Origin of the sequence: Flavobacterium daejeonense DSM 17708 (assembly GCF_000425425.1) — a bacterium.
Lineage (GTDB): Bacteria > Bacteroidota > Bacteroidia > Flavobacteriales > Flavobacteriaceae > Flavobacterium > Flavobacterium daejeonense.
On record NZ_AUDK01000028.1, the window covers coordinates 1 to 56036 of the forward strand.

At 34.3% G+C, this 56036-nt stretch carries 49 protein-coding genes and 3 pseudogenes; 21 read left to right on the forward strand and 31 right to left on the reverse strand.

The features are described from left to right. The 3 genes and pseudogenes from H599_RS19925 to H599_RS0115735 form a co-directional block, all read right to left on the reverse strand. Positions 1-223, reverse strand: a pseudogene (locus H599_RS19925) (IS5/IS1182 family transposase); the annotation flags it as partial. A 198-nt stretch (positions 224-421) separates the two neighbouring features. Further along, complete coding sequence (locus tag H599_RS0115730) at positions 422-1111, reverse strand: SIMPL domain-containing protein (RefSeq protein ID WP_026715001.1); 690 nt, start codon at positions 1109-1111, stop codon at positions 422-424. A 46-nt stretch (positions 1112-1157) separates the two neighbouring features. Continuing rightward, entirely contained in the window at positions 1158-1796 is a 639-nt protein-coding gene (locus tag H599_RS0115735; RefSeq protein WP_026715002.1) for a rhomboid family intramembrane serine protease, read from the reverse strand. 113 nt (positions 1797-1909) lie between these two features. On the opposite strand from H599_RS0115735, the gene H599_RS0115740 reads away from it, so the two are divergent. Beyond that, on the forward strand, positions 1910-2782 hold the full coding sequence (locus H599_RS0115740) for a lysophospholipid acyltransferase family protein (RefSeq protein WP_026715003.1): 873 nt from the start codon (positions 1910-1912) through the stop codon (positions 2780-2782). A 65-nt stretch (positions 2783-2847) separates the two neighbouring features. On the opposite strand, the gene H599_RS0115745 is transcribed toward H599_RS0115740, so the two are convergent. From H599_RS0115745 to H599_RS0115755, 3 genes are all read right to left on the reverse strand, one after another. Continuing rightward, positions 2848-3420, reverse strand: a complete 573-nt coding sequence (locus tag H599_RS0115745; protein ID WP_026715004.1) for a porin family protein — start codon at positions 3418-3420, stop codon at positions 2848-2850. Positions 3421-3432: 12 nt separating this feature from the next. Next, positions 3433-4179 carry a membrane metalloprotease gene (locus tag H599_RS0115750; protein ID WP_026715005.1) on the reverse strand — a complete coding sequence of 249 codons (747 nt, stop codon included), beginning with the start codon at positions 4177-4179 and terminating at the stop codon, positions 3433-3435. 80 nt (positions 4180-4259) lie between these two features. After that, on the reverse strand, positions 4260-5303 hold the full coding sequence (locus H599_RS0115755; protein ID WP_026715006.1) for a hypothetical protein: 1044 nt from the start codon (positions 5301-5303) through the stop codon (positions 4260-4262). Positions 5304-5538: 235 nt separating this feature from the next. Between H599_RS0115755 and H599_RS0115760 the strand changes: the two genes are divergently transcribed. The 3 genes from H599_RS0115760 to H599_RS0115770 are packed head-to-tail and all read left to right on the forward strand — an operon-like array spanning position 5539 to position 9541. Further along, a complete protein-coding gene (locus H599_RS0115760; RefSeq protein ID WP_026715007.1) occupies positions 5539-6054 on the forward strand; it encodes an RNA polymerase sigma factor in 516 nt (171 codons plus the stop codon). A 57-nt stretch (positions 6055-6111) separates the two neighbouring features. Continuing rightward, entirely contained in the window at positions 6112-7026 is a 915-nt protein-coding gene (locus tag H599_RS0115765) for a FecR family protein (RefSeq protein WP_026715008.1), read from the forward strand. Then, positions 7013-9541: a TonB-dependent receptor gene (locus tag H599_RS0115770; protein ID WP_026715009.1), complete on the forward strand. Its 2529-nt coding sequence runs from the start codon at positions 7013-7015 to the stop codon at positions 9539-9541. The genes H599_RS0115765 and H599_RS0115770 overlap by 14 nt, the downstream gene beginning before the upstream one ends. A 110-nt stretch (positions 9542-9651) precedes the next feature. Here the strand turns inward: H599_RS0115770 and H599_RS21385 are convergent. Continuing rightward, positions 9652-9768, reverse strand: a pseudogene (locus H599_RS21385) (hypothetical protein); the annotation flags it as partial. Between the two features lie 59 nt (positions 9769-9827). On the opposite strand from H599_RS21385, the gene H599_RS0115775 reads away from it, so the two are divergent. The 3 genes from H599_RS0115775 (at position 9828) to H599_RS0115785 (ending at position 10853) form a co-directional block, all read left to right on the forward strand. Next, on the forward strand, positions 9828-10073 hold the full coding sequence (locus H599_RS0115775) for a type II toxin-antitoxin system ParD family antitoxin (RefSeq protein ID WP_026715010.1): 246 nt from the start codon (positions 9828-9830) through the stop codon (positions 10071-10073). After that, entirely contained in the window at positions 10073-10372 is a 300-nt protein-coding gene (locus tag H599_RS0115780; RefSeq protein WP_026715011.1) for a type II toxin-antitoxin system RelE/ParE family toxin, read from the forward strand. Before H599_RS0115775 ends, H599_RS0115780 begins: the two co-directional genes overlap by 1 nt. Positions 10373-10454: 82 nt before the next feature. Further along, on the forward strand, positions 10455-10853 hold the full coding sequence (locus H599_RS0115785; protein ID WP_026715012.1) for a DoxX family protein: 399 nt from the start codon (positions 10455-10457) through the stop codon (positions 10851-10853). Positions 10854-11150: 297 nt separating this feature from the next. Here H599_RS0115785 and glmM read toward each other — a convergent pair whose 3' ends face one another. Beyond that, positions 11151-12545, reverse strand: coding sequence for a phosphoglucosamine mutase (gene glmM / locus H599_RS0115795; protein WP_026715013.1), 1395 nt, complete (start codon positions 12543-12545; stop codon positions 11151-11153). Positions 12546-12646: 101 nt separating this feature from the next. Between glmM and H599_RS0115800 the strand changes: the two genes are divergently transcribed. From H599_RS0115800 to H599_RS0115840, 9 genes are all read left to right on the forward strand, one after another. Next, positions 12647-13231 (forward strand): acyl carrier protein phosphodiesterase, encoded by a 585-nt coding sequence (locus H599_RS0115800; protein WP_026715014.1) that lies wholly within the window; start codon positions 12647-12649, stop codon positions 13229-13231. A gap of 1 nt (position 13232) precedes the next feature. Continuing rightward, positions 13233-13907 (forward strand): DNA alkylation repair protein, encoded by a 675-nt coding sequence (locus H599_RS0115805; RefSeq protein WP_026715015.1) that lies wholly within the window; start codon positions 13233-13235, stop codon positions 13905-13907. Between the two features lie 42 nt (positions 13908-13949). After that, positions 13950-15734 carry a chloride channel protein gene (locus H599_RS0115810; RefSeq protein WP_026715016.1) on the forward strand — a complete coding sequence of 595 codons (1785 nt, stop codon included), beginning with the start codon at positions 13950-13952 and terminating at the stop codon, positions 15732-15734. 191 nt (positions 15735-15925) lie between these two features. Then, the gene (gene uvrA, locus H599_RS0115815; protein ID WP_026715017.1) at positions 15926-18757 is read left to right on the forward strand and encodes an excinuclease ABC subunit UvrA; all 2832 of its coding nucleotides are present in this window, start codon (positions 15926-15928) and stop codon (positions 18755-18757) included. A 189-nt stretch (positions 18758-18946) separates the two neighbouring features. Continuing rightward, a complete protein-coding gene (locus tag H599_RS0115820; protein WP_026715018.1) occupies positions 18947-21262 on the forward strand; it encodes a TonB-dependent receptor in 2316 nt (771 codons plus the stop codon). After that, positions 21262-22452 carry a PepSY-associated TM helix domain-containing protein gene (locus H599_RS19930; RefSeq protein WP_035141783.1) on the forward strand — a complete coding sequence of 397 codons (1191 nt, stop codon included), beginning with the start codon at positions 21262-21264 and terminating at the stop codon, positions 22450-22452. The genes H599_RS0115820 and H599_RS19930 overlap by 1 nt, the downstream gene beginning before the upstream one ends. Before the next feature lie 221 nt (positions 22453-22673). Continuing rightward, complete coding sequence (locus H599_RS0115830; RefSeq protein WP_026715019.1) at positions 22674-23399, forward strand: LOG family protein; 726 nt, start codon at positions 22674-22676, stop codon at positions 23397-23399. A gap of 155 nt (positions 23400-23554) precedes the next feature. After that, positions 23555-26323 (forward strand): gluzincin family metallopeptidase, encoded by a 2769-nt coding sequence (locus tag H599_RS0115835; RefSeq protein ID WP_026715020.1) that lies wholly within the window; start codon positions 23555-23557, stop codon positions 26321-26323. Positions 26324-26508: 185 nt separating this feature from the next. Beyond that, positions 26509-28917: an alpha-ketoacid dehydrogenase subunit alpha/beta gene (locus tag H599_RS0115840; RefSeq protein WP_026715021.1), complete on the forward strand. Its 2409-nt coding sequence runs from the start codon at positions 26509-26511 to the stop codon at positions 28915-28917. A gap of 55 nt (positions 28918-28972) precedes the next feature. Here the strand turns inward: H599_RS0115840 and H599_RS0115845 are convergent, their stop codons facing one another. The 17 genes from H599_RS0115845 to rpsF all read right to left on the reverse strand — a co-directional run bounded on the left by H599_RS0115845 (position 28973) and on the right by rpsF (position 44771). Next, on the reverse strand, positions 28973-29683 hold the full coding sequence (locus tag H599_RS0115845; RefSeq protein WP_026715022.1) for a response regulator transcription factor: 711 nt from the start codon (positions 29681-29683) through the stop codon (positions 28973-28975). A gap of 3 nt (positions 29684-29686) precedes the next feature. Further along, positions 29687-31270: a sensor histidine kinase gene (locus H599_RS0115850; RefSeq protein ID WP_026715023.1), complete on the reverse strand. Its 1584-nt coding sequence runs from the start codon at positions 31268-31270 to the stop codon at positions 29687-29689. A gap of 71 nt (positions 31271-31341) precedes the next feature. Continuing rightward, positions 31342-31926 carry a dephospho-CoA kinase gene (gene coaE / locus H599_RS0115855; RefSeq protein ID WP_026715024.1) on the reverse strand — a complete coding sequence of 195 codons (585 nt, stop codon included), beginning with the start codon at positions 31924-31926 and terminating at the stop codon, positions 31342-31344. A 2-nt stretch (positions 31927-31928) separates the two neighbouring features. Then, entirely contained in the window at positions 31929-32927 is a 999-nt protein-coding gene (locus H599_RS0115860) for a glycosyltransferase (RefSeq protein WP_026715025.1), read from the reverse strand. A gap of 154 nt (positions 32928-33081) precedes the next feature. Next, positions 33082-34275 (reverse strand): enoyl-ACP reductase FabV, encoded by a 1194-nt coding sequence (gene fabV / locus H599_RS0115865; protein WP_026715026.1) that lies wholly within the window; start codon positions 34273-34275, stop codon positions 33082-33084. Positions 34276-34372: 97 nt separating this feature from the next. Next, on the reverse strand, positions 34373-36025 hold the full coding sequence (recN, locus tag H599_RS0115870) for a DNA repair protein RecN (RefSeq protein ID WP_026715027.1): 1653 nt from the start codon (positions 36023-36025) through the stop codon (positions 34373-34375). A 43-nt stretch (positions 36026-36068) separates the two neighbouring features. Then, positions 36069-36953 (reverse strand): type IX secretion system protein PorD, encoded by an 885-nt coding sequence (gene porD, locus H599_RS0115875; protein ID WP_026715028.1) that lies wholly within the window; start codon positions 36951-36953, stop codon positions 36069-36071. After that, on the reverse strand, positions 36946-38157 hold the full coding sequence (gene coaBC, locus H599_RS0115880) for a bifunctional phosphopantothenoylcysteine decarboxylase/phosphopantothenate--cysteine ligase CoaBC (RefSeq protein WP_026715029.1): 1212 nt from the start codon (positions 38155-38157) through the stop codon (positions 36946-36948). Before coaBC ends, porD begins: the two co-directional genes overlap by 8 nt. Positions 38158-38163: 6 nt before the next feature. After that, complete coding sequence (locus H599_RS0115885; protein ID WP_026715030.1) at positions 38164-38481, reverse strand: DNA-directed RNA polymerase subunit omega; 318 nt, start codon at positions 38479-38481, stop codon at positions 38164-38166. A gap of 9 nt (positions 38482-38490) precedes the next feature. Further along, on the reverse strand, positions 38491-39285 hold the full coding sequence (locus tag H599_RS0115890; protein WP_026715031.1) for an outer membrane protein assembly factor BamD: 795 nt from the start codon (positions 39283-39285) through the stop codon (positions 38491-38493). 135 nt (positions 39286-39420) lie between these two features. Continuing rightward, positions 39421-40302 (reverse strand): 4-hydroxy-tetrahydrodipicolinate synthase, encoded by an 882-nt coding sequence (gene dapA, locus H599_RS0115895; protein ID WP_026715032.1) that lies wholly within the window; start codon positions 40300-40302, stop codon positions 39421-39423. A 9-nt stretch (positions 40303-40311) separates the two neighbouring features. Further along, positions 40312-40830, reverse strand: a complete 519-nt coding sequence (locus H599_RS0115900) for a DUF6913 domain-containing protein (protein ID WP_026715033.1) — start codon at positions 40828-40830, stop codon at positions 40312-40314. Between the two features lie 138 nt (positions 40831-40968). Further along, positions 40969-42975: an NAD-dependent DNA ligase LigA gene (gene ligA / locus H599_RS0115905; RefSeq protein WP_026715034.1), complete on the reverse strand. Its 2007-nt coding sequence runs from the start codon at positions 42973-42975 to the stop codon at positions 40969-40971. A 75-nt stretch (positions 42976-43050) separates the two neighbouring features. Next, complete coding sequence (locus tag H599_RS0115910; RefSeq protein ID WP_026715035.1) at positions 43051-43524, reverse strand: DUF6495 family protein; 474 nt, start codon at positions 43522-43524, stop codon at positions 43051-43053. Positions 43525-43612: 88 nt separating this feature from the next. Next, positions 43613-44056 carry a 50S ribosomal protein L9 gene (gene rplI / locus H599_RS0115915; RefSeq protein WP_026715036.1) on the reverse strand — a complete coding sequence of 148 codons (444 nt, stop codon included), beginning with the start codon at positions 44054-44056 and terminating at the stop codon, positions 43613-43615. Positions 44057-44127: 71 nt separating this feature from the next. Next, a complete protein-coding gene (gene rpsR / locus H599_RS0115920) occupies positions 44128-44424 on the reverse strand; it encodes a 30S ribosomal protein S18 (RefSeq protein WP_026715037.1) in 297 nt (98 codons plus the stop codon). Positions 44425-44429: 5 nt separating this feature from the next. Next, positions 44430-44771, reverse strand: a complete 342-nt coding sequence (rpsF, locus tag H599_RS0115925; protein ID WP_026715038.1) for a 30S ribosomal protein S6 — start codon at positions 44769-44771, stop codon at positions 44430-44432. 169 nt (positions 44772-44940) lie between these two features. Here rpsF and H599_RS0115930 point away from each other — a divergent pair, with 169 nt between their 5' ends. Continuing rightward, positions 44941-45636 carry a LytR/AlgR family response regulator transcription factor gene (locus tag H599_RS0115930; protein ID WP_026715039.1) on the forward strand — a complete coding sequence of 232 codons (696 nt, stop codon included), beginning with the start codon at positions 44941-44943 and terminating at the stop codon, positions 45634-45636. A 5-nt stretch (positions 45637-45641) separates the two neighbouring features. On the opposite strand, the gene priA is transcribed toward H599_RS0115930, so the two are convergent. From priA to nadC, 3 genes are read right to left on the reverse strand one after another with little or no spacing between them, the layout of a single operon-like run. Continuing rightward, entirely contained in the window at positions 45642-48095 is a 2454-nt protein-coding gene (priA, locus tag H599_RS0115935; protein ID WP_026715040.1) for a replication restart helicase PriA, read from the reverse strand. A 37-nt stretch (positions 48096-48132) separates the two neighbouring features. Further along, entirely contained in the window at positions 48133-49068 is a 936-nt protein-coding gene (locus H599_RS0115940; RefSeq protein WP_026715041.1) for a YihY/virulence factor BrkB family protein, read from the reverse strand. Between the two features lie 22 nt (positions 49069-49090). Then, complete coding sequence (gene nadC / locus H599_RS0115945) at positions 49091-49951, reverse strand: carboxylating nicotinate-nucleotide diphosphorylase (protein ID WP_026715042.1); 861 nt, start codon at positions 49949-49951, stop codon at positions 49091-49093. Positions 49952-50101: 150 nt separating this feature from the next. Here nadC and H599_RS0115950 point away from each other — a divergent pair, with 150 nt between their 5' ends. Then, complete coding sequence (locus H599_RS0115950) at positions 50102-50563, forward strand: cupin domain-containing protein (RefSeq protein WP_026715043.1); 462 nt, start codon at positions 50102-50104, stop codon at positions 50561-50563. An 85-nt stretch (positions 50564-50648) separates the two neighbouring features. Further along, positions 50649-52499, forward strand: coding sequence for a mechanosensitive ion channel family protein (locus tag H599_RS0115955; RefSeq protein WP_026715044.1), 1851 nt, complete (start codon positions 50649-50651; stop codon positions 52497-52499). A gap of 11 nt (positions 52500-52510) precedes the next feature. Here the strand turns inward: H599_RS0115955 and H599_RS0115960 are convergent, their stop codons facing one another. Further along, a complete protein-coding gene (locus tag H599_RS0115960; RefSeq protein WP_026715045.1) occupies positions 52511-53305 on the reverse strand; it encodes an AraC family transcriptional regulator in 795 nt (264 codons plus the stop codon). A 100-nt stretch (positions 53306-53405) separates the two neighbouring features. Between H599_RS0115960 and H599_RS0115965 the strand changes: the two genes are divergently transcribed. Together H599_RS0115965 and rlmH are read left to right on the forward strand one after the other, a co-directional pair. Beyond that, a complete protein-coding gene (locus H599_RS0115965; RefSeq protein ID WP_026715046.1) occupies positions 53406-54614 on the forward strand; it encodes an MFS transporter in 1209 nt (402 codons plus the stop codon). Positions 54615-54732: 118 nt separating this feature from the next. Further along, positions 54733-55206, forward strand: coding sequence for a 23S rRNA (pseudouridine(1915)-N(3))-methyltransferase RlmH (rlmH, locus tag H599_RS0115970; RefSeq protein WP_026715047.1), 474 nt, complete (start codon positions 54733-54735; stop codon positions 55204-55206). Between the two features lie 45 nt (positions 55207-55251). Here the strand turns inward: rlmH and H599_RS20415 are convergent, their stop codons facing one another. Both H599_RS20415 and H599_RS20940 read right to left on the reverse strand, forming a co-directional pair. Beyond that, on the reverse strand, positions 55252-55665 hold the full coding sequence (locus tag H599_RS20415; protein ID WP_051590775.1) for a DUF4304 domain-containing protein: 414 nt from the start codon (positions 55663-55665) through the stop codon (positions 55252-55254). 72 nt (positions 55666-55737) lie between these two features. Then, positions 55738-56036: pseudogene (locus tag H599_RS20940) on the reverse strand (hypothetical protein); the annotation flags it as partial.

Sequence of the window (56036 nt, forward strand, 5' to 3'; positions counted from 1 at the left end):
CACTTTCTTTAAACATCTCTTTCAAGAGCAACATTCCTGCTATTTTACGAATCGGTATTGAGGGTCTTCCTTGAGTCGAATATAAATTTTCGAACTCAACCTCCATTTTATCCCAAGAAATCTCTTGGGATAATTTTACCAATGGATGTCCAAGGTTGATAAGGTCTGTGAGTCTAGTTTTGAATAAATTTTGTTGTAAATCGGGTTTTATTTTGCCTAACATATTGCCACTTTTTTATACTCGAATATACCTTTTTCGGCAATTATTACCATCTCTTTCTAGCTAAATTTTATAGTAATAAAATAACAATCAGGTAGTTATTTGTTTTATAAGGGATAACTAATTAGATTAATCTCAAAATATAAAAAAGCCCGTAAAACATGATTTTACGGGCTTTTTCATTTCCTTATATTTTTCTTTTTATTCCAAAATAAAATTCACACTTACATTAGCCGTAATTGTAATTTCTCCCATAGCCAGAGTTTCTCTTGGAGCAGCATCACTTTCCATTGCCATTGTTTTAAATCGGGCGTAAACCGGTTGCGGCGTATAACTTTGAGTATTATCAGAAATTGTCAAAGCACGTCCTACTTTTTGACCTAAAACCGAAACATAGTCTTCTGCCTTATGTTTGGCTTCTTTCATCGCTAATTTTCTCGCTTCCGATTCATATTGCGCTAATTTAGACGATTGGAAAACCACATTATCAATTCGGTTAATTCCCTGATTGACCAAACCTTCCATTAATTCATCATATTTATTCAAATCTCTAACGATAATTTCGATAGTCTGAGTAGCATTATACGAAGTTTTCCTTTTCTCGTAATCATACTGCGGATTCAAACTTACACGCTGAGTTCGGTAATCTGTTGGAGCCAAATTCATTTTTTTGATGAGTTTTAAAACAGCGTCAATTTTTTCGTCGTTTTCTTTTTTAACATCTTTGGCAACGTTTCCTTTGGTTTCTACTGAAACCGAAACCGTTGCCTGATCCGGGATTACTTTTACTTTTCCTTCTCCTGAAACGGTAATTTGAGGAACTGGTTTTGTTTCCTGACCATAAGATAAAGTCATTAACATCAAGGCTAAAAATACTATTGTTCTTTTCATGTTTATATTTTTTAAAATTTATAGAAAGCAACCAAAAGTTGTGCCATTAAAACTTCTTCATCTTTATTAAAATAAAAAGAAGCACTATCGGAATCGTTAACAAACTGACCATCAACGGATGTAACACTAACAAATCCGGATAAACTAATAAGGTAATTAAATAGCCGCCAATAGCTCCGCCAAAATGTGCCGTATGTCCTATGCCGTCATTTTTAGCTTTCATTCCGTAAATAGAATACAACAAATACAAAATTCCAAAAACATAAGCCGGCATCGGAATCACAAAAAAGATTCCTAACATCATATCAGGACGCAATAAAATAGCAGAATACAAAACTCCCGTAACCGCCCCCGAAGCTCCGATAGCACGGTAATTGTATTCATTTTTATGAATAACCAAAGTAAGCAAACTTCCAAAAATTAAACTGGCAAAATAAATGATTACAAACATCAAATTCCCTAAATAAGAACTCACAACCGGAGCAAAAAAGAATAGTGTAATCATATTAAAAGCCAAATGTCCCAAATCGGCATGAAGAAAACCGGAAGTGATCATTCGAATTTGTTCTCCGGAACGAATTCGCCCAATATGGAATTCGTATTTTCTAAAAAAAGAAGAATCATTAAAACCTTTATAACTAAAAAGTATATTGGCAACAATTATTGCAATCAAAAAAGTATTCATAAGTCGTTATTATTTACAAGGGTAAATATAAGAATTCCTTTAGAGGCTTCAGGTATATGAGCACAGTTTATTGTGATTATCATTTTTGACTTATATTTGCTAAAAAAACCTGCATGCAATTTTTAGCCTATATTATCGCTTATCCCCTGCTTTGGCTGATATCGATTTTACCTTTTCGTATATTTTACTGGATTTCTGACCTGGTCTATTTTGTGGTTTACTACATCATTGGCTATCGCAAAAAAACCGTAAAATACAATTTAAAAATTGCTTTGCCAGAACTGAGTGACGAAGAACGTTTAGAAATTGAGAAAAAATTCTATCATCATTTTTGTGACTTATTTATGGAAATGGTAAAAACCATGTCTATTTCGGCCGAAGAAATGCAGGAAAGATTTAAAATTACCAATTTGGAATTACTCGAAGAATACGAAGCAAAAAACCGAAGTATTATGGTTTTAGCATCCCATTATGCCAGTTGGGAATGGTTAATTGCCATCAATCTTAAATCTTCTTATCAAGGGGTTGGTGTTTATAAAAAAATTGCCAACCGTTATTTTGACAAACTGGTCAAAGACATACGTTCTGAATTCAAAACCGAATTAGTATCTACTGACAAAACGATTCCGTTAATGGCGAACAACCAACGAAAAGGAATTTTGTCTCTGTACGGACTGGTTAGTGACCAATCGCCAAAAACCAAACAAATAGCGCATTGGGAAAATTTTATGGGAATGGAAACTCCGGTTCATATTGGCCCGGAATTATTGTCTAAAAAATACAATCTGAATGTGGTTTTTGCCAAAGTAACCAAAGTAAAAAGAGGTTATTACGAAGCTACCTTAGTTCCAATAACCGATGATCCAAAATCGCTTCCGAATTATGAAATCATCCATCGCTACATCAAAGAAGTCGAAAAACAAATTTATGAAGCTCCTGAATATTATTTCTGGACGCACAAAAGATGGAAACACCATAAAAACTAAACTAAAAAAGCTTAGCCAAAAATTAAGGCTAAGCTTTTTTATAATTCAAATGACAGATTTGGGGCTTACAAATCAATTCCTAAAGAAAACATCCAAAGTCTGTTTTGGGCTTTCTGTTCGTCATATAAATCTCCTAATCCCAGATGGTATCTTACGCCAAGGCTAATTCCTGAATCGGTTTTAATACCCGCTCCAAAATTCATTCCCCAGTCAAAACTATCCGGATTGTATTCCTGAGTACTGCTAAATACTCCGTCATAGACTTCTTTATGTGTTACGGCAACTCCTATTTGCGGTCCCGCTTCCAGAAAAAAGTTTCGGGAAGGATAAGCCTTAAACATCACAGGCAAGTTGATATAATTTAATTTTTGGGTAAATTTTCCGGAACTATTGGTTACTTCATAACCCTGTTGTGAAAACAACAATTCCGGCTGAATCGAAAAGGCTTCACTCAGGAAAGATTCTCCATAAATTCCCACATGAAAACCATGACGCTGATCGGTTTCTCCGTCACCATCAAAACTTACGGAAGCCAAATTATAACCTCCTTTAATTCCTACATGTGACTCATTACTATTTTGTGCTTTCATTCCTGCCGTTATTCCAAATAACAACAGTGTAATCAATACTTTTTTCATAATTTATATTTTTTATTTCCCGCCGTTAGCCTGAAGATCGGCAATGCATTGTGCATCCAACTGCGGAATGTTTCCTCCAAAAAGATTACTCCCTGATTCGGATTCCCAATACATCAAACAACTAGATACATTACAATGTCTTTTATGATTTGCATCTTCATGATCTGATTGCATAACGGTTCCGGCATTCGTTAATCCTAAAATATGACCAAATTCATGACTCATAACCGTAGTTTCTAATACTGTTGTACTAGGTCTATTAAGACCTCCACTTAATTTTTTTACTGTATTTTCATAGATTACAAAAGAAGTATTCCTGTAAGCCGTCCCTAAAATAACCGAAGTATCGGTGTCTTTGGAAGATTTAGCATCTGCAAAAAAAGCCCATACTGCAATTTGACTGCCGTCATTATAAAAAATTCTGTTTGCATTCTCTATTGCAATAATTTGTGCGTCTGTATAACTTGCATTACCCGGAGACGGAATGGCTCTTTTTTCAATGGTAATCCCTCCTGATTTATTAATTCGGCTCGTTAAGAAATTTTTAAAATTAGTTATTGCTGTTGCCGAAGGTTCATAGCCTTCTACATAAACCACTTCAATAATCATACTGTCAAACTTGTCTTCAGACAATAAATCGTGAGCTGAGGTTCCTAATCCTTTTTGGTTAGCGGATTTACTATTCGCGTCTGAATTAGAATCAGAACAAGAGGTTAAGAATAAACAAGTTAAAGCAATAACAGCTAAAATTTTCTTCATTTATTTATGTTTTAAAAACGACTTTCTTTTGCAAAATAGAAATTAAAAACAAATTATCTGCAAAAACGAACCTTAAACCTTTAAATTTGCTTCAAAACCAAAGTAATGGCACTATTCGTTTTACTTTGCAAAGTAATCGTAGAACTTGTAAAACTACTTACTTTCCATTCACTGTTAAACAAACTAAAATTAGTACTTCCTGTAAACCCAAATTCTAAATACACTTCCGTTTCAGATGTAACGGAATAGGTTCCCGATGCAATAGTGGTTAATGCATTCATGGATTTTACTTTCCAGTCATTAGCAAAATCAATCGTTGCATTCGCATAATTATTAGCCGAATCAACTCCTGCATTAATAAACGAATTTACTTTAAAAGTACCGTTTACTAAAATCGCTTCTAATTTGGCTTTATTTTCAGCGGCAACTTCCATCGAAGATTCGATAGCTAAAGCAGCATTAACACTGGATTTTAATTCTGAATCACTGTTTATTTCCATCGTAGAATCATCAGCAAGTGTTACTACAATTGGGTATTTTACTGAATAGTAACCCGTTGCACTTAAATTAGCCATATAGTTAAACAATTGTTGCTCCGTTAAAATCACCACACTTCCTGTTTGTTCTAAACTCGCATCATAAGTTAATATTGTGATTGGAAAACTAATATTTAAAGAAGAAATGGCATCTTTACTATCATCTTCTGCTTCACTACAACTATTCACTATTGCATCATATTGTGACTGACTGGTAACAGTAACCTCAGTATAATCACTCATTTTAATTGTTACAGGAAACTGAATTTCTACGGTATCGGTATCATTATTGAATTCGCCAAGAATACTAATTGCAGATTCGTAGCTCAATTGACTAATAAAATTAACAGTCACTCCGTTTACTATAGCTTTAAAAGGAAATTTTATCGAAGAACAGGACGAACCATCAATAAAATCATCCGATGAACCATCATACATGGAAACTCTTTTCAGATTAGTAGTCGTGGTCGAATTAGCCGTATTCGTATTTGGATTGTCTCCCTGTACGTCATCTACTTCACTTTGGCATGATGTTAAACTAAAAATACTCATCAATGCAATTCCGGTAATCATTTTTAATGTTTTCATAACTTCAAATTTAATATTTTCTAATTGTTAATAATGACGATTTATTCGCATTTCTGATAGTAAGACAACTCAGGTGTTTTTTTCCCCACCCTAAAAATCAAAAAAAAGCACAATAAATTTTAAACAATTAAAAACCAGCAAATTGCATTCTTTAAAATTTTTAGTTTTATTTCAAGTTATACAGTTTTAAAAAAATAAGCTACTTTTACATTAACCAAATTCCAAACCTACCAGAATGCCAGAGAAAAAAAATAGCCTTTGTGAAGAATCCTGTTTTAGTGATTTTTACATCAAAAATATTCAATCGGCTACCAATTTTGCCTACTATAAATCAGGAGACAGCGATGCGGCTTTGGATTTAGTTCAGGAAGCCTTTGCTAAAATTTGGGAAAATTGTTCTCAAATTGATTTTACCAAAGTCAAAACCTATTTATTTACCTCAATCAATAATCTTTTTCTAAATTCGGTAAAACATCAAAAAGTAGTTTTGGCTTTCGCCAAAGACACTCCGCCTCCGGACAAAACCAATCAGAGTCCGGAATATCTTTTAGAAGAAGAAGAATTTAAAATCAAACTGCAAAACGCCATCGCTTCCCTAAGCGAAGCACAAAGAGAAGTTTTTTTGATGAATCGCATTGACGGAAAAAAATACCGGGAAATTGCCGAAATTTTAGAAATCAGTCAAAAAGCAGTCGAAAAAAGAATGTCGGCAGCTTTAAAAATATTAAAAGAACAAATAGAAAATATTTAATTCACTGAAAGTAGGGTAAATAACGACACAGTTGTCTTACCACTATAGCGAGAACTGATGAAAAAGGAAAAAGAAATATTAAAATGGCTTAACGGAGAACTTTCGGACAGGGAAATCGAAGATTTAAAACAATCGGAAGATTTCCATACGCTGGAAAAAATCGCGCATTATTCCGCGCATTTCGATACTCCGAAAATTGATGCTCAGGAAGCTTTAGCAGCGTTCAAAAACAGAAATCAGACTAAAAAGAAACCTAAAGTGCGTCCGTTATATTTTAAAACCATTTATAAAGTTGCGGCGATTTTTGTGGTTTTACTGGCTTCGGCTTATTTCTTATTTTCAAACAGTACTCAGTCTTTTGAAACCGGAATTGCACAAACCCAAACATTTAAATTACCCGACAATTCCGAAGTTTTGCTAAATGCTTCGTCTAAAATTACGTTTAACGAAAAAAACTGGAACAAACAGCGCGATTTAACCTTGGAAGGAGAAGCGTATTTTCAGGTGCAAAAAGGAAAAACCTTTAGCGTAAAAACCGCTGATGGAATTGTAAAAGTTTTAGGAACTCATTTTGACGTAAAACAAAGAGACAACTATTATGAAGTAAGCTGTTTTGAAGGTTTAGTAAGTGTGACTTATAAAAATACGACCGTCAAATTACCTCCGGGAAAAAGTTTCAGAGTCATTAATAATCGTATTGAAAAAACAGACGATTTTGATGCCGAAACGCCTTCCTGGTTGCAAAAAGAATCGAGTTTTAACCGAATTCCGCTGCATCAGGTTATTGCCGAATTGCAACGTCAATACGACATAAAAATTGAAACTGAGAAAATTGATACCACGCAATTATTCACCGGAAGTTTTACGCATACCAATCAAAAAACAGCCTTGGAATCGGTGACTATTCCGTTGCGATTAAGTTATAAAATAAAAGGAAAAACGATTATTTTTTACAAATATGAAGTTCAGTAAATGGATTTTTATTTTAGTTTTCAGCATCGGTAATTGGAGTTGGGCGCAACAAACCACTACTCCGTTACCCCTGACTACTATTATCAAAAATATTGAACAACAGTATAAAGTAAAATTTTCCTATGCCGTAGCCGATATTGCCACTATCAGTATCGAAAAACCTGCAGTTACGCTCAGCCTTGAGGAAACTATTGCTTATTTGAATGCCAAAGTTCCGCTTAATTTTAAAGCGCTGGACGATCGATACATTACCATTTCGGCCTTAGACAAAACCATTACAATTAACGGAACGGTTCTCGATGAAAATTCCAATACCGTACTTCCGGGCGCTTCTGTCCGAACCAGTAACTCTAAATGGGCTATCAGCAATAAAAACGGAAATTTCAACTTAGAAAACATCCCTGTCGAAGCCTTGGTAACTATTTCGTACATAGGTTACGGAACCAAAGAATTCAAAGCCAAAGACTTTTTTGCCGCCGGAAAAAAAGGTTTATCAATTTCTTTAAAACCAACAAAAGAAGAATTAAATCCGGTTTTGATCCCGGTATTTCTAACCCCCGGATTACAAAAAAACACCGATGGAAGTACCGTTTTAAACACCAAAAAATTTGGCATACTTCCCGGACTGAGCGATCCTGATGTATTGCAATCCATTCAAACTTTACCGGGAGTGGAAAGCAGTAACGAAAGTATTGCCAACATCAACATTCGCGGCGGTACGAACGATCAGAATTTAATGCTTTGGGACAATATCAAAATGTATCATTCGGGACATTTTTTTGGTTTAATTTCGGCTTACAATCCTAATTTGACCAATAAAGTTGTGGTGACTAAAAACGGTACCAGCGCCGAATTTAGCGATGGTGTTTCCGGAACGGTAAACATGAGCACCAACGACGAAATTAAAAATTCGGTTTCGGGCGGAGCCGGAATTAATCTCATTAGCGGAGATATTTTTGTCGAAATTCCATTGGCAAAAAACTTGGAAATTGATCTTTCGGCGCGGCATTCCATCACCGATTTTATTAATACGCCTACCTATTCCAATTATTACAAAAAAAGTTTTCAGGACACCGAAATCAATGCCGATAACACTGATAAAAACACACAATCGGATTTTTATTTCTATGATTATACTGCCAAAATTTTATACGATTTAAACGAAAAACATCAGTTTAGAGCCAATTTTATCGGGATTACCAATGAATTAAATTATGCTGAAAATTATAATTCAGATGATACGAAATCCAAATCCAGTGCGCTTTCGCAAAAAAACATGGGACTTGGCGGAAACTGGAAAGCCCAATGGACCGACAAATTTTCCAGCCAACTGAGCAGCTATTATTCGAGATACAATATTGATTCCCGCGATTATCGCATTGCCAACGACCAGCTTTTAACCGAGGCCAATGAGGTTATTGAAACCGGAACCAAATTGAATTTGAATTATACTTTTAATGAAAATCTGCAACTTTTAAACGGTTATCAAATTAACGAAACCGGCATGCTCAATCAAACCCGTGTCAACAATCCGTTTTACTCCAGTACGAAAAAAAGTGTTTTGCTCAATCACGCGTTGTTTAGCGAATCGACCTTTCATAAAAACAATACTTTTTTAAGACTGGGGGTGCGTTTAAATTATTTTCAAAAATTTCAAAAACTACTTTTGGAACCCCGAATCAATTTCAGACAGGAACTTAGCAAACAATTGGCTTTGAAAGTAGAAGGCGAATTTAAAAATCAAACCACCACTCAAATCATCGATTTTGAAGATGATTTTCTGGGTGTGGAAAAAAGACGCTGGCAATTGGTCAACAACAATACGATTCCTATTGCAAGAAGCAAACAGGCTTCGGCAGGATTTGAATTTCAGCAAAACAACTGGAATATCGAACTTACCGCTTTTTACAAACTGGTTGACGGAATTACCGCTTCCAACCAAGGATTTTACAACAATTTTCAATACCAAAATGCGCACGGAAGTTATACCGACAAAGGAATCGAATTCCTAATTAACAAAACCACCCAAAAATACAGTAGCTGGCTGAGTTATACTTTTAGTGAGAACAATTATGATTTTGAAAGTTTCACACCTTCAATATTCCCGAATAATGTCGATATGCGACATACGGTAACTTTTGGATTCAATTACAATATTCTGGAAAATTTTAAAATCTCCATTGGAGGAAATTACCACAGCGGCATTCCTTATACCAAACCGGTTGAAGGAAACGAAACCGTGCAAAACGGCAACCATACTTTTGTGAATTACGATGCGCCAAACAGCCTGAACCTGGATGATTTCCTTCGTTTCGACGCTTCTCTCAGTTACAATTTCAAGTTCAGTTCGGCTGTAAAAGCGACAGTAAGAGCCGCGGTGATTAATATTTCCAATCAAAAAAACACGATTAATCGCTATTACAAAGTCGATCCTAATGATTCTTCAAAAGCCATACAAGTAAACAACCAATCGTTAGGTTTGACTCCTAATATGAGTTTTAGGGTCAATTTTTAATTTTTAGTACATGACAAAATATATTTTGTCATGTACTAAAATATTACATATAAAAAAATCCCTTTCAAAATCAAATTTGAAAGGGATTTTTTAGTTGTAACCAGCAGAACTTAAATTCCTGCGATTGCTTTGATTTCATCAATAATACTCAAGGCCAAAGCATCAGTCTGAGATTGCAAAGGTGCTTCGGTATAAATGCGGATATTAGGTTCGGTATTGGATTCTCTTTAAAGAAGAAATTTGAATTTAATACCAATAATTGGTATCTTTGATAAAAATAAAAGTTATGGCACGAAATACATCAATATTATTGGGAGACTATTTTGAAAAATTCATTGAAGAACAAATTTCCACTGGAAAATATAGTTCTGTAAGTGAAGTTATCAGAACTGCTTTAAGAGTATTTGAACAAGAAGAAATGAAAAAAAAATCGCTAATCAATGAACTCAAAATTGGTGAAAAAAGTAGTAAAATCAGAAATTTTGACCGCGATAAAAATCTTGAAATACTAAAAGCTAATTTTCAAAAATAATGTCAGCGTATATAATTAGTGAAAAGGCATTAGAAGACATTAATAACATTTGGATTTATACGGCAGAAAATTGGTCTGTTGAACAAGCAGATAGATACTATAATTTAATTATTGACGAAATTGAATACATCACCCGTAATTTTGACATGGCACTTGACATTGGAAAAATTAGAAAATCATATCGCTATTCAAAAGTAAAATCTCACATAATTTTCTTCAAAAAAGACAAAACCAATAAAATTGAAGTTGTTAGAGTTTTACATGAAAGAATGGATATTGAAAATAGATTAGCGGAATAACTAAAAAAACTAAATTTCACACTAATATCTTATTTTAAATAAAATAGCAGTATTTTAGTTCAAACTATTAAAAAATAAAATTATGAACAAAAACACTGATTTAGGTTTACTAATCCTTCGAATCGCTGTGGGAGGATTAATGTTATTGCACGGAATTGCTAAAATTGGAAAAACGTCATTCATTGCAGGAATGCTGGAAGAAAAAGGATTGCCTTCCATACTATCTTATGGCGTTTATTTTACTGAAATTATCGCTCCTTTATTGATTATAGCTGGTTTTAGAACCAGAATATCTTCGGTAGTTTATATTTCAGGTGCATTATTTGCCCTGTTTTTAGTACACAGTAACCAAATATTATCTTTAAATGAAGCTGGCGGTTGGCAATTAGAGTTATTAGGTTTATACATTTCAGGAGCTTTAACCTTATTCTTTACAGGTGGAGGAAAACTAGCCGTATCATCCTCTAATCAATGGGATTAAATATAAAAGCCCTATCTAAATGAATTTCTGAAAGAATTAATTTTTCAAAATCAAATACTATTAACCTAAAACCTTTTACAACATGATGTTATTTCCTTTCTTTTTTGTGATAATCTACATAGCAATTTTATTTGGAATCTTTTATTTGATCTATACCTGGGTTAACAAATTCATTCGTTTAAGAGAAGAACACAATAACTTGCTTAGAGAAATTATCAAAAAAATGGATTCAAAATAAATTAAAAAATCCCTTTCAAAATTAAATTTGAAAGGGATTCTTCTTTATAAAAACAGCAATTAAATTCCTGCGATTGCTTTGATTTCATCAATAATACGCAATGCCAAAGCATCAGCCTGTGATTGCAAAGGCGCTTCGGTATAAATACGAATAATCGGTTCGGTATTGGATTTTCTCAAATGTACCCATTCGTTAGCAAAATCAATTTTCACTCCGTCAACTGTAGAAATATCTTCATTTTTGTATTTCTCAGTCATAGCCACTAAAATCGCATCTACATCAATTTGAGGCGTTAATTCAATTTTGTTTTTGCTCATATAATACTCCGGATAAGAAGCACGCAAAGCCGAAACACTCATTTTTTTATTGGCTAAATGTGTCAAAAACAAAGCCACTCCTACCAAACTGTCACGCCCGTAATGCGACTCCGGATAAATGATTCCACCGTTTCCTTCGCCACCAATAACGGCATTGTTTTTCTTCATCAATTCCACCACATTCACCTCACCTACTGCGCTGGCTTCGTAACTTCCGCCGTGAGCTAAGGTCACATCGCGCAATGCACGGGATGAAGACATATTAGAAACGGTATTTCCAGGCATTTTACTCAACACATAATCAGCAACGGCAACCAAAGTATATTCTTCACCAAACATTTCTCCGTCGTCACTTATAAAAGCCAAACGATCCACATCCGGATCGACCACGATACCAAAATCCGCTTTTTCTTCTACTACCAATTCGCAGATATCCGTCAAATGTTCTTTCAACGGTTCCGGATTGTGAGGGAAATGACCGTTTGGTTCGCAATATAATTTTACGACTTCCACACCCATTACTTCTAATAATTTTGGAATAATAACACCGCCTGAAGAATTCACCCCATCAACCACAACTTTAAATTTAGCCGCTTTTACAGCTTCAATATCAACTAAAGACAAGTTCAACACTTCATCGATATGAATATCCATATAAGCATTATTTTCAATTACTTCGCCTAAATTATCCACATCCGAAAATTCAAAAGCTTCTGCCTCGGCAATAGTCAGAATTTTTTCACCTTCCACTCCGTTTAAAAACTCTCCTTTATCATTCAGCAATTTCAATGCGTTCCATTGTTTTGGATTATGTGAAGCTGTCAAAATAATTCCGCCATCAGCACTTTCCAGTGGCACTGCTACTTCAACCGTTGGCGTTGTCGAAAGTCCTAAATCAATAACATCAATTCCTAAACCAACTAGGGTATTTACTACCAAATTATGAATCATTGGCCCCGAAATTCGGGCATCACGACCTACTACTACTTTTAAATTTTTAGCATCCTGCCCTTTAGTATTTTTCAGCCAGGTTCCGTAAGCCGAAGCAAATTTTACCGCATCAACCGGAGTAAGATTATCTCCTACTTTTCCGCCAATGGTTCCTCTAATTCCTGATATTGATTTTATTAATGTCATTCTTGTTTCTATTTAATTTATTTGGTTATTTAAAGAATATTGGGAACAAATATAACAATTGACAGCTAACAAAAGTCAATTAGATTTCATATTTTAGACGAATGAATTTCTTAGCACACATCTATCTTTCCGGAAACAACGAATATATAAAAATCGGCAATTTCATGGCTGATGGTATTCGCGGGAAACAATTTGAAAAATATCCGGAAGCCATTCAAAAAGGAATTTTGTTACATCGGGCTATCGATACTTTTACCGATGAGCATCCGCTTTTCAGGCAAAGTACCAAACGGCTTCACGAACGTTATCATCATTATGCCGGTGTGATTGTCGATATTTATTACGATCATTTTTTAGCCAAAAACTGGGAAAAGTACTCTGAAGAAAATTTAGACGATTTTGTATCCGAATTTTACCAGTCGTTGCATCAAAATCATGCCGTTTTAAGCGAAAAAACTAAAAACATCCTTCCTTATATGGAAAAACAAAACTGGCTTTCGAGCTATCAAACCATCGAAGGCATTCACCAAATTTTGACGCAAATGGATCGACGAACCCAAAACAATTCCAATATGCGTTTTGCTTCAGAAGAATTGCTAGCTTTTTACGACGAATTTGAAAATGAATTTACACTCTTCTTTGAAGATATTCGAAATTATTGTTCCCAAAAACTAAACAAATTTTAAAATGGCATTTATAGCTCAATTAGAAACAGCGTTTCAGGAAAACGCAACTCCAGAGAATGCTGTTCCGATGGCTAAATACATGAAAAATCATTTTGTTTTTTACGGCATCAAAACCACCGAAAGAAGACAAAAGTTTCAGGAAATTTGGAAAGCAAACAAAGCAGCAGTTTCAAAAAACGCCAGAACCATCGCTTTAGAATTGTATGCCAAAGAGCCCAGAGAATTACACTATTGCGCGATTGAAATGCTAACAAAAGAACTCAAAGGAAAATACAAAAAAGAAGACATTCAACTCATTGAAAATTTAATTATTACCCATTCCTGGTGGGACAGCGTAGATACGATTTCGAAATACATTTTAGGACAATATCTCATAGAATTTCCAGAAATGATTCCGGAAGTAATCTTTCAATTTTCAAATTCCGAAAACATGTGGCTCAACAGGAGTGCTATTCTGTTTCAACTGGGTTACAAAGAAAAAACCGATTTTGAATTACTGCAATCCATTGGGATCCAACATCTAAATTCGAAGGAATTTTTTATTCAAAAAGCAATCGGCTGGGCTTTACGGGAATATGCTAAAACCAATCCCGAAGCCGTATTTGATTTTGTTTCAAAAAGTAATTTGAAGCCATTAAGTAAAAAAGAAGCTATAAAAAATATAGGTCGTCCTTAAAATATGTAGTAAATTTGTTCACTCAAAAAAAACAAAGCATCAATGTTCAAAAAATATCTTTCTAAATTAGAAATTATCATTGATTGGGCACAATCTATCTTAACCGAAAAACAATTTATCTTTCTTTCCAGCGTATTAGTTGGAATTTCTTCGGCCTTTGCTGTAATTGTATTAAAGACTTTCGCGCACTGGGTTTATGTTTTTGCTACTTATGTCAACAGTATTTTAAAACTCAGTTTTATCAACAGTATATTACCCATTGCCGGGTTATTGCTAACGGTTTTGGTTGTCAAAAGACTTTTAGGCGGCTCTATCGAAAAAGGAACACCTCAAATTTTATATTCCGTTGCCAAAAAAGCGAGTATCATTCCCCGAAAACAAATGTATGCACATATCATGACCAGTTCCCTAACCGTAGGTTTAGGAGGTTCCGCCGGATTAGAAAGCCCGATTGTGGTTACCGGAGCTGCTTTTGGTTCTAATTTTGGTCAAAATTACAAACTGAGTTACAAAGACCGAACCTTGTTAATTGGTTGCGGTGTGGCTGCCGGAATTGCTGCGGCTTTTAACGCGCCCATTGCCGGAGTTCTTTTTGCCATCGAATTCCTTTTGGTCGATGTGAGTATTTCGGCCTTCACTCCTATCATGATTGCTGCGGCAACAGGAGCTTTAGTTTCTGAAATCATTTTGGACGAAACCGTTTTATTAAATTTTAAACAACAACAGGATTTTGACTATCATAAAATTCCTTTTTATGTAATGCTGGGAATTTTAACCGGACTTACTTCTGTTTATTTTACACGAAATTTCCAAAAAACCGAACATTTTTTCTCGCATTTGAGAATGAATCCTTTCAAAAAAGCTTTTTTTGGAGCCCTTCTTTTAGCAGTTTTAGTTTTTGTTTTCCCAACACTTTTCGGGGAAGGTTACGAAAGTATTAAAATCCTGGCTGAGAGTCATCCGGAAGAAATTTTAGAAAACACCCTTTTCGAAAGTTTTAAAGATAACAGCTGGGTATTACTCGCTTTTGTTGCCGCTACGATGCTTATGAAAGTTTTCGCCACAGCTATTACGCTGGGTTCAGGAGGAAACGGAGGAAATTTTGCACCTTCGCTTTTTGTGGGTTCTTATGTAGGCTTTGTATTTTCAAAAGCACTTAATCTTACCGGACTGACTCATTTACCGGTGAGTAATTTTACTATGGTGGGAATGGCCGGAATCCTCAGTGGCTTATTCCATGCACCGCTTACCGCCATCTTCCTTATTGCCGAAATTACGGGCGGTTACAGCCTGATGCTTCCGCTAATGATTGTTGCTTCAATTAGTTTTGCCATTTCCAAACGTTTTGAAAAACACTCGATGGACGTTAAAGAATTAGTTAAAAAAGGACATGCTTTTACCAGCAATAAAGACCATAATGTACTTTCGACTTTAAATACCAATTCGATTATTCAAACCGATTTCCTGACCGTTTCACCGGAAGAAAATCTGGAAAAATTAGTGGATTTAATTTCGCATTCTAATCAAACGTATTTTGCCGTTGTGGACAAAGAAAGTCATTTACTTGGAATTGTGAACTTTAATAATATTCGCGAAATTATTTTCAACAAATACCGCGTAAAATATACACTTATCAAAGATATTATGATTCCTCCGGTTGATGTGATTTATCCTTTTAACACTATGGAAACCGTGATGAACAAATTTGAAAAAACCAAAGCAACATTTTTACCGGTTATTAAAGACGAAAAGTATTTTGGTTTTATTTCAAAAGCGGCTGCACTGGAAGCTTACCGGGCAAAATTAAAATCGATGACGATAGAGTAAAATTTCACAGAGATTCGCAAAGTTAACACAGAGACACACAAAATATTTCTCAAAATCTGAGCTAACTTTGCGAATCTCAAAAAAATCACTCTTTTACTATAAATTCTCTTCGATACTCTACGTTAACTTTGCGAATCTCTGCGAAACAAATAGTAACTTTGCTTCCGACTATTCGGAATTTGCAAAAAAATATGTTAGACACAGACAATACTATAGAAGTTTTAGGTGCCAGAGTTCACAACCTTAAAAATATTGACATCTCCATTCCGCGCGAAAAAATGGTGGTTATTACCGGACTTTCGGGCTCCGGGAAATCATCCTTAGCATTTGATACGATTTATGCCGAAGGACAACGCCGTTATGTAGAAACTTTTTCGGCTTATGCCCGTCAGTTTTTAGGCGGACTGGAACGTCCGGATGTGGATAAAATTGACGGATTATCACCGGTGATTGCCATTGAGCAAAAAACTACTTCTAAAAGTCCGCGTTCTACCGTGGGAACCATCACCGAAATTTACGATTTCCTGCGTTTGCTTTACGCCCGTGCCGCCGATGCTTACAGTTACAACACCGGCGAAAAAATGGTTTCTTATTCTGACGAACAAATCAAAGATTTGATTGTCTCTGATTTCAAAAACAAACGCATCAATATTCTCGCTCCTGTTATCCGCGCCAGAAAAGGTCATTATGGCGAATTATTTCAGCAAATTACCAAACAGGGATTCTTAAAAGTACGTGTGAATGGTGAAATTCTGGACATCACTCCGGGAATGAAACTCGACCGTTATAAAACCCACGATATCGAAATTGTTGTGGATCGAATGTTGATTGAAGACAATGAGGAAAACCAAAAACGATTGTCAGAGAGTATCAACACTGCCATGCATCACGGCGAAAATGTATTGATGATTCTTGATCAGGACAGTCAGGAAGTACGTTATTTCAGCCGAAATTTAATGTGCCCTTCCACCGGAATTTCGTATCAAAATCCGGAACCCAATTTGTTTTCGTTCAACTCCCCAAAAGGTGCCTGCGAACATTGTAACGGACTGGGAACGGTAAACGAAATAAATGTTGGCAAAATAATTCCAAATCCAAAACTTTCCATCAAAGCGGGTGGTTTTGCGCCATTGGGCGAATACAAATCTTCCTGGATTTTCAAACAATTGGAAATCATCGGACAGAAATACAATTTTAAAATTACCGATCCTATTGAAAATATTCCGGCTGAAGCTATGGAAATGATTCTCAATGGCGGAAAAGAAAAATTCACAATCAATTCTAAAGATTTAGGGGTTGCCCGTGATTACAAAATTGATTTTGAAGGAATCTCTCATTTTATCAAAAACCAACATGATGAGAGCGGTTCTTCAACCATTAAACGCTGGGCAAAAGATTTTATGGACGAATTGAAATGCCCGGTTTGTGAAGGTTCCCGTCTAAAAAAAGAAGCCTTATTCTTTAAAATAGACGAAAAAAATATTGCCGAATTATGTAATATGGATATTTCCGATTTGACCAAATGGTTTCATAATTTAAATTCGCATTTATCAGACAAACAACTCCTTATCGCTTCTGAAGTAATTAAAGAAATTAAGGATCGTTTAGACTTCCTGATGAATGTAGGCTTAGATTATTTGGCTTTAAGCCGAAGTTCGAAATCACTTTCCGGTGGCGAAGCACAACGCATCCGTCTGGCTACTCAAATTGGTTCGCAACTGGTTGGAGTTCTCTATATTTTGGACGAACCCAGTATTGGTTTACACCAAAGAGACAACGAAAAACTGATTCATTCTCTGGAACAATTGCGTGACATTGGGAATTCGGTGATTGTGGTGGAACACGATAAAGACATGATTGAGCGTGCCGATTATGTGATTGATATTGGACCAAAAGCCGGAAAATTTGGCGGTGAAATTATCAGCATTGGCACACCAAAAGAAACCCTGAAATCCAATACCATTACGGCACAATATCTCAACGGAAAAATGAAGTTTGATATTCCTGAAAAACGTCGGGAAGGCAATGGAAAAACAATGAAATTATCCGGAGCAACAGGAAATAATTTAAAAAATATTTCTGTCGAATTTCCTTTAGGAAAAATGATTTGTGTGACTGGTGTTTCTGGAAGTGGTAAATCAACATTAATTAACGAAACGCTCTATCCTATCTTGAATGCCCATTATTTTAATGGCGTCAAAAAACCACAACCGTACAAAAAAATTGAAGGTTTAGAACATATCGACAAGGTGATTGATATTGACCAAAGTCCGATTGGACGAACACCACGTTCCAATCCGGCAACTTACACCGAAGTTTTTACCGAAATCAGGGCTTTGTTTACCAAAACTCCGGAGAGTATGATTCGTGGTTACAAAGCCGGACGTTTTAGTTTTAATGTTGCTGGTGGCCGTTGCGAAAGCTGTCAGGGTTCCGGCGTTCGAACGATTGAAATGAATTTTTTACCGGATGTTTATGTAGAGTGCGAAACTTGTCAGGGAAAACGCTTTAACAGAGAAACTTTAGAAATTCGTTATAAAGGGAAATCAATTTCGGATGTTTTAGAAATGACTGTGGATGAAGCTGTTCCTTTTTTCGAAAATATCCCGAAAATTTACCGAAAAATTAAAACCATTCAGGACGTTGGATTGGGTTACATCACATTGGGACAACAAAGTACCACGCTTTCAGGTGGTGAAGCTCAACGCATCAAACTGGCAGGTGAATTATCTAAAAAAGATACCGGAAATACTTTTTATATCCTTGATGAACCTACAACCGGATTACACTTTGAAGACATTCGTGTGTTGATGGAAGTTATTAACAAACTGGTTGACAAAGGCAATACTATTTTGATTATCGAACACAATCTGGATGTGATCAAACTAGCCGATTACATCATCGATATTGGTCCCGAAGGCGGAAAAGGCGGCGGAACGGTTGTTGCCCAGGGAACTCCGGAAGAAGTTGCCAAAGTCAAAAAAAGTTATACAGCCAAGTTTTTGAAGAAAGAATTGAAATAATAGTTACTTATTTATTTTAAAAGCCTTTTTCTTTGAAAAAGGCTTTTTTACATTTATAACACGTATTAAACTACAAGAACTACTTTTTTTTAATATTTTTAATTTTTTTGTTGCATCGAAAAAAGGATAAAACTACTTTTGCTTAAAATAAATCTAAATAAGAATAAGTTTAAATTTTACCCTTTCAAAATGACTTTTAAATCTCTAGTCTCTCTGACGTTCTTTTTTATTACTTCAATAATTTCTGCCCAAACCTTAAAAATAAGGGTAGAAAACAATTCAGGAAAAGCTATAGAAAACGCTACGATTTCTTCCGGAAATATGGTTCTTTCCAAAACAAATTCAGATGGTCAAGCACAAATTCCTGCTTCGAAAATTACTAAAGGAAACATTTTGATTACCGCTTATAATTATGCGGAAACTTTGTACAGTTTTGCAAACATTGATACTCAGGCAACAACTGTTATCCAACTGGAAAAAGAAGAAAATAAATTACAGGAAATCGTAATTACCGCCGGTAGAAAAAAAGAAAACATCTCCACTATTCCATCTTCAGTAACGATTTTAAATCAAAGAGATATTCAAAATCAAACGAATATCAGCACGAATTTATCTTCAGTTTTAGGAAATTTAGTTCCCGGATTAGGTACAACAACAAACAAGGCTACAAATGCCGGGCAAACCTTAAGAGGAAGACAGGTTCTGGTTTTAATTGACGGAATTCCGCAATCGACACCTTTGATGAACGGACAAAGAGATATCAGAACTATTGATCCTAATGCCATTGAAAGAATTGAGGTAATTAAAGGAGCTACTTCGATTTACGGAAATGGTTCCGGAGGAGGAATCATCAACTATATTACCAAAAAAAGTCCTAAAAACGATTCTTTTCACGGAAACACTACTATTGGAACAACTTTTAATCCAATACACAGCTCAGAAACTTTTGGCTATCGCCTTTCACAGTTCTTTAATGGTAAAAGAGACAAATTCAGCTTTGTAGCCGGAGGTTCTTATGATTACACGGCTTTACAAAGAGATGCTAAAGGAAAACCGCTTGGTCAAACTGACGGATTGTCAAATTCAGATCAAATTAACTTATTTGCCAAATTAAATTACGCTATCACCGACCATTCCAGTATCAATTTACTGTCCAACTTTTATAACAGCACTCAACATGCCAAATATATCAGTCAAACCGGAGTTTACGGCGCAACACCTACCATTGGAGTGCATGGAGAAGACCCGGGACAAAATGCAGGAACACCATACAATTATAATTTGATGCTTAGTTTTTCAAAAGATAATTTGTTTCAAAACACCCAATTAGATGTTGCTGCTTATTTGAATTCGTTCCGTTCCATGAATCGCTATGTTGCCAGTGCTTCGGCATGGTACGGATCGGGACAAACGATGATTAACTCAGACAAAAAAGGAATACGTATTAATTTCAATACTCCTTTTTCTATTGGAAATATCCCAACCGAAATTACCTATGGTTTAGACCTTTTGAACGATGTTACTTATCAGGATTTGGTAGATGGTCGCGTTTATATTCCTAAAATGGACATGACCAATATTGCTCCTTATGCCCAATTAAAACTGGACATTTTAGAAAATTTAATTTTCAAAGGAGGAATCCGTTATGAAAATGCAACGGTTCGCGTAAAAGATTACAACACCATTGCAACCGGGGCTAACGGTGCCGGAAGTATTTTTGTAAAAGGAGGCGATATTCCATACAATGCAACCATGTTTAATGCCGGATTACGTTTTAATAAATACGAAATCTTTAATCCGTTTATTAGTTTTTCACAAGGTTTTGCAATCAATGAATTAGGTAGAATTTTAAGAAGAGCCGATGAAAACACCATCGATAATCTGGAAACTGATCCAATTATCACTAATAATTACGAGATTGGTTTTTCAAGCAGAATTTCAAACTTCAATCTTTCGGCAGCTTACTACATCAGTACTTCAAAACTGGGAGCTAATTTAGTAGATGTAGGTGGTTATTTGGTAGCACAACGTGAACCGGAAACCGTAAAAGGATACGAAGTTAGCTTAGATTACAAACTATCTGAACAATTAAAATTGGGAGGAAGTTATTCATTTGTTGAAGGAAAAGCAAAATTTGATGACGGAAGCAAAGTCTATCTAAACGGTTCCCGTATTGCTCCTGCAAAAGCAACGGCTTTCATCAACTACAAACCTACCGAGAAATCCAGCGTACAGGTTTCTTGGGTAAATACCGGTTGTAGAAATCGTTTTGAACCTGCCAGCAACGGAAAATATAAAAATAGCGAAGGACCAATTTCAACGGTTAATTTGCTAAATTTATCCGCTAATTATGCTTTCAGTTCTAAGTGGTCCATTAGCCTTGGAGTAGAAAATTTATTAAACAATTATTATTACCCAACAGTAAGTCAATATCGTGCTTTGGATGCGGAATATGTGTTAGGAAGCGGAATGACCAGCAGTTTAAATTTACATTATAATTTTTAATGGTATTTAAAAAACAGATTTTATGGCTTCATAAATGGCTCGGATTATTTTCCGGAATTGTCATTTTAATTGTAAGTCTTACCGGCTGTATTTATGTTTTTCAGGATGAACTCAAATTAGTAGTTTATCCTGAAAAATATTTTATAAACCACCCTGCTCCGGAAACCAAATCCACTATTGCTTTAAGCAAACTTATTGCTATTGCAGAAAAAAACTTAAATCCCGGTGAAAAAATTTCAAGAGTAGATATCTTTCCGCAAAAAGACCGAACCTGGGTTTTCAGAGCGACCAAAACCAATAAAAAAGCCTTCTTTTACGCTGATTATTTTACTTATAACAAAAGAGTATTCATCAATCCTTATTCGGGAACTGTACAACAAATTGAAAACACTAAAACCGAGTTTTTCCAAATAGTGTTGCAACTGCACATGAATTTACTTTTAGGTAAAAAATACGGTCACGTAATCATTGGTTTTTCGACACTTTTTTTCAGCCTGATTTGTATTAGCGGTTTCTTTTTGTGGTGGCCAAAAAAATGGAAGCCTAAAAATATCAAACAACATTTTAGCATAAAATTTTCGGCAAAACCCAAACGTCTAAACTACGATTTGCACAACGTTTTAGGATTTTATGTGTTACCCTGGGCGCTGCTTTTTTGTTTTACCGGCTTAGTCTTTGCTTTTCCTGTTTTTAAAAAAGGAGTCAACAATAGCCTTAATACGCTAGACACAAAGAAGAAAAATCCAATTGTGCAACTGGATTCTATTCCGCAAAAAACGACTAACACACTCGATAACGGATTGTATTATGTCTTGTCCAAACATGCTCAGGCTGATCAATATTCCATTCGTTTACAGGAAGAAAAATCAGAACCACATGATATTCAGGTTCGACTGGATAAAAACAAAACGGGGAATTTTTATCGCTATTATTTCGACCAGAAAAGCGGACAAATTGACAACATGAAAACCTCCGCGAATTTACAACTAGGGGGCCAAATCACTTCTATGAATTACGATTTACACACCGGAACTTTTGGTGGTTTAACTACTAAATTTCTGGCGTTTTTTGCTGCGCTAATTTGTGCTTCATTACCGGTTACAGGTTTTATCATTTGGCTAAATAAATCCAAGAAAGAAAGAAAAAACAATAAACTTAAAAAAGAAGCTGCTTCTACCCTGTTTTTTTAAATTCTTTTTCTCTGATTAAAATCACAACTAATTGTTTTACAAATATTTAATATTAATCCGTTTTTTATCCTAAATATTATTCGGAAATCAGTCTGGTTTTTATACCCAAAAAACCTTACTTTAGTAGTAAGTCACCCCGGCAATTGCTTCTTTTATGCACTCAAAAGTATTTGCTGCTGACAAAAAACAACGACAATCGAATTATATAAAATATAAAAACCATGAGATTAGAAGATTTTGATAATGACGAAGAAAAAATAATCCAGGATAAACTGAAACAAAAAACATGGAATGAAATTCGTACCAATGACAGTTGGGCGATTTTCAAAATCATGTCGGAATTTGTTAATGGATATGAAAATATGGGACGTATTGGTCCCTGCGTTTCTATTTTTGGATCGGCGCGAACGCAACCCGATAATAAGTATTACCAACTGGCCGAAAAAATTGCTTTTAAAATCAGCAAAGCCGGCTACGGAATTATCACAGGTGGCGGCCCGGGAATTATGGAAGCAGGTAATAAAGGCGCACATTTAGGCGGCGGAACTTCTGTGGGATTGAACATTGAATTGCCTTTTGAACAACATTTTAATCCCTATATCGATCAGGATAAAAACCTGAATTTTGATTACTTTTTTGTTCGAAAAGTAATGTTTGTCAAATATTCACAAGGTTTTGTGGTAATGCCGGGAGGTTTTGGAACTTTGGACGAAATGTTTGAAGCGATTACTTTAATCCAAACTAAAAAAATTGCCCGTTTCCCAATTATCCTTGTTGGAAGCAGTTACTGGTCCGGATTAATCGATTGGATAAAGACGGTCGTAGAACAGGAAAAAAATATAAGTCCGGGAGATTTAAATCTGATAAAAATTGTTGACAACGAAGACGAAGTCGTAGAAGTTCTCGATAATTTCTATAAAAAATACACTTTGAAACCCAATTTTTAAAAGCTGTTTTTTTACAGCTTTTTTTTATTTTACTGTAGTTGGTAAAATAAAAAAAATGTAAATTGAAATACTTTTTAAAACCCAGACTACCATTGAATTCGATCGCTAAAATCTGCTTGTTTTTGATTGTTTTTTTTGCTGCTACAAGTACTCTTATGGCACAGCATCATAATCGCCTTTATGTTGATGTAGATCCGGACACACACACTTTGAACGTCAAACAGGAACTTGAATATTTTAACAACAGTAATGATAGTATTTCGGAAATTGTTTTGAACGATTGGAATAATGCCTATTCTAATGTTCACACACCTTTAGCCCTTCGGTTTTCTGACGAATTTTATCGCGGATTTCACTTAGCCAAAGAAGAAGAACGCGGCAAAACTTCCAAAATAACCATTTTAAATAAAGATCATTTGTTCTTTTCCTGGAACAGAGCCCGAAAACATCCTGATCTTATTGTGGTAAATCTGCCAAACAAATTGGCTCCAAACCAAAAAATTGATTTGGAACTAAATTACAATGTAAAAATTCCAAATAATAAATTCACCAAATACGGCTATGACGATTTTGGCAACATCAATTTAAAATCCTGGTTTTTAACTCCTGCACGTTATGAAAACCACGCTTTTGTAAGATACAGTAATGAAAATCTGGACGACATTGCCAATGCCATTTGCCATTTTGATGTCGAACTTAAACTTTCCAGCGATTTTGCAATTACGACAGATTTAGACACCACCGAAGAAATTAATAAAGACGACTACACTATTTATAAATTTAATGGTCAAAACAGAGTAGATTTTAGTCTTTTTATAGAACCGGAATCCAATTTCACGAGTTTTAAAAATGATAGTTTTGAAGTTCTAACCAATTTAGACGGTGAAAAAATTACACCAATGGCTCAGGCTCAGGCTATCGATTGTGTGGTTCGTTTTGTAAAAAGACAAATTGGCGATTATCCTTTTAAGAAAATTGTGATTTCACAAACCGACTACGAAAGAAATCCATTTTACGGACTGAATCAATTACCTTCCTTCATTAGACCTTTTACAGATGAATTTACCTACGAAATTAAATTTTTAAAAACCTATTTAAACGTATTTCTCAACAACAGTCTTTATATAGACAATCGCAAAGACAGCTGGGTTCATAACGGAATTCAGGTCTATGTCATGATGAAGTATATCGAAGAAAATTATCCCGGGACTAAAATGTTAGGAAATGCCGCTAATTTCAAATTATTAAAAAGCTTCAATCTTACTAATATTGATTTCAACGAACAATACAGTTATTTTTATATGTTAATGGCCCGAAAAAATCTGGATCAGGCTTTAGGCGAACCTAAAAACAACTTGATAAAATTTAACGAACAAATAGCCAGCAAATACCGCGCTGGCCTAAGTTTGCGTTTTTTAAACAGCTATCTTGAAAATGAGGCTGTAACTAAAAGTATTCGCGAATTCTATATAGCTAAAAAGAAACAACAAACCGATGCCGCTGATTTTGAAAACATCCTGAAAAATCAATCTCCAAAAGATATCAACTGGTTTTTTAAAACGGTTATTTATTCCAGAGATTTAATTGATTATAAGTTTAACAAAGTAAGCAAAACCAATGACAGCATTTATTTTTCTTTAAAAAACAGAACAGGAATCAAGGTACCAGTTCCCGTTTACGGTATTTTTAAAAAAGATATTGTTTTTAAGAAATGGATAGAGCCGAATTCGATTGACAGTACTTTTAGTTTTGCCCGAAACAATGCCAACAAAATTGTACTGAATTATAAAAATGAAGTCCCTGAATACAATTTGAGAAACAATTGGAAATCATTAAAGCCTTTTTTCCCAAACAATCGCCCGATTAAATTTGTTTTGATGAAAGATTTGGAAGATCCTTACTATAACCAAATTTTATACGTTCCTTCGTTAGAATACAATTTATACGACGGATTTATAGCAGGAATACGTCTTCATAATAAAACCATATTGGAAAAACCTTTCATCTTCAACATCAACCCGGCTTATTCCAGTAATGCAAAAACCATTTCGGGATCAGGTTCTTTTTTGATTAATAAAAATTACAGAAACAGCCGTTTATACAATGTGAAATATGCCTTGTCCGGCTCTTATTTTCATTATGCTCCTGACGCCACTTACACAAAACTCAATCCTAGTGTTCAGTTGAATATCAGAGAAAACAACTTTAGAGACAATCGGAAACAATCAATCTATTTTCGTCAGGTAATGGTAAACCGAGAAAAAAGCGACATTATTACGGATAATTCCACCGAAAATTACTCCGTATTTAATGCTAAATATTATAACACAAAAACAGAAGTAACCCAACACTTTAGCTTTGTAAACGACATTCAATTTTCTAAAAAATTTGGAAAATTAGCCGCTGAAATAGAGTACCGAAAACTTTTTGAAAACAATCACCGAATCAATTTTCGTATTTATGCAGGAAGCTTTCTTTACAACAACAGTCAATCGGATTTTTTCAGTTTTGCTTTAGACCGACCAACAGACTATCTCTTTGATTATGGCTATTACGGACGATCTGAAAGCAGTGGTTTTTTTAGTCAGCAATTAGTTTTAGCCGAAGGAGGTTTTAAATCAAAATTAAACACAGCTTACGCTAATCAATGGATAAGTACTGTAAATGCCGGATATAATATTTGGAACTGGATTGAAGTTTATGGCGATGCCGGTTTTATAAAAAACAGATTTCAGGATCCTAAATTTCAATTTGACAGTGGTATCCGTTTAAATTTAGTAACCGACTATTTTGAATTATACCTTCCGGTTTATTCCTCAAACGGTTGGGAAATAAGCCAAAACAAGTACAATGAAAAAATTAGATTCATCATTACTTTTTCTCCAAAAATACTTATTAACCTATTCAATCGGAAATGGTTCTAAACAAATAGCTTACTACAAATCATTACAAAAAAATCAGTTTTTGAACCAAAAAATTATTTTTTATTAAAAAAACAATATTATTTTTAAATAAAAACACCGTAAAGTAGTTCTTTTTTATTTTAATAGATTATGATAATAGCCAGTTTTTAAGTAAATTTGCGCCAAAGAATTATAATCTTTCAATTATGATAAAAGAACAAACCAATACTACATTGACATTTGAGGATTTCAGGACTGAAGTATTGAACGATTATAAGATAGCCGTAACTAGTCGGGAATGCAGCCTTTTAGGTCGCCGAGAAGTACTGACGGGTAAAGCAAAGTTTGGCATTTTCGGAGACGGAAAAGAGGTGCCACAAATAGCAATGGCTAAGTTTTTCAAAGACGGAGATTTTCGCTCCGGTTATTACCGCGACCAAACTTTTATGATGGCTATTGGCGAACTGACAACCGCTCATTTCTTTGCCGGATTATATGGAAATACCGATATTAAACAAGAACCAATGTCGGCCGGAAGACAAATGGGAGGCCATTTTGTTACTCATAGTTTAAATGAAGACGGAAGTTGGAAAGATTTAACGAAACAAAAAAATTCCAGTTCCGATATTTCACCTACAGCAGCTCAAATGCCACGTTTGCTGGGTTTGGCTCAGGCTTCCAAAATCTATCGCGAAATAGATAATATTCCAAACCAAAAAAACTTTTCGGACAAAGGAAACGAAGTAGCCTGGGGAACTATCGGAAATGCCAGTACTTCCGAAGGGGTATTTTTTGAAACAATTAATGCTGCCGGAGTATTACAAGTCCCCATGGTTATTAGCGTTTGGGATGACGAATACGGAATTTCGGTTCATGCCAAACACCAAACAACAAAAGAAAATATCTCTGAAATTTTATCCGGTTTTCAACGCGATAAAAATAATGACGGAATTGAAATCATCACAGTAAAAGGCTGGGATTATTCCGATTTGATTTCTGCTTACGAAAGGGCTTCGAAAATTGCCCGCGAAAAACACATCCCGGTTTTAGTTCACGTAACCGAACTTACGCAACCACAAGGACATTCCAGTTCGGGATCGCACGAAAGATACAAAAGTACCGAAAGACTAAATTGGGAACGCGAATTTGATTGTATCAGACAAATGCGCCTTTGGATGATTGCCATCAATATTGCTTCAGCCGAAGAACTGAATGAAATTGAAGCTACCATTAAAAAAGAGGTTTTAGAAACTAAAAAAACATCCTGGGCTTCTTTTATCGCTCCTATTGTCAAAGAAAAGAATGAATTGCTTAGCATTTTAGATAAGGCTGCTCCTTTAAGTAAAAATAAAGAGCAAATTCTAAAACTTTCCAATGCGCTAAAAGCAATCAAAGATCCTCTAAAAAAAGAAATTCTGGTAACTGCAAGGAAATCCCTGCGTTTGCTGGCTCACGAAGCTCATAAAACAGAATTAGCAAACTGGATTCAAAAATACTTTGAAAAAACACAGCCGCTTTTCAGTAACAATTTATATTCTGAAACAAAAAACAATGTGCTTTCTGTAAAAGAAATTTTGCCTGTTTATCCTGAAGATGCTAAAAAAGATACCGACGGACGAATGATTATTCGTGATAATTTTGATGCTCTTTTTGCCAAACATCCCGAAGTTTTAATTTTTGGAGAAGATTCCGGAAATATTGGTGATGTAAATCAGGGCTTAGAAGGCATGCAGGAAAAATACGGAGAAACACGTGTAGCCGATGTAGGAATTCGTGAAGCCACGATAATCGGACAAGGAATTGGACTTGCCTTAAGAGGTTTAAGACCTATTGCCGAAATTCAGTATTTAGATTATTTATTATATGCTATTCAAATTTTAAGTGACGACTTAGCCTCTTTACTTTACAGAACAGCAGGAAAACAAAACGCTCCGTTAATCATCAGAACCCGAGGACACCGATTAGAAGGCATCTGGCATTCCGGTTCTCCTATGGGAATGATTATTAACGCCATAAGAGGAATTAACGTTTTAGTTCCAAGAGACATGACTAAAGCTGCCGGTTTTTACAATTCCCTTTTAGAATGTGACGAACCTGCCTTAGTAATTGAATGTTTGAACGGATACCGTCTTAAAGAAAAAGCACCAGTGAATTTTGGTGAATTTAAAACTCCGATTGGCGTTGTTGAAACCATTAAAACCGGAACCGATATTACTTTAGTTTCTTACGGATCTACATTACGATTAGTTGAACAGGCTGCTAAAGAATTACAGGAAACAGGAATTGAGTGCGAAGTAATTGATATTCAATCGTTAATTCCTTTTGATATCAATCATGATATTGTAAAAAGTATTCAAAAAACCAATCGCCTGTTAGTAATTGACGAAGACGTTCCTGGTGGAGCTTCGGCTTATATTTTGCAAAAAATTATTGAAGAACAAAATGCGTATCAATTTTTAGACAGCAAACCACAAACTTTATCAGCTCAGGAGCACCGCCCTGCTTATGGAACTGATGGCGATTATTTTTCGAAACCATCAGCAGAAGATATTTATGAAAAAGCATACAGTATTATCTCAGAAAGCAACCCAACTAAATATCCAAAATTATACTAGAATAAGTCTTTCTATAAACAAAAAGTCCCGAAAAAATCGGGACTTTTTTATTTATTTAGGCTTTGTTTTTAATCACCAAACGGAAACCTTCACCGTGAATATTTAAGATTTCAACATCTTCATCCTGTTTTAAATATTTACGCAATTTAGCAATGTAAACATCCATACTTCTGGAAGTAAAATAATTATCATCTCTCCAGATTTTAGTCAGCGCCAATTCTCTTGGCATCAAATCATTTTCGTGAAGAATCAACATTTTTAATAATTCATTCTCTTTTGGAGATAATTTTACCGGTTCTTCACCTGCAAAACTTAAGAATCTCAGTTTAGAATTCAAATGAAACTTACCAATTGTAAATTCGAACGGAACTTGTTCTGCTTTCACATCTGAAGCTTTTCTTTGGATAATAGCTTTGATTTTCATCAATAAAACTTCTGAATCAAAAGGTTTATTTAAGTAATCATCTGCTCCGGCTTTATATCCTTTTAAAACATCTTCTTTCATTGATTTGGCAGTCAAAAAGATAATTGGCACTTCGGCATTTTTCTCTCTTATTTCCTTAGCTAATGTATATCCGTCTTTATAAGGCATCATTACATCCAGAATACACAAATCATAAGAATCTTTTTTAAACTTCTCAAAACCTTCCATTCCGTTCTTTGCCAAAGTAACATCAAAGTCATTCAACATCAAATAGTCTTTAAGAACAGCTCCAAAATTCAAATCGTCTTCTACTAAGAGAATCTTTTTATTTATACTTTCCATATTCTAATTTATTAGAGGTAATTTTATAATGAAGGTACTTCCTTTTCCCTTTTCGCTTTCTACATAAACCTGACCGTTATGGTCTTCAACAATTCTTTTTACATAAGCCAGTCCTAAACCGTGGCCTTTAACGTTATGTAAATCTCCGGTATGCTCCCGATAAAATTTCTCAAAAACTCTTTTCTGAGCCACTTTACTCATTCCTAAGCCCTGATCTTTTACCTTGATCAAAATCATATCTTTAATATTCTCGGTATAAATATCAATCTGAGGTGCTTCCGGCGAATATTTAATTGCATTTTCTAAAATATTAACCACAACATTTGTAAAATGCACTTCGTTGATTAAAACGGTGGTTCTGGCTGCTTCAAAATGATTTCTGATAATTCCGCCTCTATCCTGTAAAATCAAATTCACATGTTCGATAGCATCATAAATCACTTCTTCTACATTGCTGGAACCTTTTTCTATATCTAATTCTTTTTTCTCCAGTTTCGAAATACGCAATACATTCTCTACCTGAGCATGCATTCGCTTATTTTCATCCCGAATCATCTGTAAATACCGATATACTTTTTCCTTATCCTCAATAATTTTCGGGTTTTTAATCGCATCTAAAGCCAGGTTAATCGTGGCAATTGGTGTTTTAAACTCATGCGTCATATTATTGATAAAATCAGTTTTAATTTCCGAAATCTGACGCTGACGAATCAACTGATTCAAAGCACTGGTATAAGCAATTAAAATAATTAACGTAAAAATTATAGATAAGATTGTAATACTTACTAATTCTGACAAAAGAAATTTCTTTTTGTGAGGAAAAGTAACTAACAACTTATATTTTTCATTCCCTTCATTATCGGCCAGAATCGAAATCGAATAAGTAGCATCTTTGTCAAATTTAAAATTATTCGATCTTATTTTGGTTGCCACCCCATCGTTATAAATCCCAAATTCAAACTTTGTATTTACACCGTATTCCTTTAATTCTTTTCTAATTAAACTTTCAACTGTTTCTTTTGAAACCCTCTCTTCTAAAGGCATTGTTGAAGCAATGTCTTTGAAAAAAATTTCAAACTGAGCGTTATCTAAAATATCTAAATTCCCGGCTTTTTCAATTTTTACATCAGGAACAATACTTTGCTGCAAACCCGGTTTATCAATTGTACTATTATTATAAACCTCTGTTACCCTTCTGGAATTAAAATTTTTAAATCGCTCACTTCCGAACTTCTTACTAAATAAATCTGCCGAAATATTATAATCCTCAGAAATAATACTGTTAGAATAAACGATTGTTTTATTGGTTTTTGGATTTTTTTGAACATAATAAAACTCAGACAAATCATTTCTTTCCGGAATTTTCCCCGTACTGTCTTTGTAATGATTATACTTGTTATAAAAACTAAAAGCCTCACGCTTTTCCAGTTTTTCAGCCACATTACCAATAACCTGTTTTACATGGTACCCAAACTGCTCATCGTTATTCTTAAACGAACTGTTGAACCAATACACCTGAACAAGAATAATCCCTATCAGGGACAAACTCATCAGTAAAACAAGAAATCTAAAAAATAATTTATTCATCAAAACAAAATTAATATTTTAACATTATGGTTGATAATACATTAACCAAACATTAACATCTGTTATTTGAATTAATTAATCGTCAAAATTTTAAGAAATTCATCCATTTTTAACTTTGCTAAATCAATATCCAAATTTTCAATAACAAAATCACTTTTGGCGACACGTTCTTCATCCGTCCATTGCGCTTTAATTCTTTTTAAAAGCTGCTCTCTGTCTGTTGAATCTCTTTTCAAAACCCGGTCAATTCTTGTTTCCAAAGGCGCTGTGATGGTTATTATTTTATCAAAATTAGCATAGCTGCCACTTTCAAACAAAATTGCCGATTCATAAAACACATAAGGTGAATCCTGATTTTCTTCCAGCCATTTTTTAAAATCATTTCGAACAGCCGGATGTACAATTGCATTCAGTTCCTGTAATTTTTCAGGATACTCAAAAACAATTTTAGCCAATGTTGCTCTGTTCAATTGTTGATTATCAAAAATTGCTGTTCCAAATTTTTCTTTAATAGCCTGAATTACCTCCGGAAACTGCATTACTTTTCTACCGGCATCATCAGCAACATAAACCGGATATCCCAATGAAACTAAATACTTAGCAATAGTCGATTTTCCACTTCCTATTCCACCGGTCAATCCAATAACTTTAGCCATAATTACACTTTAAAAAATAAATTTGGGAAAGCTTCCTCCGGCTTTTGCTTTAAAATAATTACTTTATAATAAGATTCCATAAACCCCATTCCATAACCTAAAAATTGTTTCCAAACTGCCGTAACCGACAAATAACCTATTTTTATACTTCGGTTTTGATAACTGGAAACCAAAAAGATCATGAAGAAATAAACACAATACAATTTAGCTAAAAAATCATAAGTAAACACTAATAAAGCTACAGAAAGTGCCAATCCAATAATGAATACTGTCGGAAAAAAGAACGTTAGTTTACTGTATTGCGGATACCAGCTGTTTAAAATTGGTCTGGCTTTACCAAATTTATTTACCTGAACCGAAAACTTATCCCAGTCAATTCTTCTTTTATGATACACATAAGCAGCTGAAAAAAGTCGGGTTTGAAAACCTAAATTCCATAATCGGATAGACAAATCCGGATCTTCTCCCGGATGAATATTTCCAAAACCTTTTGAAGCCTCAAAAGCTTTTCGGGAAATTCCCATATTAAAACTTCGTGGTTGAAATTTTCCGATTTTTTCCGAACCACCTCGAATCCCTCCCGTCGTTAAAAAGGAAGTCATTGCAAAATTGATTGCTTTTTGTATGTCTGAAAAACTGCCCAAAGCCTTGTCCGGCCCACCAAAACAATCTACATAATCGGCTTTTAAAGCCTTATCAACCTCAGTCAAATATTGCGAAGGAATGATACAATCGGAATCAAAAATGATAAAATATTCTCCTTTAGCCACTTTCATTCCGTAATTTCGGGAATCTCCGGGACCTGAATTTTCTTTGTAATAATATGAAATCGACAATTTGTCTTGGTACTGACGAACAACATCTCCACATTTGACAGATGAACCATCTTCAACAATTACCACTTCAAAAGGCTCTTTATAATCTAATTTTGATAAACTTTCTAAAAGTTCATCCACTTCGTCCGGACGATTATATACAGGAATAATCAAAGAAAAATACATATTCTTAAAAAAGGTATTAATGGCACAATATAAATGTAATTTTTTAACAAAGATAGGTTATAAATAACAATACGCCTTAATTTCAAATGCATTTTATACATTCAAAATTAAGGCGTATTGTTATTTATGATTTTTAGTTTTTCGTTGTAAACTATTACTCAGCAATACTTTCAACCTGAACCATTTCGTCAGTATCCGCTTTATAATCAACTCCTGCCAAATCAAAACCGAATAAGTTATAAAAATCTTTACGGTAACCTTCTAAGTCACCAATTTCAGCAAGATTTTCTGTTGTAGCCTCCGGCCATAATTTAGCCACATTAGCCTGAACATCCTCACGCATTTCCCAATCATCGATACGGATTCTTCCTTTGTCATCCACAGGAACTTCTGAACCGGTGAATAATCTTTGTTGGTACAAACGTTGAATTTGTTCAATACAACCTTCGTGAATTCCTTTTTCTTTCATTGTTTTGTACAATAAAGAAATATACAACGGAATTACCGGAATTGCCGAGCTAGCCTGAGTTACTAATGCTTTGTTTACCGAAACATAAGCTTTACCGTTAATACCTGCTAAACTGTCAGAGATTGTAAATGCAGTTGATTCTAAATGATCTTTAGCACGACCAATAGTTCCTTTTCTGTAAACTGCTTCGGTTACTTCAGGTCCGATATAAGAATAAGCCACAGTTGTAGCTCCCGGAGCCAATAAATTTTCTGCTTTTAAAGCATCAATCCACATTGCCCAGTCTTCACCTCCCATTACAGCAATGGTGTTTTCGATATCATCACCAGAACATGGTTCGATAGAAACTTCAGAAACTTTTCCAGTGTGGAAATCTACTGTCTTATTAGAAAAAGTAGCCCCAATTGGTTTCAAAACCGAACGGTGCGTAACTCCTGTATTAGGATTCGTACGAACCGGAGAAGCCAAACTGTAGATTACTAAATCTACCTGACCTAAATCAGCTTTAATCAAATCGATTGTTTGTTGCTTAACTTCGTTAGAAAAAGCATCTCCATTGATACTTTTTGCATATAAACCTGCTTTATGAGCTTCTTTTTCAAAAGCCGCCGAATTATACCAACCCGGAGAAGCCGTTTTTCCTGGCATTGGTGGTTTTTCAAAGAAAACTCCAATTGTTGCCGCATCAGAACCAAAAGCACTTGAAATTCTTGAAGCTAAACCAAAACCGGTTGAAGCACCAATAACTAACACTTTTTTAGCGCCGTTAATAGCTCCTTTTGATTTAACATACTCAATTTGATTTTTAACATTTTGCTCGCATCCGGCCGGGTGTGCCGTCAAGCAAATAAATCCTCTCATTCTAGGTTCTATGATCATAATGTATCAATATTTTATTTCTATTTTATAAATGTAAAAAACAACTTCTTTTTTCAGAAAAAGCCATCATTTTGGATGGCAAATATAGGGCATTTTTTTAGTTCAACAAGGCTTTTGCATGATTTAGAGCCGAATCAGAAACAATAGTTCCTGATAACATTTGTGCAATTTCTACAACTCGTTCTTCCTCTGTCAATAACCTCAATTCCGACTGTGTATCTTCATCAACTGTTGATTTAGACACTTTAAAATGAGCATCTCCCTTGGCGGCAATTTGAGGTAAATGTGTAATGGCAAAAATTTGCATCGCCTGACTCATCCCCTTCATAATCTCTCCCATTTTTATGGCAATTTCTCCCGAAACTCCCGTATCAATTTCGTCAAAAATTAAGGTCGGTAATTTAGAATATTGTGCCAAAATAGCTTTTACAGCCAGCATAATTCGGGACATTTCTCCACCGGAAGCGACTTTTTTCAGCAATCCAAAATCAGTTCCTTTATTCGCAGAAAATAAAAATTGTAATTCGTCTTTTCCATTCGTAAAATAACTTTCTGTTTGCTGCACATCAATATTAAAACGCGTATTAGGCATTCCTAAAGTTGCCAAAATGGTAATCATTTTATCAGATAAAACAGGTATAGCTTCCATTCTATTATTATGAATTGTAGTTGCTAAATTATCCAATTCATTAGCCTTTTCAATAATACTTTGATTCAAAAGAACAATTTCTTCGTCCATATTCCCCAACTCAAGCACTTCATTTTCCAATTGCGATTGAATTTCGATCAGCTCTTCAACTGTGGTTACCTGATGTTTTTTCTGCAAATTATAAATCAGCTGCAACTTTTGATTGGTTTGTTCCAATTGTTCCGGATCAAAAACAATTCGCTCTGAACAACGGTTCATTTCAGCAGCAATATCATCAAATTCTATCGCCAAACTATTAATTCGTTCCAGCAATTCCTGATATTCCGGAGCAAAAGCGGCTATTTTTTGAATCGCATTTTTAGTCTCTTTCAGATTATTTAAAATCCCAAATTGTTCCTCATTGGCAATCGCTAACGATTTATCAATTGCCTCACGAATACTTTCAACATTATTGAGTTTTTCAAAAACACTTTCCAACTCCTCCTGCTCTCCGGATTTCAACTGAGCCGTCTGCAATTCATTTAGTAAAAAAGCATGATACTCCTTTTCTTTATTAGATTCGCTTAGTTTTTTAAGTAGCGAATTTAATTTCGTCTTATCCGATTTATAGCTTTTTAATAAAGCTTGATACTCCAAAATCACATCCTGATTGGCCGCAATGGCATCAATAATATCAAATTGAACATTTTCATCGGTAAGTTCTCTGGTTTGTTGTTGCGAATGAATATCAATCAAAAACAAACCTAAATCCTGCAATTCCTGCAAATTTACCGGACTGTCATTTACAAAAGCTCGCGATTTTCCTGATGGGAGAATTTCTCTTCGAATAATCGTTTCCTCTTCGTAATCCAAATCATTTGTTTCAAAAAAAGCTTTTAAATTGTATTTTGAAACATCAAATTGAGCTTCTATAATACACTTTTCTTCTTTGTTTTTCAAGGAAGTTAAATCGGCACGCTTTCCTAAAACCAAACCTAAAGCACCTAAAATAATCGATTTTCCTGCCCCGGTTTCTCCCGTAATAATCGAAAATCCTTTAGAAAAATCAATCGATAATCTCTCAATTAAAGCATAGTTTTTTATAGATAGCGCAGTAATCATTAAGCGTATTTATTTATGAGGTTTAATGAATAGTAAAAAAGAATTAAAATTTTAAGGTTGCCCATTTTCCTGAATTTATAGGCGAAATTTTGTTTAAATTATCTACCAAATCAGCAATTGCAATACTTGGTCCACCCGAAAAAACAGAAGTTACTTCATCGGATTTAGCATCAAAAAATATTCGGGTTAAATAAGCATTAGGTTTCGAATTATACAATTTATTCAAACCTAAAATAGCCGTTTTCATTTTCTCCTTAGCCGACTTTAAATTATCGGTCATCATATCTAATCCCTTATGGTAATCAAATATTGTTTTTCGGATTTCCACATACGTAGGTGACAACAAATCATTAATTAAAAAATAACGATTTTGATTTCCATCCAATTGGCTCCAGCCTTTGTAGCTGCTTTGCTGAGCAACAGTAGCAATGGTTTGTGCAGTCTGAAAATTAGCATCTCCGGATTTAAACCCAAAAGTATCCTGGTCCATTCCTATAATTACATAACTGTAAAAAGAAATCACCGAAATTAAATTGGACTGAAAATTATTGGCATTAAAAACTAGATTTTCAAACTCGGTATAAGTAAAACTAAAATCTTTGTCATTAATATTTAAAACCGGAGTTTCATAAGATGAGTTAAAAACCGGACGTGAAGATTGCAGCTGAATCGTAGCCGAAAACTGATCAGAGCTGTGAGAAAGTAAGGTAATATACATCGAACAGTTAATTCTTTCCTGCGGTTTCAGGGTTTGTCCTGTCCAATCTGTTTTATTAACAAATTCGTTTAGGGAAGTTTCCAGCGTTTTATAAATCTGCTGATTGGGATTACCCATTTTTTGAGCATTTACCGTAACAGTACAATTTAATTGCTGTGCCTGAACAAAACCAAAGCTTACTAATAAAAAAAAGACAATTATTTTATTCATAAAAATGCGCTATTACTTTATTTAAAATATCATCAGCGACCGCTTCTTTGGATTTTAATTCCATCGGTTCAATCTTAAAATCTTTATCAATAAAAGTAACTTTGTTGGTCATTTTTTGAAAACCGGCTCCTTCATCTTGTAAAGAATTTAAAACAATCAAATCTAAGTTTTTTTTCTGAATTTTAGCCTTTGCATTCTCAATTTCATTTTCCGTTTCTAACGCAAAACCAATTAAAAACTGCTGTTTTTTATTTTCTCCCAATGAAAACAGGATGTCTTTTGTTTTTTCGAGTTCAATTACAAAATTATCTGCAGCTTTTTTAATTTTCTGATTAGCTACATTTTTTGGCTTGTAATCGGCAACTGCAGCGGCAGCAATAGTCACATCAACATCAGCATAATATTGATGACAGGCTTCGTACATTTCCTGAGCCGAAGTAACTTTGATAAGCTGAATCAAAGCATGATTTACCTCACAATGTGTAGGTCCTGAAACTAAAATTACTGAAGCGCCAAGATTTGCAGCACTCTTAGCTATATCAAAACCCATTTTTCCGGAAGAATGATTTCCGATAAAACGTACCGGATCGATGGCTTCGTAAGTAGGTCCGGCTGTGATTAAGATTTTCTTTCCTTTCAAAGGTAATTTACTTTCTAAATCGGCTTCCAGGAAATCAATAATATTTTCAGGTTCAGCCATTCTGCCTTCTCCGGATAATCCACTGGCTAATTCACCGCTTTCAGCGGGAATCATAATATTCCCAAACTGTTCTAAGGCCTGAAAACTGGCAATGGTAGATGGATGTTTGTACATATCCAAATCCATAGCCGGAGCAAAATAAACAGGACATTTTGCCGAAAGATAAGTTGCTATAAGCAGATTATCGCAAGTACCATTTGCCATTTTAGACAAGGTATTGGCGGTTGCGGGCGCAACAAGCATTAAATCTGCCCAAAGACCAAATTCCACATGATTATTCCATTTTTCATCTTCTTCATCTTCATTAAAAAAAGTAGAATAAACCGGTTTTTTGGACAAAGTAGATAATGTAAGCGGAGTTACAAAATCCTTAGAAGCAGGTGTCATGATCACTTGGACATGTGCACCTGCTTTTATAAAAAGTCGTACTAAAGACGCTGTTTTATAGGCGGCAATTCCGCCAGAAACACCTAGCAAAATTCTTTTACCGCTTAAAACTGACATAGTATCTTATTTGTTTGATTCTCTGAAATAAATTTTACCGTCTAACCATTCCTGAACGGCAAGAGCGTGAGGTTTTGGTAATTTTTCATAAAATTTAGAAACCTCAATTTGTTCTTTATTTTCAAAAACTTCCTCAAGACTGTCATTATATGTAGCAAATTCTTCCAATTTTTCAGTCAATTCTTTTTTAATTTCAGAATTGATTTGGTTCGCTCTTTTAGCCATAATGGTAATTGCTTCATACACATTTCCGGTAGGTTGTTCAATAAGCGTTTTATTGTACGTAATTGTATTTACCGGAGCATTCGTCTTTTTTAAATCCATGACCTTTATTTATTTAGTATATTTTTGTAATTCTTGTTCCACACGGGCATACATTTCGTCTGCCTGTTCTTTATATTTTGTATCGGCTTTAAACTTAATCAAATTTTGATAAGAAGTTTTAGCCACATTCAATCGTTCCTGCATTTTTTCAGGAACACTGTTGATTCCTAATTTATAAGCAGAATCCAATTTATAAAACAAAGCATCTTCTTTGAATTTTGTTCCTGGATAATCGATAATAAAATTATCAAAAGCCACTAATGCCGATTTATAATCCGAAATAGTATTGTAACCTTTGGCGTTTTCGTAAACTTTTTTCTCAATCTTTTCCGATAATAATTTAGTCAAACCATTTGCTTCAGTCAAATATTGCGAATTTGGAAAACGATCAATAAATGCCTGCATTTTCTCAATTGCTTTATAGGTATCTGCCTGATCCAAACTGTAAACCGGTGATAAAACAGCATAACTTTTAGCTCCTAAAAAAGAAGCTTCTTCTATTTTCACACTTTTTGGATATCCCGAAGCAAAACTTTCAAACTGATAGGCCGCCAGATAATACTGCTTGGTTTTATAATAGGACTGTGCATACATATAAAACATTTTCTCTGCCTGTGGTTTTCCTCTGAATTCCGGGGCTATTTGTTCAAAAAGACGCAATGCTTTTGAATATTTAGCCTGAGCATACAAAGTATCTGCCATTTTATATTTTACCGAAACGTCTTCGCTTTTAAGTGCTTTTTGATATTCATTACAAGAACTAAAAAGAACTACAAGAAGCAATAGGGATATAATTTTTCTCATTTTTTTATTTGTTTTTCTAATACAGGCCTTTTACAGCCCATAAAAAATCATACCGAAGTTTCGGTGGCAAATTTAGTTATTAATTTAGCGACTACAAAATATTTCTTAGCTTAAAAAAATACTTGCAAAAAGCTATTATTTATCTATTTTTTTGACAAATTCAGCTATTCTCTGTTGCAAATCTTCATCAACAGTTACCAATGGTAAACGCACGGTGTTCTCAGCAATTCCTAAAGCCTGAAAAACTTGTTTGATTCCGGCAGGATTTCCCTGTTCGAAGATCATATCAATACAATCAGATAATAAATATTGTGATTTGAAAGCTTCATCTACTTTACGATTCAAACCCAGACGAATCATCTCAGAAAATTCCTTTGGAAATCCCTGACCAATTACCGAAATCACTCCGGAACCACCCGCTAAAACCGTAGCTAAAGCCGTCATGTCATCACCTGAAATCACATGAAAATCCTTCGGTTTGTCTTTCAATAATTGCATCGCCTGAACAATATCACCGGCAGCTTCTTTGATAGCCACAATATTTTCAAAATCATTAGCTAAACGCAAAACTGTTTTTGGCAACATATTACTGGAAGTCCTTCCCGGCACATTATACACAATTACCGGAATTGGAGAAGCCTCAGCAATAGTTTTAAAATGCTGATAAATTCCTTCCTGAGAAGGTTTGTTATAATAGGGAGAAACTGAAAGGATAGCCACATAAGGCGACATGTCTCTTGTTTTTAACTCCTCAACTACTTTCATCGTATTATTTCCACCAACACCCAAAACCAATGGTAAACGCCCATTATTCGCTTCAATCACGGTTTTAATAACCAATTCCTTTTCGTCATGATTAAGCGTAGCATTTTCAGCAGTTGTTCCTAAAATAACCAGGTATTCAACTCCACCATCTACAGAAAAATTTACAATTCTTCTTAATGCTTCGGTATCGATAGAAAAATCTTCTTTGAAAGGAGTTACCAGAGCAACACCAGTTCCTATTAATGATTGCATGTTTTTAGTTTATATTTTGTTTAATATTTTTAAATATCTAAATAATTCCTGAACAAAAACCTTATAATTTCCCTGATTCGTATTAATCATAAAATCATTCAAGCGTTTGTCTATATTTGCAAAGCCAACCTTAAATTTGGCTCCAGATTCATGAGTAACTACGAGTAAAATTGCTTTTTCTACCTCATAATAACTCAATAATAAATCAAAATCGCGAGCAATAAATTTCTTTACTTTCTCACTTTTAATCTGCCCTTTCCAATCGAGATTTCCTGAAGTTAATTTTACAGTTTCAATCTCAAAATCAACATTTTTATCCCCTTTAAAAAGCAACAAACTAATATTTTCTTTTAAAATTCCGTTGGCTCTTAATTCATCCAATAAGGATTTGGTGTTGGCAAAATGACTTTGATCAACAATCACTCCTACTGTTTTAATATCACCTAAAGAAAAACTTCTCTTTACATTAAGTAAGCTGTTTTTTAATCTTTTCTTTACCGAAAACTCTTTTAAGTAATTCAAAAACATAACTTATCTTTATAAGTAAACAAAATTAATTAATTAAGTCACACTAAAAGCGGCAAATCTAAAAAAGTATAATGACGATTTAAAACTTTTTGTTAAATTCTTAACACTCTTTTTTACTCAAAAAAACCAAACAAGCGCTTAATTTTCGGTTATCATCATCATAAAATCGGATTCAGAAATAATTGGAATATTTAATTTATTAGCTTTTTCCAATTTAGCAGGCCCCATATTATCTCCCGCCACTACATAATCTGTTTTAGATGAAATAGAACTACCAACTTTCCCTCCGTTATCTTCGATAGCCGTTTTGAGTTCCTCTCTTGAAAATTGCGTAAAAACTCCCGAAACCACAAAAATTTTACCTTCCAGCTTGTTCGTTGCATTGATATTTATTTTTTCAACAATTTCAAATTGAACTCCGTACTGTTTTAAACGCTGAATTATGATTTTATTTTCTTCATTTTCAAAAAAATCAACCACACTTTGTGCAATTCGTTCTCCAATTTCATCCACTAAAATCAAATCCATCAAAGTCGCCCGACTCAGCGCCTCAATATTTTTATAATGCTTCGCTAATTTTTTAGCTACCGTCTCTCCAACATAACGAATCCCTAAAGCATACAAAACACTTTCAAAAGGAATCAACGTAGATTTTTTAACACCATTTACCAAATTTTCCGCCGATTTTTGCGCCATTCGCTCCAAAGGCAAAATATCCTCAACTTTCAATTCGTACAAATCGGCATAATTTTGAACCAAATGATTATTATACAACAAAGCCACTGTTTCTCCACCCAATCCCTCTATATCCATCGCTTTTCGAGAAATAAAATGTTGAATTCTACCTATAATCTGCGGTGGACATCCATAAAAATTTGGACAATAATGATTAGCTTCTCCTTCATTACGAACTAATTCCGAATTACATTCAGGACAATGCGTTATATAATCCGTAATTTTAGAATCTTCCGGACGTTTACTTAAATCTACCGCAATAATTTTCGGAATAATCTCCCCTCCTTTTTCCACAAAAACGGTATCTCCAATACGAATATCTAATTTCTCAATTTGATCCGCATTATGCAAGGAAGCCCGTTTTACAATAGTTCCCGCCAACTGCACCGGCTCTAAATTAGCCACCGGTGTAATTGCTCCGGTTCGACCAACCTGATACGAAATAGAATTTAATTTTGTAGCCACCTGCTCCGCCTTAAACTTATAAGCAATTGCCCAGCGCGGCGATTTGGCCGTATAACCCAATTCCTCCTGATACTGAATTAAATTTACTTTAACCACTACTCCATCCGTTTCATAAGGTAAATTATGGCGATGCACATCCCAATAATCGATAAAATCAAAAACTTCCTGTAAACTACCAGCAATTTTTGCTTCTTTCGGCACTTTAAAGCCCCATTTTCGGGCCGATTCCAAACCTTCAAACTGAGATTCAAAAGGCAATTTTTCTCCTGTAACAAAATAAAGCAAACATTCCAACGGACGCTTAGCCACCTCTGAACTGTCTTGCAGTTTCAAACTTCCAGAAGCCGTATTTCTGGGGTTTGAATAAGGGGTTTCGCCAATTTCAATCAATTCCTGATTCATTTTTTCAAATCCGGCAAAAGGCAAAATAATTTCTCCGCGAATATCAAATTTTTCAGGAAAATCCTGTCCTTTCAACTGCAACGGAATGGATTTTATCGTTTTGATATTATTGGTTACATCATCACCCTGAAAACCATCACCACGAGTCACCGCTCTGGCTAATTTTCCGTTTTCATAAGTAATACTGATTGACGCTCCGTCGTATTTTAATTCACAGGTATATTGCAAATCGACATTTCCCAAAACTTTTTGAATTCGGTTTTCCCAATCCAATAAATCTTCTTTCGAATAGGAATTATCCAAAGAATACATCCGATGCGTATGTGCAACGGTTTGAAAATTTTTAGTAATTGTACCTCCTACTCGTTGAGTTGGCGAATTGGCATCAAAAAACTCAGGATGCTTATTTTCCAAATCCTGGAGTTCTTTCAGTTTTATATCAAACTCATAATCAGATATCGTAGGATTATCCATGACATAATAATTGTAATTATGAAGATTTAGTTCGTCTCTTAATTTTTGAATAGTTTCTAACACCGCCATATAAAAAAATTGGTCATTTTAGTTTCTGTAAACAGCCTACTAAAATAACCAATTTTAATAAAAATAACACTTAAATTACGATTCTATAATCGAATTTATTTGTTTAAATAATTGTCCGTCGCTTAAAAAAGCTCCTTGCTGAATTAATGAAAAAATTGAACTGTTACGCTCTTCTGTAAAGACCTTTTTCCCAACCTTCATTTCTATCGTTTCTGTAAACATATTATCACTAAGCCACTGCAATCCTTCTTTGGTCAAAAAATCCACGTCCGGCACTAATGATTTCAAAACAATTGATTGCACATGAGTATCAAAAGTCTGAAAAAGGAAAATATGATTTTTAGAAAAATGCTCTAAATATTCAGCCTTAGCCAAAACACCTTCCCAAATCAAGTCGGAAAAAACATCCAATTCCTGTTCAGCAACTTCCGGTTTTTCTACTTTTATCTTATCCCATTCCGCCTTATCAATAGACTGAGTTGCTAAAAAATTAGTAAATTCAGGATGTAATTCTTCAAACTGTTCTTTAGTTAATCTCGAATATTTCATTATTACATTATTTTGAATCAAAATGATTTCAGTTAAAAACAAAAAAAATCCCGACTTTCATCGGGATTTTCAATATTGAATAACAAAATTAAGCTTTTTCAGCTACAATTTCGTATGGTAATTCTACGATAACATCTCTGTGTAATCTTACAGTAGCAAAATATTTTCCAGTACGTTTAACGATACCACTAGTGATGAATTTTCTTTCGATAGACTGACCTGCTTTTTCTAAAGCTTCAACGATGTCAATATTTGTGATTGAACCAAATAATTTTTCACCACCTGCTTTAGCAGCAATTTTAATTTCAAGAGCTTTTAAAGCTTCAGCAGTAGCTTTAGCGTCAGCAATAATTTTAGCCTCCTTGTGCGCTCTTTGTTTTAGGTTTTCAGCTAATACTTTCTTTGCAGAAGCAGTTGCTAATTGAGCAAATCCTTGTGGGATTAAGTAGTTACGACCGTATCCGTTTTTTACAGTTACGATATCATCTTTAAAACCTAAGTTTTGAACGTCTTTCTTTAAAATAAGTTCCATGTTGTTGTCCTTGTATTTTAGAAGTTAGTCCCGTTGAGTTACAACGAGACAACAACTGTTAATTTAATTGATTATTTTAATAAATCAGCCACATATGGCATTAAAGCTAAGTGACGAGCTCTTTTTACAGCTACAGACACTTTTCTTTGGTATTTCAAAGAAGTACCAGTTAAACGACGAGGTAAAATTTTACCTTGCTCGTTAACAAATTTCAATAAGAAATCAGCATCTTTATAATCTACATATTTGATACCTGATTTTTTGAAACGACAGTACTTTTTAGTTTTGTTAGTTTCAATATTTAAAGGAGTAAGATATCTGATATCTCCATCTTTTTTTCCTGAAGCAGATTGTTGTAATGTTGCCATGATAATTAAGCTTTTTGAGATTTTAATTTTGCTCTTCTTCTTTCAGCCCAAGAGATAGCATGTTTGTCAAGACTTACAGTTAAGAAGCGCATAACTCTTTCGTCACGTCTAAACTCAGTTTCAAAAGCGATTAACACTTCCGGTGCTACTTTGAATTCAAACAAATGGTAAAAACCAGATTTTTTGTTTTGGATTTCGTAAGCCATTTTTTTAAGCCCCCAATCCTCTTTAGCTACCATTTCAGCTCCTCTACTCGTAAGAAAATCTTCAAATTTGCTTACTGTTTCCTTTACCTGAACATCAGATAAAACGGGATTTAAAATGAAAACAGTTTCGTAATGATTCATAATAAATGTTTTATTTTGTTAAATTTGGGTGCAAAAATAATTAAATTATTCGAATAAAAAAACAAAAAACAACTTTATTCGTTGTATTGCAAAAAAAACCGATAAAGATTAGTTCATGTAAATATTTTACAATACTTTTACTAAGCCAAATCTTAAATTCCTAAAAATTATGAAACTTAATTGTGTCGTTGTCGATGATAGTTCGATACAAAGAATGATCATCGCAAAGTTAGTGAATAATCACCCAAACCTACATTTAATAGGTGATTTTTCCAATGCTATCGAAGCCAAAAGTTGCATGTCGGTGCATTCCGTAGATTTAATATTTCTTGATATAGAAATGCCGGTAATAAGCGGGTTTGATTTTTTAGACGGACTAAAAACCAAACCTCAAATTATTTTCATCACATCAAAAGCTGAATATGCCCTTAAAGCTTTTGACTATGATGCTACTGATTACTTGCAAAAACCTATAGCTGTAGACCGTTTTAATGCTTCTGTAAAAAGAGCCATCGATTTACATTTATTAAAACAGGACACCAAAGAAGAGGAAGGAGAACATATTTTTATCAAAAGTAATTTGAAAAAATTAAAAATCTACACTTCCAGAATCAAATGGATTGAAGCCTTCGGAGACTACGTAAGAGTGGTTACTGAAGACGACAGCCACTTGGTGCTTTCGACCATGAAATCTTTTGAAAATGATTTACCAAAAAAGAAATTTGTTCGTGTTCATAAGTCCTACATTATTAACATTGACAAAGTAGAACGCTTTAACAGTAAATTTGCCGAAATTGGTCCAACCAAAATTCCTTTGAGCAGAAACAAGAAAGAAGACTTAGTTAAAGCGCTTTCTTACGCCTAAAAGGTTTAATAAAAATCGACGTTCAATACTACTTTAATCGTTCTGTATTGAGCAACACTATCAAAACTATTCAATATTTTTTGAATAGTTTTTTTTGTACCCATAATCGAAACATTATGGGGATTTTTTATCATTATCGTTCTAATGTATTCGTTACGGATTCTGTTAACCGGAGGCTCCTCAGGGCCAAGTACCGGAATCCCCAAATGCTGAGACAATACCTGGTACAACCACATCGAACCTTCTTTTAATTTCTCAAAATCACGATGTTTTAAAGTCAGTTTGATAATTCTGAAATAAGGCGGATATTTATAAATCTGACGGTCGTACAACTGTTCTTTATACATTCCCGCATAATCATTGTTTGTTACCTGCTGAATAGTATTGTGATGAGGATTATAGGTTTGAATCACAACTTTTCCTTGTTTTTCAGCTCTTCCTGCACGACCCGCCACCTGAATCATGGTTTGAAAACTTCTTTCAAATGCCCTGAAATCCGGATGGTACAACATATTATCGGCATTCATAATCCCTACCAGACTTACATTGTCAAAATCCAATCCTTTTGCCAACATTTGCGTTCCCACCATAATATCGATTTCCCTGTTTTTAAAACTGTCAATGATTTTTTCAAACCCAAATTTACCACGAGTCGTATCCTGATCCATTCGGCCAATTTTCTTCTCCGGAAAAAGTTGTACTAATTCCTGTTGGATTTGCTCCGTTCCAAAACCTTTTGTAGATAAATCAATCCCCGAACAACTATGACAGCGCGTAGGTTTTGCAATTGAATAACCACAATAATGACAACGCAATTCATTTCGATGCTTGTGATAGGTTAAACTCACATCACATTGCTTACATTGCGGCACATGACCACAGGTCATACATTCCAACAAAGGCGAATATCCTCTCCTGTTTTGAAACAAAATCACCTGTTCTCCTAAAGACAAGGCTTCTGAAATTGCTTCAATCAAAACATCACTAAAATGACCGGTCATTCGCTTTCGGAAATATTTATCCTTTAAATCAACCAATTCAATTTCAGGCAAACGCACATTTCCATAACGCGTTTTAAGTTCAATCAGTCCGTATTTTCCGTTTTGTGCATTATAATAGGATTCGATACTTGGCGTAGCCGATCCAAGTAAAACTTTGGCATTAAAAAAACCTGCCAAAACTATTGCCGCATCACGGGCGTGATACCTTGGAGCCGGATCAGTTTGTTTAAAAGTTTGTTCGTGTTCTTCATCTACAACCACAAAACCCAAATTAGAAAAAGGTAAAAACAAAGCCGAACGTGCTCCAATTACCACCTGCGCTTTCTCTGAATTTTGCAAAACCTGATTCCAGACTTCTACCCTTTCATTATTATTATATTTCGAATGAAAAACCGCCACTTTGTTTCCAAAATGCGCTTGCAATCTTGAAACCAACTGTGTAGTCAGCGCAATTTCAGGCAATAAAAACAAAATTTGTTTTCCGGTTTGCAGATAATCTTCTATGAGTTTAATATAAACTTCTGTTTTTCCACTCGAAGTCACACCGTGCAGCAAACAAACTTCTTTTTCAATAAAACCGTTTTTAATTTCGTCAAAAGCTTTTCGTTGTGCTTCACTTAACTGCAATAGCGTATCGTTTATTTCTCCGGTAAATTTTACACGGTCTTCCTGCAACAAATATTCTTCAAAAACCTGTTTATCAATCAAAGCTTTTACTTGCGCCGAAGCAGAATGAGAAACTTCAACTAATTCTTTTACCGAAATTGCTTTCTTATTGGAAGCCGCACTCAACTGAAAATAAGTAAGCACAACTTCCTTTTGTTTATTGGCATTTTTTAAAACTTCCAATAATTCACTCAAGCCGCTATCAGATTTATATTGCTCACTCAAACGAATATAGCGTACCAATTTAGGCTTATAAACTTCCTGAATTTCATCCTGTAAAACCAGAACATTTTTGTCTATTAATTTTTGAATAATTGGAAAAACACTCTTTTTATTCAAAATCCCAACCACATCCTGCACTTTCAATGAAGATTGTTGCTGTAGCGCCTGAAAAATTAAAAATTCATCATCCGAAAGCTGACTTTCATCAATAAACGCATCGCTTTTTTGAGAAATCAGGGTTTCATTTTCCAACAACAAAGCACTAGGCATCGCACCACGATACACATCGCCGATGGCGCACATATAATAAGAAGCAATCCATTGCCAGTGTTTGATTTGATTTTCGGTAACAACTGGCTTTTCATCTAAGATTTGATGAATTTCTTTTGCTTCATACAAAGCGGGTTTATTTTGATGCAAATCAATCGCCAGCGCTGTATATATTTTGCTTTTTCCAAAGGGAACTGCTATTCGCATTCCTTTTTGAATATAATGATACTCGGCTTCAGAAACACTATAAGTAAAGGTTTTAGCCAGAGCCAACGGTAAAATTACTTCAACAAAATACATGAATTATGACTTATTCGATTAGAGGTGAATCCTGATTTTAGGACAATTTATTATTAGCTTCTCTCCTTTTTAACTTATTAATAACTTCATTAAGTTCAAAACCAAGTAATAAAATCATGCAGTTAATCCAGATATAAAACATAACAATCAATAAGGTTCCGATAGAACCGTAAAGTTCGTTGTATTTAGAGAAACGAATTACCCAAACACCAAAAAAATACGAACTAATAATCGTTAAAATAGTAGTAAACACGGAACCAATAGAAATAAACGAACGATTTTCCTGATTTTTAGTTCCAAATTTAAACAGCACCGAAGTGGTTATCAAAATCATCAAGATTAAGAAAGCATAACGTCCCATTACTATCAATGGAATTTTTTCACTCAAAAAATCTCTGGCATTTAACTGTTGGATAACAACTTCAAAAACAACGATAATTGCTACGGTTAGAATCAACAAAACAGCCAAAAATAAAGACATTCCAACTGCCACAAAATACTGATGAAAAAAACCTCTTTTTACCAAAACATGTTTCGAATTTTCAAAACCGCCTAAAATAGCATTCAATCCATTAGCCATCAAAAAAACCGACAGTAAAAACCCCGAAGAAACTAATCCGGAATGACTGTTATGCAAAATATCATTTATAATATTTTTGATAGCATAAAAAGTATTGGGAGGAACTCCGTCAGCCACAAATTTTAAAAAATCATCCTGAAATCCCTCAATCGGAATAAACGGAATAAGGTTTAAAATAAACAGCGCAAAAGGAAACAAAGCCATGAAGAAACTAAAAGCAATAGCTCCGGCACGATTAGACAGGGCCCCTTCGGTTAAACCGATAATATACAATTCCGATAAATCATATAAAGACAATCCGCTAAGCCAGCTGAGTTTTACTTTTTTTGCCCAATTGACAAAATTGCGTATCAGAGGTATTTTTTTTAATCTTTGTTCTATTTCTACCGACATTCATTTTCTTTTTATAAAGCAATTAATCAATCGCTTTTAAACTCAAATCCATATTATAAATTGAATGCGTCAACGCTCCCGAAGAAATATAATTCACACCACATTCTGCATACAAACGAATTGTATCTTCATTAATATTTCCCGACGATTCCGTTTGACATTCATCTCCAATAAAAGCAACTGCTTCTCTGGTCATTTCATAATCAAAATTATCCAATAGAATTCGGAATACTCCGCCTGCAGCCACAATTTGTTTTACTTCTTCCATATCGCGGGCTTCTACAATAATTTTCAAATCGCGATTGGTTTCTTTCAAATAGGCTTTGGTTTTAGCAATTGCTAACCCTATTCCGCCGGCAAAATCAATATGATTGTCTTTCAACATCACCATATCATACAATGCAAAACGATGATTTTCTCCTCCTCCAATCTTTACCGCCCATTTTTCGGCAACTCTAAAACCAGGAGTCGTTTTCCGGGTATCCAAAATTTTTGTTCCGGTTCCTTCTAACAATTTCACATAATTATTGGTTTTTGTAGCAATAGCCGACATTCTTTGCATCGAATTCAAAACCATACGTTCAGCCTTTAAAATAGACTGCGAACTTCCTGAAACATGAAACACAACATCTCCAAATTTTACCGGTGTTCCATCTTCGATAAAAATTTCTATTTGCAAATTAGCATCCACATAATTAAAAATCATTTTCGCAAATTCGACTCCGGCAATAATTCCGTTGTCCTTCACCAAAAGCTTTGCTTTTCCTTGTGCCGATGCAGGAATACAGGCTAACGAACTGTGATCGCCATCGCCCACATCTTCCCTGATGGCATTTGCTATTAATAATTCTAACTCGTTTTGAAATTGTGCTTCGCTAATCATTTTTTACCTGAAATTTTTATCTTGCTAAAGGTAGGACATATTTTGTGTATTCTAAAATTTGTTTCCACTTCCCTTAAATTTATTCTGAAGCTAATTCTGTCAAAGATTTAAATACTATATTTGACCAAAATCAAAAATATTCAAATCCAAATGGCTACAATAACTCCTGAAAATGAAAACGCCAAAATAATCGAATTGGTATCACAATACATTGACTTAAGTGTTACTCCTTTCAAAAAACAGGAAAGAACTGTTGTAAGAGTTGACAAACGCAATCCGATGTATGGCGGAAAAGGTATTGTTTATTTACTACAAATGTTTAACGAAGGCGAATTGACCAATAATCGCATTGGAGCTTACATGGTTTTTAAAAACAAAGGAGACGAAGCCGGATTTCATACCCATGGCACCCGCCACGAAGAAGAACTTTATATTGTGATGCATGGCGAAGGCGAATATTCGGAAATGACTAAAAAAAATGGTATTATTCGAAAAAAAACACTCAAAAAAGGAAGTATTACTGCAATGAGCGGCGAAGGTTTTCATTCACTCATTAATACTACGGACGAAGTTCTAATTGTTTTTGTCATTACTACCAATAATCCCCAATAAAGCTTTAAAATTTATGCCAAATAAATGCTGCCTAAATACCGTTCGAAAAACAACATTTTACCGTTTTTCCAATAGTTGCAATCTTATGATTTTACTTTTTATAATACTATTTGCAACTACTGTAAAAGCCCAAAATGACAGCATCAATAAAAAATCAGATTCTATTAATGCTGCAATTGTTCAGGATTTTAATAAAAAACTAAGCTTAATAGAAGCCCAACGAATAAGTGATTCTCTAAAAAAAGTTGCCTTAGAAACCGAACTGAAATCCTTAAAAACCACCGATAACTTAAAAAAAGCTGCTTTACAAAAACAATTACAGGCGTTAAGCAAACAGGATTCTATTCGAATAGCGGAAAAAAAACAGCAAATTGACTCGCTGCGAAAAACCGTTAAAGGACATCCTGTAGCAGGATTTTTCAACGACACCTTATTTACCATATACAATAAACTGGGGAGTTTTTCGGCAAAAGACCGCGCCAATGCTATTAGTGAACGCATCAGAACAATTGCAGACGAATTAGCGTTCAACACCAAATCCATCAAAATTGTGGAATCCGAAACGACCTTAGATATTGTAAAAGGCGAGCACATTATTATGAGTGTTTCTGAAAATGATGCTATTTGGAACAAAACCTCAAAAACCGCTTTGGCTCAGAAATATAAAATCATTATTAGCGATGCTATTATCAAATACAAACAGGAAACCAGTTTAAGCACCTTGGCTAAAGAAATTGGATTGGCTTTTTTGGTGCTGCTTATAATTTACTTTCTGATTAAATACATTAAAAAGTTGTTCTTTTGGCTGGAAACTAAAATCCGAAAAGAAGAAAATCATCGCATTAAAGGAATCAAAATTAGAAACTTCACCTTATTTGATGCACACCAACAGGTAAATGCTTTACTCAATGTCAATACTTTTTTAAAATGGCTGTTTATAGCACTTATTGTTTACATTGCCTTGCCAATACTTTTTGGGATTTTTCCCTGGACAGAAGATTTTGCCGGAACTCTATTTGGCTATATTTTAAATCCTTTGAAAAAAATAGCTTTAGGATTCTGGAATTACCTGCCTAATTTAATTACTATTTTAGTCATCATTTTTGTTTTCAGATATGCGCTTAAAGGCATCCGCTTTTTGAAAAATGAAATCCAAAAAGGCAATCTTGAAATTCCCGGATTCTATGCTGATTGGGCTAATCCTACTTACCAAATCATCCGCATTATTGTTTTAGCCTTCATGCTGGTGGTTATTTTCCCTTATCTTCCGGGAAGCCAGTCTGAAGTTTTTAAAGGTGTATCTGTTTTTCTGGGATTTTTATTTACTTTTGGGTCGGCTGGCTCACTTTCAAATCTCATCGCAGGATTAATTCTTACCTATATGCGTTTGTTTAAAATTGGTGACCGTGTAAAAATTGGCGAAGTAACCGGAGATGTTATCGAAAAATCCTTATTGGTTACCCGAATCAGAACGATTAAAAACGAAATTATTTCGATTCCTAATTCTACCGTGATGAATAGTCACACTATTAATTACAGCAGTGATGCTCCTGAAAAAGGACTTATTATCCATTCTACCGTTACGATTGGCTACGATGTTCCCTGGAAAAAAATGCACGAAGTTTTAATTGAAGCTGCAACCCGAACCGAATTGATTTTGCCGGAACCTAAACCATTTGTGTTACAAACCAGTCTGGATGATTTTTATGTTTCTTACGAAATTAACGCTTATGTAAAAGAAGCCAACAAACAAGCAGTAATTTATTCTAATTTACATCAAAATATTCAGGATGTATGTAATGAAAACGGCATCGAAATCATGTCGCCACATTACCGGGCTGCCCGCGACGGAAGTCAGACTACGATTCCGGAAAATTATTTAGACAAAGATTATAAAGCACCTCCCTTTCATTTGAAAATTAATAAAGAGGACTAAAAATTAAAAGTTTAGGCAAAATCTTCTAAAATATAATTAGACGGTGTTTTGCCTAAATGTTTTTTAAACATAAAAATAAATGCACTGGTGGTTTCATAACCTAAATCAAAAGCAATTTCTTTTACCGATTGTTTTTCTCCAAGTCTTTTAATAGCTTCGAGTAATTTTAATCGAATACGCCAATCACTAAAATTCATTCCTAATTCTTTAATAAACAGTCGGGACAAAGTCCTGCTACTCATACAGGAAATCTCCGCATAATATTCGATAGTGTGTTTACTGGCAACATCTTCAAGTAAAAGCTCAACAACATTACTCAACACTAAATGATTTGTAGTAGGTAAAAAAGTAGCACTTGGCTGAATCGAAGCCAATTCATCCATAAAAACATCCATAATTCTTCTTTGAGAAGGTGTAATTATTCCATCAATTTTAAAAGAAATAATCTTAAACAACAGCTGTTTTAAAAATTCAGAAATATCAAATGAAAATGTAGTTGCTGGAAGTCCGGCTGTAAATGAAGGATCTATAAAAACACTATACAAATTCACATCTTGCTGAAACGAAACCTGATGCTCCATCCCTCCCGGAATCCATAATCCCTGCAACGGATTCACAACCCAAATTTGATTCTCTACAACCACATTCATTACTCCGCTACTGGCATAAATCAATTGTGCTCTGGGATGGGCGTGTGAAACACAAATCGCATTAGTAATTTTCTCGGTATAACCCACAACAGGAAATTCCGGATTGATTTGAAAACCATAATCCACCAGATGATATGTCTGATATTCGTTATTCATTGTCCAAATATAGTAATTCTGACAATTTTTTTTATTAGCAACTTTGCATAAAATATTACAGCTGTTATTTTAAAAAAATATTTTAAACAAAAAACAATTCATGGAAAATGTCAAATCACATCAGGAGATAGTCCAAAAGACCATTTATTCGATACTATTTACAATAAGTTTTTCGCATTTTATAAATGACTTATTGCAAGCTGTAATCCCTTCTGTTTACCCTTTATTAAAAGACAATTTTAATTTAAGTTTTTCTCAAATTGGAATCATCACATTTACTTATCAAATGATTGCTTCCCTTTTACAACCTTTTGTAGGCATATATACCGATAAAAAATCAAAACCCTATTCGTTATTAATAGGAATGTCTTTTACAATGGCAGGTTTGTTTTTTATTTCAATAGCCAGTAGCTTCAATTATTTATTAATATCTGTCAGCCTTGTTGGGATTGGTTCTTCAATTTTTCATCCGGAATCTTCCAGAGTAGCGCATTTGGCTTCGGGAGGAAAAAAAGGATTAGCACAATCCATTTTTCAATTAGGAGGAAATGCCGGAAGCGCTATTGGTCCTCTTTTAGTAGCTTTGATGGTGATTCCTTATGGGCAAACCAATATTATGTGGTTTTGTTTAATTGCTTTAACAGGAATTCTGGTTTTATACAAAATTGCTCTATGGTACAGTAATCATTTATCATTAAAAAATACAACTGCAAAGACTCCGGAAATTTTCATTCATCATTTGTCAAAAAAGAAAATTATCTTTTCATTATTCATACTATTAATTTTAATTTTCTCAAAATATTTCTATTTAAGCAGCATTACCAATTACTATACTTTTTTTCTTATCGATAAATTCCATTTAAGCATTCAGGATTCTCAGTTGTATTTATTTACTTTTTTGGGAGCTGTAGCAACCGGAACATTAACAGGAGGCCCTTTAGGAGACAAATTCGGAAGAAAATATGTAATTTGGATTTCCATCTTAGGTGCAGCACCTTTTACACTTTTATTGCCTCATGTTAGTTTGTTTTGGGTAGGCATTTTATCTGTTTTCATTGGCTTAATTATATCTTCTGCCTTTTCAGCAATTTTAGTCTATGCTACCGAACTCTTACCTGGAAAAGTAGGTTTGGTTGCCGGATTATTCTTTGGATTTGCCTTTGGAATGGGCGGTTTAGGATCGGCTGTTTTGGGTAAACTGGCCGACGAAACAAGTATTGCTCATGTTTTTAACCTATGTGCTTATTTACCGTTATTGGGTATTCTAACGGCATTTTTACCTAATATTGAAAGTAAAAAAACAGTTTAATAACAAGCGTAAATACGCAAATTTATTTTTATGCTATGCTTTAAATTTGCGTATTTGCAGTTATTCTAAAAATCAAAAACTAGTTTAATATCTTTGCACTTCGAAAATCATCCGCAAAATGAACATTAAACTTCTCGCTATCGGCAAAACCGACAATAAGGCATTACAAAGCTTAATTGACGATTACACCAAACGTTTGTCTTTTTATATCAAATTTGATTTGGAAATAATTCCCGACATCAAAAATGTAAAAAACTTATCCGAAAGTCAGCAAAAAGAGAAAGAAGGCGAATTGATTTTGTCAAAAATTAGTTCGACCGACCAATTAATTTTATTGGATGAGAACGGAAAAAACTTCTCCAGCGTAGGATTTTCGGAAGAATTGCAAAAGAAAATGAATTCGGGAATTAAAACCTTAGTATTCGTCATTGGCGGGCCTTATGGATTTTCAGAAACGGTTTATGCCAAAGCACAAGGAAAAATTTCGCTTTCTAAAATGACTTTTTCTCATCAAATGGTACGTTTATTCTTCATCGAACAATTGTACCGTGGTTTTACCATTTTAAGAAACGAACCGTATCATCATCAGTAAAACCAGTAATTGGCGCAAATAGTGGTTATTTGCCTTACTTGTTATTTATAAATTCAAATGTTCTTTTACTTTTAAAAAAATATGATTTGTATTTTTCAAAGATTTTATATGATTAATTAAATCAGTTTCTGAGTTTATTGAATTTAAAATTGGTATTAAATTTTCTTGAATTTCTGTTTCAATAATTTTCTGTCGATTTACAAAACATATATTATTCTCCAAATCAAAGCCTTCAGATTGATTGAGTCTAGTGCTTACATGCATTAATACTCCGTTAAAATTCAAGTTTTGCAAATTGTACCCAAAGTTTACATAATAAAGATTACTGAAATTTGATTTTTGAAGATGAACAACTTTCTCTATTTCAGGTGTCTGAAATTTCCAAAAATTACCTTTTCTTTTAAAACCTTGATCTTTTAAATATACATTAAAAATATTTTTAAATTCTTCATTTGTCATATCTTAAATATTTATTTTAACATGGCATATAACACCAAACTCTAATTAGTCATTCCTTAAAAAGCCACTATTTTAAATCTCGATTAAAATAGTGGTTTTGTTTTTAGTAAAAAAGTTGAACAATAATTGTAGCCAAAAAATAATTTGCTCTTTGATTTGATTAAATCTGAGCTTTAGATTGTATCCAATTCCCGCTAGTAGTGCATTATGAACATCTCCAGTCACGCCTTTAAGGAAGTTTAGTCCTAAAGAATGATTTTTTTTCAAGTGTGAGATTGTAGGTTCGATGGCTGCTCTTGCTCTAAATCTTTTTCTAGCTACTTCTTGTTTGTATTTTGTTTTTTCTTTATTGTTTTTTGGTATTAATACCT

Coding starts and splice junctions, on each gene's coding strand:
- H599_RS0115730 (WP_026715001.1), bottom strand. CDS start 1,111: ATGAAAAGAACAATAGTATTTTTAGCCTTGATGTTAATGACTTTATCT.
- H599_RS0115735 (WP_026715002.1), bottom strand. CDS start 1,796: ATGAATACTTTTTTGATTGCAATAATTGTTGCCAATATACTTTTTAGT.
- H599_RS0115740 (WP_026715003.1), top strand. CDS start 1,910: ATGCAATTTTTAGCCTATATTATCGCTTATCCCCTGCTTTGGCTGATA.
- H599_RS0115745 (WP_026715004.1), bottom strand. CDS start 3,420: ATGAAAAAAGTATTGATTACACTGTTGTTATTTGGAATAACGGCAGGA.
- H599_RS0115750 (WP_026715005.1), bottom strand. CDS start 4,179: ATGAAGAAAATTTTAGCTGTTATTGCTTTAACTTGTTTATTCTTAACC.
- H599_RS0115755 (WP_026715006.1), bottom strand. CDS start 5,303: ATGAAAACATTAAAAATGATTACCGGAATTGCATTGATGAGTATTTTT.
- H599_RS0115760 (WP_026715007.1), top strand. CDS start 5,539: ATGCCAGAGAAAAAAAATAGCCTTTGTGAAGAATCCTGTTTTAGTGAT.
- H599_RS0115765 (WP_026715008.1), top strand. CDS start 6,112: ATGAAAAAGGAAAAAGAAATATTAAAATGGCTTAACGGAGAACTTTCG.
- H599_RS0115770 (WP_026715009.1), top strand. CDS start 7,013: ATGAAGTTCAGTAAATGGATTTTTATTTTAGTTTTCAGCATCGGTAAT.
- H599_RS0115775 (WP_026715010.1), top strand. CDS start 9,828: ATGGCACGAAATACATCAATATTATTGGGAGACTATTTTGAAAAATTC.
- H599_RS0115780 (WP_026715011.1), top strand. CDS start 10,073: ATGTCAGCGTATATAATTAGTGAAAAGGCATTAGAAGACATTAATAAC.
- H599_RS0115785 (WP_026715012.1), top strand. CDS start 10,455: ATGAACAAAAACACTGATTTAGGTTTACTAATCCTTCGAATCGCTGTG.
- glmM (WP_026715013.1), bottom strand. CDS start 12,545: ATGACATTAATAAAATCAATATCAGGAATTAGAGGAACCATTGGCGGA.
- H599_RS0115800 (WP_026715014.1), top strand. CDS start 12,647: ATGAATTTCTTAGCACACATCTATCTTTCCGGAAACAACGAATATATA.
- H599_RS0115805 (WP_026715015.1), top strand. CDS start 13,233: ATGGCATTTATAGCTCAATTAGAAACAGCGTTTCAGGAAAACGCAACT.
- H599_RS0115810 (WP_026715016.1), top strand. CDS start 13,950: ATGTTCAAAAAATATCTTTCTAAATTAGAAATTATCATTGATTGGGCA.
- uvrA (WP_026715017.1), top strand. CDS start 15,926: ATGTTAGACACAGACAATACTATAGAAGTTTTAGGTGCCAGAGTTCAC.
- H599_RS0115820 (WP_026715018.1), top strand. CDS start 18,947: ATGACTTTTAAATCTCTAGTCTCTCTGACGTTCTTTTTTATTACTTCA.
- H599_RS19930 (WP_035141783.1), top strand. CDS start 21,262: ATGGTATTTAAAAAACAGATTTTATGGCTTCATAAATGGCTCGGATTA.
- H599_RS0115830 (WP_026715019.1), top strand. CDS start 22,674: ATGAGATTAGAAGATTTTGATAATGACGAAGAAAAAATAATCCAGGAT.
- H599_RS0115835 (WP_026715020.1), top strand. CDS start 23,555: ATGGCACAGCATCATAATCGCCTTTATGTTGATGTAGATCCGGACACA.
- H599_RS0115840 (WP_026715021.1), top strand. CDS start 26,509: ATGATAAAAGAACAAACCAATACTACATTGACATTTGAGGATTTCAGG.
- H599_RS0115845 (WP_026715022.1), bottom strand. CDS start 29,683: ATGGAAAGTATAAATAAAAAGATTCTCTTAGTAGAAGACGATTTGAAT.
- H599_RS0115850 (WP_026715023.1), bottom strand. CDS start 31,270: ATGAATAAATTATTTTTTAGATTTCTTGTTTTACTGATGAGTTTGTCC.
- coaE (WP_026715024.1), bottom strand. CDS start 31,926: ATGGCTAAAGTTATTGGATTGACCGGTGGAATAGGAAGTGGAAAATCG.
- H599_RS0115860 (WP_026715025.1), bottom strand. CDS start 32,927: ATGTATTTTTCTTTGATTATTCCTGTATATAATCGTCCGGACGAAGTG.
- fabV (WP_026715026.1), bottom strand. CDS start 34,275: ATGATCATAGAACCTAGAATGAGAGGATTTATTTGCTTGACGGCACAC.
- recN (WP_026715027.1), bottom strand. CDS start 36,025: ATGATTACTGCGCTATCTATAAAAAACTATGCTTTAATTGAGAGATTA.
- porD (WP_026715028.1), bottom strand. CDS start 36,953: ATGAATAAAATAATTGTCTTTTTTTTATTAGTAAGCTTTGGTTTTGTT.
- coaBC (WP_026715029.1), bottom strand. CDS start 38,157: ATGTCAGTTTTAAGCGGTAAAAGAATTTTGCTAGGTGTTTCTGGCGGA.
- H599_RS0115885 (WP_026715030.1), bottom strand. CDS start 38,481: ATGGATTTAAAAAAGACGAATGCTCCGGTAAATACAATTACGTACAAT.
- H599_RS0115890 (WP_026715031.1), bottom strand. CDS start 39,285: ATGAGAAAAATTATATCCCTATTGCTTCTTGTAGTTCTTTTTAGTTCT.
- dapA (WP_026715032.1), bottom strand. CDS start 40,302: ATGCAATCATTAATAGGAACTGGTGTTGCTCTGGTAACTCCTTTCAAA.
- H599_RS0115900 (WP_026715033.1), bottom strand. CDS start 40,830: ATGTTTTTGAATTACTTAAAAGAGTTTTCGGTAAAGAAAAGATTAAAA.
- ligA (WP_026715034.1), bottom strand. CDS start 42,975: ATGGCGGTGTTAGAAACTATTCAAAAATTAAGAGACGAACTAAATCTT.
- H599_RS0115910 (WP_026715035.1), bottom strand. CDS start 43,524: ATGAAATATTCGAGATTAACTAAAGAACAGTTTGAAGAATTACATCCT.
- rplI (WP_026715036.1), bottom strand. CDS start 44,056: ATGGAACTTATTTTAAAGAAAGACGTTCAAAACTTAGGTTTTAAAGAT.
- rpsR (WP_026715037.1), bottom strand. CDS start 44,424: ATGGCAACATTACAACAATCTGCTTCAGGAAAAAAAGATGGAGATATC.
- rpsF (WP_026715038.1), bottom strand. CDS start 44,771: ATGAATCATTACGAAACTGTTTTCATTTTAAATCCCGTTTTATCTGAT.
- H599_RS0115930 (WP_026715039.1), top strand. CDS start 44,941: ATGAAACTTAATTGTGTCGTTGTCGATGATAGTTCGATACAAAGAATG.
- priA (WP_026715040.1), bottom strand. CDS start 48,095: ATGTATTTTGTTGAAGTAATTTTACCGTTGGCTCTGGCTAAAACCTTT.
- H599_RS0115940 (WP_026715041.1), bottom strand. CDS start 49,068: ATGTCGGTAGAAATAGAACAAAGATTAAAAAAAATACCTCTGATACGC.
- nadC (WP_026715042.1), bottom strand. CDS start 49,951: ATGATTAGCGAAGCACAATTTCAAAACGAGTTAGAATTATTAATAGCA.
- H599_RS0115950 (WP_026715043.1), top strand. CDS start 50,102: ATGGCTACAATAACTCCTGAAAATGAAAACGCCAAAATAATCGAATTG.
- H599_RS0115955 (WP_026715044.1), top strand. CDS start 50,649: ATGATTTTACTTTTTATAATACTATTTGCAACTACTGTAAAAGCCCAA.
- H599_RS0115960 (WP_026715045.1), bottom strand. CDS start 53,305: ATGAATAACGAATATCAGACATATCATCTGGTGGATTATGGTTTTCAA.
- H599_RS0115965 (WP_026715046.1), top strand. CDS start 53,406: ATGGAAAATGTCAAATCACATCAGGAGATAGTCCAAAAGACCATTTAT.
- rlmH (WP_026715047.1), top strand. CDS start 54,733: ATGAACATTAAACTTCTCGCTATCGGCAAAACCGACAATAAGGCATTA.
- H599_RS20415 (WP_051590775.1), bottom strand. CDS start 55,665: ATGACAAATGAAGAATTTAAAAATATTTTTAATGTATATTTAAAAGAT.